Source organism: Brevundimonas sp. UBA7507, from assembly GCF_002478355.1.
Classification (GTDB): domain Bacteria; phylum Pseudomonadota; class Alphaproteobacteria; order Caulobacterales; family Caulobacteraceae; genus Brevundimonas; species Brevundimonas diminuta_D.
The window spans coordinates 1-51,247 of sequence record NZ_DLNP01000001.1 but is presented as its reverse complement, the minus strand read 5'-3'; the positions used below and the strand labels follow the sequence as shown (position 1 = coordinate 51,247).

The 51,247-nt window shown below is 63.9% G+C and carries 39 protein-coding genes and 2 pseudogenes; 23 read left to right on the top strand and 18 right to left on the bottom strand.

Going from position 1 to position 51,247, the window contains the following annotated elements; genetic code table 11:
• Positions 1-471 (bottom strand): annotated as a pseudogene (locus B3D50_RS00210) (IS5/IS1182 family transposase); the annotation flags it as partial.
• A gap of 404 nt (positions 472-875) precedes the next feature.
• Positions 876-3,875, bottom strand: a complete 3,000-nt coding sequence (locus B3D50_RS00200; RefSeq protein WP_286948690.1) for a glycosyltransferase — start codon at positions 3,873-3,875, stop codon at positions 876-878.
• A gap of 283 nt (positions 3,876-4,158) precedes the next feature.
• Between B3D50_RS00200 and B3D50_RS00195 the strand changes: the two genes are divergently transcribed.
• On the top strand, positions 4,159-5,256 hold the full coding sequence (locus tag B3D50_RS00195; protein ID WP_286948688.1) for an NAD-dependent epimerase/dehydratase family protein: 1,098 nt from the start codon (positions 4,159-4,161) through the stop codon (positions 5,254-5,256).
• A 53-nt stretch (positions 5,257-5,309) separates the two neighbouring features.
• Here the strand turns inward: B3D50_RS00195 and B3D50_RS00190 are convergent.
• Together B3D50_RS00190 and B3D50_RS00185 are read right to left on the bottom strand one after the other, a co-directional pair.
• A pseudogene (locus B3D50_RS00190) lies at positions 5,310-5,709 on the bottom strand (transposase).
• A gap of 196 nt (positions 5,710-5,905) precedes the next feature.
• Positions 5,906-8,224, bottom strand: a complete 2,319-nt coding sequence (locus tag B3D50_RS00185; RefSeq protein WP_286948686.1) for a hypothetical protein — start codon at positions 8,222-8,224, stop codon at positions 5,906-5,908.
• A 324-nt stretch (positions 8,225-8,548) separates the two neighbouring features.
• On the opposite strand from B3D50_RS00185, the gene argB reads away from it, so the two are divergent.
• The 4 genes from argB (at position 8,549) to B3D50_RS00165 (ending at position 13,409) form a co-directional block, all read left to right on the top strand.
• Complete coding sequence (gene argB, locus B3D50_RS00180; protein WP_286948684.1) at positions 8,549-9,478, top strand: acetylglutamate kinase; 930 nt, start codon at positions 8,549-8,551, stop codon at positions 9,476-9,478.
• Positions 9,475-10,185 (top strand): pyrimidine 5'-nucleotidase, encoded by a 711-nt coding sequence (locus tag B3D50_RS00175; RefSeq protein WP_286948682.1) that lies wholly within the window; start codon positions 9,475-9,477, stop codon positions 10,183-10,185. Before argB ends, B3D50_RS00175 begins: the two co-directional genes overlap by 4 nt.
• A complete protein-coding gene (gene dapD, locus B3D50_RS00170; protein ID WP_286948680.1) occupies positions 10,182-11,051 on the top strand; it encodes a 2,3,4,5-tetrahydropyridine-2,6-dicarboxylate N-succinyltransferase in 870 nt (289 codons plus the stop codon). Before B3D50_RS00175 ends, dapD begins: the two co-directional genes overlap by 4 nt.
• Positions 11,052-11,132: 81 nt before the next feature.
• Entirely contained in the window at positions 11,133-13,409 is a 2,277-nt protein-coding gene (locus tag B3D50_RS00165; protein ID WP_286948678.1) for a S8 family peptidase, read from the top strand.
• Between the two features lie 169 nt (positions 13,410-13,578).
• Here B3D50_RS00165 and B3D50_RS00160 read toward each other — a convergent pair whose 3' ends face one another.
• Positions 13,579-14,754, bottom strand: coding sequence for an acetyl-CoA C-acetyltransferase (locus B3D50_RS00160; RefSeq protein ID WP_286948676.1), 1,176 nt, complete (start codon positions 14,752-14,754; stop codon positions 13,579-13,581).
• A 182-nt stretch (positions 14,755-14,936) separates the two neighbouring features.
• Here B3D50_RS00160 and trhA point away from each other — a divergent pair, with 182 nt between their 5' ends.
• From trhA to B3D50_RS00145, 3 genes are all read left to right on the top strand, one after another.
• On the top strand, positions 14,937-15,632 hold the full coding sequence (trhA, locus tag B3D50_RS00155; protein WP_286948674.1) for a PAQR family membrane homeostasis protein TrhA: 696 nt from the start codon (positions 14,937-14,939) through the stop codon (positions 15,630-15,632).
• A gap of 121 nt (positions 15,633-15,753) precedes the next feature.
• Positions 15,754-16,335, top strand: a complete 582-nt coding sequence (gene phaR / locus B3D50_RS00150) for a polyhydroxyalkanoate synthesis repressor PhaR (protein ID WP_286949101.1) — start codon at positions 15,754-15,756, stop codon at positions 16,333-16,335.
• Positions 16,336-16,342: 7 nt separating this feature from the next.
• Entirely contained in the window at positions 16,343-16,708 is a 366-nt protein-coding gene (locus B3D50_RS00145) for a hypothetical protein (protein WP_286948672.1), read from the top strand.
• A gap of 144 nt (positions 16,709-16,852) precedes the next feature.
• Here the strand turns inward: B3D50_RS00145 and B3D50_RS00140 are convergent, their stop codons facing one another.
• Positions 16,853-17,590 (bottom strand): glycosyltransferase family 2 protein, encoded by a 738-nt coding sequence (locus B3D50_RS00140; RefSeq protein ID WP_191002052.1) that lies wholly within the window; start codon positions 17,588-17,590, stop codon positions 16,853-16,855.
• A 104-nt stretch (positions 17,591-17,694) separates the two neighbouring features.
• On the opposite strand from B3D50_RS00140, the gene B3D50_RS00135 reads away from it, so the two are divergent.
• The 3 genes from B3D50_RS00135 (at position 17,695) to B3D50_RS00125 (ending at position 21,438) form a co-directional block, all read left to right on the top strand.
• Entirely contained in the window at positions 17,695-19,386 is a 1,692-nt protein-coding gene (locus B3D50_RS00135; protein WP_286948669.1) for an ArnT family glycosyltransferase, read from the top strand.
• The gene (locus B3D50_RS00130; protein WP_286948667.1) at positions 19,383-20,306 is read left to right on the top strand and encodes a hydroxymethylglutaryl-CoA lyase; all 924 of its coding nucleotides are present in this window, start codon (positions 19,383-19,385) and stop codon (positions 20,304-20,306) included. The genes B3D50_RS00135 and B3D50_RS00130 overlap by 4 nt, the downstream gene beginning before the upstream one ends.
• Positions 20,307-20,418: 112 nt before the next feature.
• Positions 20,419-21,438: a class I SAM-dependent methyltransferase gene (locus B3D50_RS00125; RefSeq protein ID WP_286948666.1), complete on the top strand. Its 1,020-nt coding sequence runs from the start codon at positions 20,419-20,421 to the stop codon at positions 21,436-21,438.
• 31 nt (positions 21,439-21,469) lie between these two features.
• Here B3D50_RS00125 and B3D50_RS00120 read toward each other — a convergent pair whose 3' ends face one another.
• A complete protein-coding gene (locus B3D50_RS00120) occupies positions 21,470-22,684 on the bottom strand; it encodes a tetratricopeptide repeat protein (RefSeq protein ID WP_286948665.1) in 1,215 nt (404 codons plus the stop codon).
• Positions 22,685-22,763: 79 nt separating this feature from the next.
• Positions 22,764-25,874 carry a bifunctional proline dehydrogenase/L-glutamate gamma-semialdehyde dehydrogenase PutA gene (gene putA / locus B3D50_RS00115; RefSeq protein ID WP_286948663.1) on the bottom strand — a complete coding sequence of 1,037 codons (3,111 nt, stop codon included), beginning with the start codon at positions 25,872-25,874 and terminating at the stop codon, positions 22,764-22,766.
• Between the two features lie 305 nt (positions 25,875-26,179).
• On the opposite strand from putA, the gene B3D50_RS00110 reads away from it, so the two are divergent.
• Together B3D50_RS00110 and B3D50_RS00105 are read left to right on the top strand one after the other, a co-directional pair.
• Complete coding sequence (locus B3D50_RS00110) at positions 26,180-28,405, top strand: AGE family epimerase/isomerase (protein WP_286948661.1); 2,226 nt, start codon at positions 26,180-26,182, stop codon at positions 28,403-28,405.
• A gap of 159 nt (positions 28,406-28,564) precedes the next feature.
• Positions 28,565-29,650, top strand: a complete 1,086-nt coding sequence (locus tag B3D50_RS00105) for a glycosyltransferase family 4 protein (protein ID WP_286948659.1) — start codon at positions 28,565-28,567, stop codon at positions 29,648-29,650.
• On the opposite strand, the gene B3D50_RS00100 is transcribed toward B3D50_RS00105, so the two are convergent.
• Positions 29,651-30,046: a hypothetical protein gene (locus tag B3D50_RS00100; protein ID WP_088411036.1), complete on the bottom strand. Its 396-nt coding sequence runs from the start codon at positions 30,044-30,046 to the stop codon at positions 29,651-29,653.
• A gap of 158 nt (positions 30,047-30,204) precedes the next feature.
• Between B3D50_RS00100 and B3D50_RS00095 the strand changes: the two genes are divergently transcribed.
• The 3 genes from B3D50_RS00095 to B3D50_RS00085 are packed head-to-tail and all read left to right on the top strand — an operon-like array spanning position 30,205 to position 32,282.
• The gene (locus B3D50_RS00095; RefSeq protein ID WP_286948657.1) at positions 30,205-31,395 is read left to right on the top strand and encodes an NAD(P)/FAD-dependent oxidoreductase; all 1,191 of its coding nucleotides are present in this window, start codon (positions 30,205-30,207) and stop codon (positions 31,393-31,395) included.
• A 39-nt stretch (positions 31,396-31,434) separates the two neighbouring features.
• Complete coding sequence (locus B3D50_RS00090) at positions 31,435-31,836, top strand: DUF1641 domain-containing protein (RefSeq protein WP_076224693.1); 402 nt, start codon at positions 31,435-31,437, stop codon at positions 31,834-31,836.
• Positions 31,833-32,282 (top strand): iron-sulfur cluster assembly scaffold protein, encoded by a 450-nt coding sequence (locus B3D50_RS00085; RefSeq protein WP_286948651.1) that lies wholly within the window; start codon positions 31,833-31,835, stop codon positions 32,280-32,282. The genes B3D50_RS00090 and B3D50_RS00085 overlap by 4 nt, the downstream gene beginning before the upstream one ends.
• Positions 32,283-32,339: 57 nt before the next feature.
• Here the strand turns inward: B3D50_RS00085 and B3D50_RS00080 are convergent, their stop codons facing one another.
• The 4 genes from B3D50_RS00080 to phnC all read right to left on the bottom strand — a co-directional run bounded on the left by B3D50_RS00080 (position 32,340) and on the right by phnC (position 36,128).
• Complete coding sequence (locus tag B3D50_RS00080; protein ID WP_286948649.1) at positions 32,340-33,416, bottom strand: substrate-binding domain-containing protein; 1,077 nt, start codon at positions 33,414-33,416, stop codon at positions 32,340-32,342.
• A gap of 104 nt (positions 33,417-33,520) precedes the next feature.
• The gene (gene phnE / locus B3D50_RS00075) at positions 33,521-34,264 is read right to left on the bottom strand and encodes a phosphonate ABC transporter, permease protein PhnE (RefSeq protein ID WP_088411033.1); all 744 of its coding nucleotides are present in this window, start codon (positions 34,262-34,264) and stop codon (positions 33,521-33,523) included.
• Positions 34,265-34,329: 65 nt separating this feature from the next.
• A complete protein-coding gene (gene phnD / locus B3D50_RS00070) occupies positions 34,330-35,337 on the bottom strand; it encodes a phosphate/phosphite/phosphonate ABC transporter substrate-binding protein (RefSeq protein WP_003163978.1) in 1,008 nt (335 codons plus the stop codon).
• Positions 35,334-36,128 carry a phosphonate ABC transporter ATP-binding protein gene (phnC, locus tag B3D50_RS00065; RefSeq protein WP_088411031.1) on the bottom strand — a complete coding sequence of 265 codons (795 nt, stop codon included), beginning with the start codon at positions 36,126-36,128 and terminating at the stop codon, positions 35,334-35,336. Before phnC ends, phnD begins: the two co-directional genes overlap by 4 nt.
• 275 nt (positions 36,129-36,403) lie before the next feature.
• Between phnC and B3D50_RS00060 the strand changes: the two genes are divergently transcribed.
• The 7 genes from B3D50_RS00060 (at position 36,404) to B3D50_RS00030 (ending at position 44,894) form a co-directional block, all read left to right on the top strand.
• Positions 36,404-37,666 (top strand): type III PLP-dependent enzyme, encoded by a 1,263-nt coding sequence (locus B3D50_RS00060; RefSeq protein WP_286948643.1) that lies wholly within the window; start codon positions 36,404-36,406, stop codon positions 37,664-37,666.
• A gap of 126 nt (positions 37,667-37,792) precedes the next feature.
• A complete protein-coding gene (locus B3D50_RS00055; protein WP_003163981.1) occupies positions 37,793-38,845 on the top strand; it encodes a 1,9-bis(guanidino)-5-aza-nonane synthase in 1,053 nt (350 codons plus the stop codon).
• 168 nt (positions 38,846-39,013) lie between these two features.
• Positions 39,014-39,334, top strand: a complete 321-nt coding sequence (locus B3D50_RS00050) for a ribonuclease (protein WP_088411030.1) — start codon at positions 39,014-39,016, stop codon at positions 39,332-39,334.
• Positions 39,335-39,405: 71 nt separating this feature from the next.
• The gene (locus tag B3D50_RS00045) at positions 39,406-39,906 is read left to right on the top strand and encodes a hypothetical protein (protein WP_286948636.1); all 501 of its coding nucleotides are present in this window, start codon (positions 39,406-39,408) and stop codon (positions 39,904-39,906) included.
• A complete protein-coding gene (locus B3D50_RS00040) occupies positions 39,903-40,721 on the top strand; it encodes a phosphatase PAP2 family protein (RefSeq protein ID WP_286948634.1) in 819 nt (272 codons plus the stop codon). The genes B3D50_RS00045 and B3D50_RS00040 overlap by 4 nt, the downstream gene beginning before the upstream one ends.
• Complete coding sequence (locus B3D50_RS00035; RefSeq protein ID WP_286948632.1) at positions 40,721-41,689, top strand: right-handed parallel beta-helix repeat-containing protein; 969 nt, start codon at positions 40,721-40,723, stop codon at positions 41,687-41,689. Before B3D50_RS00040 ends, B3D50_RS00035 begins: the two co-directional genes overlap by 1 nt.
• 214 nt (positions 41,690-41,903) lie before the next feature.
• Positions 41,904-44,894 carry a TonB-dependent receptor domain-containing protein gene (locus tag B3D50_RS00030; RefSeq protein ID WP_286948630.1) on the top strand — a complete coding sequence of 997 codons (2,991 nt, stop codon included), beginning with the start codon at positions 41,904-41,906 and terminating at the stop codon, positions 44,892-44,894.
• 88 nt (positions 44,895-44,982) lie between these two features.
• On the opposite strand, the gene aguB is transcribed toward B3D50_RS00030, so the two are convergent.
• The 5 genes from aguB to B3D50_RS00005 form a co-directional block, all read right to left on the bottom strand.
• Positions 44,983-45,849, bottom strand: a complete 867-nt coding sequence (aguB, locus tag B3D50_RS00025) for an N-carbamoylputrescine amidase (RefSeq protein ID WP_286948628.1) — start codon at positions 45,847-45,849, stop codon at positions 44,983-44,985.
• Positions 45,849-46,850: an agmatine deiminase family protein gene (locus B3D50_RS00020; protein ID WP_286948627.1), complete on the bottom strand. Its 1,002-nt coding sequence runs from the start codon at positions 46,848-46,850 to the stop codon at positions 45,849-45,851. The genes aguB and B3D50_RS00020 overlap by 1 nt, the downstream gene beginning before the upstream one ends.
• Positions 46,851-47,013: 163 nt before the next feature.
• Complete coding sequence (locus tag B3D50_RS00015) at positions 47,014-49,425, bottom strand: TonB-dependent receptor (protein ID WP_286948625.1); 2,412 nt, start codon at positions 49,423-49,425, stop codon at positions 47,014-47,016.
• 178 nt (positions 49,426-49,603) lie between these two features.
• On the bottom strand, positions 49,604-50,767 hold the full coding sequence (locus tag B3D50_RS00010; protein WP_286948623.1) for a capsular biosynthesis protein: 1,164 nt from the start codon (positions 50,765-50,767) through the stop codon (positions 49,604-49,606).
• Between the two features lie 267 nt (positions 50,768-51,034).
• Positions 51,035-51,247, bottom strand: a 213-nt coding sequence (locus B3D50_RS00005; protein WP_286948621.1) for an OmpA family protein, incomplete at its 5' end; no start/stop codon positions are given.

The window sequence follows — 51,247 nt, the reverse complement described above, 5'->3', positions numbered from 1 at the left end:
GGGGGGGGGGGGGGGGGCGCGATGTCCTTCTGCGGGCCCGGGCCCAGCAGTATGCGGACCGGCAGGCCCAAGGCGTCTACGCAGACGTGGATATTGGTTCCGAAGCCGCGAGAACGGCCAAGCGCCTGACCGTCGGGTCGCCTCTTTTACGAAGCGCACCGGCGGCCTGGGGGTAGGCCCGGATCACGGCGGCGTGCAGCATGATCCACTCCCGGTCCGGTTCGGCGGCCACCGGCTCGAACAGCCGTTCCAGCACCTCCGTCTCGATCCAGCGGTAATACCGTCGCTTGGCCGTCTGAAAGGGATCCAACCGTTCCGGCACGTACCCCGTCAGGTGCCCGACCGCCCCATCTACAACAGCGCGTCCACAAGTCGCCCATTGCTGCGCGGACCCGCTTGCCCTTGCGGCTACCGTGCACGAACGGCTCGATCCGTGCCCACGGAGTCGCCCGGAAGAGCCTTGCCTTCCATCAACGCCTCCCAAAAAAGAATGCGTCGCATAAGAACAAGGTCTGGCGCGGAATCCTAAATCATCACAACGCTCTAGGGTCCGGCCCTTGAAAGACAGACGGAATGAAACGAGCGAGATCCACGGATTGAAGGTTGGCGTATAGACCCGACTGAAACCACACCCCGCCAAAGGTGGCCGTCTGGGCGCTGGACTACAACATGCGCCGGCCGCACTCGTCGATCGGTACTTACCCCCGGAAGCCTTCGCCAGTTTGGCCGCAACAGGTCGTCCCGCTGCGCAGTATGAAAGCTGCGTGGCCCAACCTTTTGCTCGTCACACGCTGTGTCGCACAACTAACATAAGAACCCTGGTCGCCGCTGGATGAAACCTCCGGGCACGTCACCTATGAGCATTAATCTGGCATTCAGTTTACGACCAACGGAGCGGGCGCACTGAATGCTGCTGCGATAAATTGCTCCTTATACAACTCGACCATATGCGAGTAAGGCGTCAACCCTTCAAGTACCTTCAGACTCGCAGCGCCCATCTCACGTCGCAAGTCCTCGTTCTCTACTAGCCTAGCCATATGTGTAGTAAGGTCTTTTACTTTGCCCGGCCTATAGAAAAGTGCGTTAACGCTTTCTTTGACCTGCTCCACAATGCCGTAAGTTGGTGTCGTCACGATCGGCAGCCCGTGACCCATAGCCTCCAGGATGACGCGGGGATAAGACTCCATCCTTGATGCAAATACAAACATGTCGGCCGAGGCCCAGTATGGGCCAGTGGCGCGAGTTTCAGGTACGATTTGGATTGCATCCGGTTTGAGGTGGTGCTTGGAAGCCACCAGTGCGTTAACGTATTCAAGATATTCCGAAGGTCTCGCACCAACAATTACCAGTTTGGCCTTGGCAGCCAGATGCGACGGCAGTTTTGCGAAACCCTCAATCAACTCGTGCTGACACTTGCGCGCGCTCACTGTACCCATGCAGATCATCACGACGTCATCCACAGCTACGCCAAGTTTATCACGACTTTCCTTTCGAAAGTCCGGATCACTCCGCTTCTTGAAGCGGGCAGGATCAACGCCGTTCGTGATGACGTGGAAGTTGCCTTCTGTATCGACAGGTGCCCATCTCTTCCTCGTGCTGTTCGCAACGAAGATGGTTCGGTACGGAAGGCCGAATGCCTGAAGAGCGCGTCGCCCTACATCAGGTCCGTACCTGTCGTAGTACGTTTTCCACGATTCACTTTCCCGAATGTTCCATATGCTAGGAACACCAGCGAGCGCAGCAGCCTCTATAATCCAGAATAAGTCTGCAGTGTTGGCGTATACCACGTCAAATTGTTGCATCCGCAGCCGCGCAGACAGGCGCTCGAGGAAACCGTGATAGTCTTTTAGGTTTCGGTTGATGGAGTAACCCGGTTCCAAGATATCCACTGGAATGCCCTTGCTTCTGTACAGCCCCCCCAAGGGCCCGTCAGTCGGGCTTGCTACGGAAACATCAAATCGGCCATCTTCATTCAAGCCTGCAATTATCTCAAACGCGCTGTTGGGTGCCCCTTCTGTGCGGAGATTGTGCGTGATTGCCAAGACCTTCAAGCCGCCCCGAACCTTAACCGGCGGAACGACAATCCCCTTAAACTCGTGACGGTTTGTGTCTGTGCTGAGGTTAGGATTGAAATAGGGATCAGCCTGCCGACCCCATTTGGCCTCGTAATCGATAATCTCCTTGTAAGCGTCAGTTTTTCCTCGGCTCGTCCCTTCATGATGAAGCAACTCAGCTTCGCCGCAATACACAACTCGCTTCCCAATATCCCTCAACCGCATGCAATAGTCGATGTCGTTGTATGCGACACCAAAAGCCTCTTCATCGAAGCCACCGAGTTCGAGAAAATCAGAGCGTCTCGTCAACATACATGCTGCGGTTACAGCAGAGCAGTTGCGCGTGACCCGCGGAAGTAAAAGATAACCTAAGTCTCGCTCAGGAAGCCCGCGAAAAGCCGTACGCCCAACCCGCCAAGGCAAGGACGGGACAATCCCACCGTGCTGCAAGCGACGGTTCTCGTACAATAGCCGAGCGCCTACCGCGCCGACCCCCTCCAATTGCGCCCATCCCATCATCTGGCTAAGCCAGTCAGCCTCGAGAATCTCGGTATCATCATTAAGAAAGAGGACAAATTCGGTCGAAACACTACGCACTGCGGTATTATTGATGTGAGAAAAATTGAACTTTTCACCTCGGTTCTGGACGCGCTCCACCCGAAATTTACAATTTTTAAGATAAGTTACCGTTTCCGGGTCGTCACTAAAATTGTCGACGATCAGTACGCGGTAATTTTTGTATTCCGTCTTTGAAATTGACTTAAGTAAGCGATCTAAAACTCTCCAGTTGTTTCGCGTTGGAATAATTAGCGAAACCTCAGGACCTTGATCTGGCATCTTCGGTACGAAGACGCCGAGCCCCCTTTCAAATGCCCACGCAGGCTGTCTTACGGAGCAGTTCACGCCCCTTCGAGCAAAGGCCTCTTCACACGCCCGTCGACCAGCCTCAAACGTATAGGGTTTTGCATGTCCGGAGGCAGCCGTAGAGCCTGGGAGTACTCGGCGGCGATAAAGCACATGCGGCAGATGAACGATCTTGTCTGTCTTCTCTACTGCGCGAAGCACGAGGTCATGATCTTGAGACCCATCAACTACCGAACGGCATCCACCGACTGAGCGATATAACTCGGTTTTAAAGACCTTGATGTGTGAGACATAGCAATAGGAGAGTAGAAGCTCTGGCGACCAGCCCGGCTTGAACTTTGGTCCAAAAAGTTCTTCCTGATCGTCCTTGAACTTCGCATCATCGCTGTAAAGGAAATCCACGTCCGGCTCACGAGCGATGCGCTCCGCAATAATCGCCAAGGCATCTGTGTCCAGGACGTCGTCATTGTCCAATAATACTATGTAATCGCCAGTAGCTGCCGCAACGCCATCATTAGTTGCCGCAGAGATGTGGCCATTCTCAACTCTCTCGACAACGGTAACATTCCGATTCAAGCGAGCGTAATTTTTTAGGAAGGGAACGACGGTTGCGTCAGGGCTTTTGTCATCGACAAGAATAAGCTCGAAATTCCGGTACGTCTGATGCATTACGCTCTCGATGCATTCGCGCATGACATCGAGAGGAGGATTATAAACTGGAACAACAATCGAGAACTTGGTTTTTTCGCCTATCTCGATCAGAGCCTGCCTGATTTGTGAAGTTCTGTATCGGCTTTGTTTATTCAAGCGTTTCCAGGAATCAAACGGATTTTTCGGTTGAGCAGGGGTGTAATACGCACACACGTCCGGCTCCGTGTCCCTGAACATCTTCACAGGCGGGAGAGTCGAACGATCATGACTATTGCCATGTTTGATAAAGTGTAGCAGCGGGTTCATTCCCGCTGCCGCTACATCAGGGCGAGCCGCTAGATAATCATTAGTACGGAAATGACGGCTAGGATCTCTGCCTAGGCGCCAGCCAAGCCACAAATAATGCTCTATGGCCCCAATACCGAGCCTTGCGACGTCTGGATGCCGCTCCAAGTACCACAACTCATCGAAGAGCCCGGAAGCCTTGATTGCCTCAAGGTCCTTAGCGTCTGTTACCCTGTTCACGAACCCTCGCGAGTTAGAAGCTGTTCCACCTTTGTCGGAGCCCCGTACCAGATAAGATGCAGCCGTGCTACACCAGCTCCCGCGCTGCGCGCCTGTCGACCATAGCGCCCATGCTGGACACACCACCCTCCACTCATCAGGTTTGATGCTCATGCGGTATTTTATCACCGGCACTGCCGGGTTCATCGGTTTTCACCTAGCGAAAAGCCTCTTGAAAGATGGTCACACGGTCGCCGGGTTTGACGGCATGACGCGCTACTATAATCTTCGTCTAAAGGAGAAGCGCTTGCATATCCTACAAGGGATGGAGGGGTTTCATTTCACCAATGCCATGCTAGAAGATCAAGAAGCTCTTCAGAATGCGATCGAATTCGCAAGGCCCGACGTCATCATTCATTTGGCAGCTCAAGCTGGTGTTCGATATAGCCTAGAAAATCCGAAGGCATACGTTGTGTCAAACTTGATCGGATCGTGGCACGTCCTGGAATCTGCAAAGAGAATCAACATCCCTCACCTAATGCTCGCTTCGACATCTTCAATTTATGGCGCTAATACGAGCATACCATTTAAAGAAACTGATCGGGCCGACGAGCCCCTGACCCTGTATGCAGCTTCCAAAAAAAGCATGGAGGCGATGGCGCATTCGTACTCACACCTCTACGGGATTCCAACAACCGCTTTTCGATTTTTCACTGTTTATGGCCCCTGGGGACGCCCCGACATGGCGCCTCTTAAGTTCACGAAAGCAATATCGGCGGGCACGCCAATCGAGATCTATGGACACGGGAAAATGAGCCGTGACTTTACATATATTGGCGATCTCATTGAGTCCATTCGATCTCTTTCCGGTGTTGTACCGTGTGAAACGAACAGAGTTGCCGATATCGATACACTATCTCATCAAGCGCCGTTTCGCGTCGTAAACATCGGTGGAGGCCAACCGGTCGGACTGCTTGATTTCATCGAGACAGTTGAGCGATGCGTGGGGAAACCTTCGCAACGCAAGTTGTTACCTATGCAGCAGGGAGACGTCCCTCGTACGTTCTGCAGCCCAGATTTGCTCGAGGCTTTGACAGGATCAAAGCCTCAAACAGACATATATACTGGGATGGAGGAACTAGTAAAATGGTTCAACACTTATAAGAATGAACTGGATCTCTAGCTTTTTATCTGCTGGCAGACGTTTTTCGTATATAACGTTACTAGGCTCAGGACTCATAGCCAGAAGAGCACGGTTGCGGCGAGGGCTATGGCGGACAGGAAGGCGGTGGGGCATCGATCGTAGCGAGTGGCGACACGCCGCCAGTCCTTGATCCTGCCAAACATGATTTCGATGCGCTTACGCCGTGTGTAGCGGCGCCTGCCTCGCTCCATCGCTTCCAGCGACTGTAGAGTGTCTTGTGCGACCCATAGGCTGCCGGGGCGTCTTGCCAGCGCAGGCCTTCCGATTGACGAAGATGATCCAGCTCAGCGTCCGGCGGCCATCAACACGGGGCTTGACCATCCTTCAAGAAAACAGTCCCGCAGACTGTTTTCTTGTCCTCGGATACTCTTGGGGAAATAGGAGCTCCAGCCGAGCCATCTGTTCGTCCGTGAGCCAATACAGGTCGCTCATATCCAGACTCCTCAGGATCTTGAATTAGATTCAGCGCCTAACATCAATGGGGCCTAAGCCTAAGCGATCGCGGGTTCGCAGGAAAAGCCCACCTGGTCTACCCTAATGCTTTACACTCCCTGATTGCGCTTGCGATACTACTCGGGACCAAAGAATGACAACTGAACTTGGAGATACCACCCAGGCGCAACAACAGCTACGGTCGTGCAGAGTCCACGCTATCTCGCTTAAACAAATTAATAAACTGAAGTCTAAGCTTCCTTGAAGACCTAGCCATTAGCTTTTTAATCCCAACATTCCTTAATTGTTCATTCCTTCTAATTAAAGAAGCGATTTGCTCCCGAGACTGACGCAAATTTTCCCATTCTTTTTGACGGTCCACCTGAATATCAAGTAACATTTGGCTGAGAACGGCCAATTCCTTAAATCTATCTTCGACATTATTTTCTAAATTGGATATTTGCTTGTCACGAGACCGCAATTTTTCCGTTAGACTTTCGACCTCTCCTGCTTGCTTTTCCTCAAGCTTCTTTAGTTCGTCCTGTAAAGCTGCCTGCGCCAGCATCAAACTGCGATTCCCGTCAAACCACTCCTCGGCCTCCAGTGTTCGCTGCCTTAGCGTACCCTCAAGGTCAGCAATCCTCGCTGCCTGCTCCGCCTCCATAGCCGCGCTCGCCTTACGATGTCGCTCGAACTCGGTCGTCAGGCCGACTTTTTCTTCGTGGATCAGCCCCACGCGTCGTACGATCTCAGAGATTTTCTCCGCCTGCTCCGCCTCAATATCTGCAGACGCCTTCCGATGCCGCTCCAGCTCGTTCGTAAGGCCGACATTTGCTTCTTGGGACAGCCAAGCGCGCTGCTCGAGTTCTGCGATTTTGGTTGCCCACTCTTTCTCTCTCTCCGCACCCTTCCGACGTTCGCTTTCTAATTCGGCGGTAAGGCGGATAGCCTCTCCCTGAGAGGTCTCGACCCTCTGTTCAAGCTCGGCAATTTGCGTCACTTTTTCGGCGCCCGCCTTGCGGTTGCGTTCCAATTCCGTTGCAAGTTCGACTTTCTCATTCTGGAGCAGTTGCGCCCGCTGGTCGAGTTCCGCGATTTTCGTTGCCCACTCTTTCTCTCTCTCCGCACCCTTCCGACGTTCGCTTTCTAATTCGGCGGTAAGGCGGGTAGCCTCTCCCCGATAGGTCTCACCCCTCTGTTCAAGCTCGGCAATTTGCGTCACTTTTTCGGCGCCCGCCTTGCGGTTGCGTTCCAATTCCGTTGCAAGTTCGACTTTCTCATTCTGGAGCAGTTGCGCCCGCTGCTCGAGTTCAGCGATTTTGGTTGCCCACTCTTTATCTCTCTCCGCACCCGCCCGGCGTTCGCTTTCTAATTCGGCGGTAAGGCGGGTAGCCTCTCCCCGATAGGTCTCACCCCTCTGTTCAAGCGCGGCAATTTGCGTCACTTTTTCGGCGCCCGCCTTGCGGTTGCGTTCCAATTCCGTTGCAAGTTCGACTTTCTCATTCTGGAGCAGCTGCGCCCGCTGCTCGACAAGCGTCAGCTCGCTCGACAAATGCTTCCCAGCGTCAAGCGCCTGCAAAAAGGTCGTCACCACATCAAGAGCGCCATCCATCCGCCCCCTTAGTACGTCCAAAGCGCCATGGTCTGACGAATCGCCGGCCCCGCCCGTCCAGCTCTCGAGGATCTGGAAAGTCTCGCGCACAGCATCTGCGACCTGCGCTGACTTTTGCACATCTTCCAGAGTTCGCTGCTCATGGCGAAGGCTGCCGGTCAGGAAGCTGTCGATCTCACTACGCATCTTGCCCGTGTTGCGATGAAAGGTCAGACCAAGCGTGTGCTCGATTTGCGCGATCTGCCCGCGCCAGTCCTCAAGCAGACCCTTGTAACTTGTGAAAACACGGACCTTGCCGCGCGTCGCCGCCTCGGCATCGAGCACATGGCGAAGCCAGATCAGCAGTCCGAGTTCAATAGGAATTCCGTCTCGTTTTTGCAGAGATTGAGCGGTTTCGAGCGGATTCCGGTGGGTGTGGATAAACAAGGTCTCATAACCTGCGCGGCTGAAGGCTTCTGTCCAGAAGCCAACAAAGCGGCAAATGCGCGGATCTTTTAGAAGAGGAAGTTTCGCAGCAGAAAATTCGTCCTGCAGCACCTCAACAGCTTCCGACACGAGACTTTCGAAAACCTGGACGGTGATCGACCCCGGATCTAAAGGCGAAAGGTCATTCCAATCAGATCCGAGCACATTCAGAATTCTGTCGTTAAAGGTCATCACGCGCCGGGATTCAAAATACCCTCTGGCATTCCCTTCTCCTGCAGGCATCAATGTCTTAGGGAGATCCCCCCCCAGGTAGCTGAGCACGCCCGATAGCGCCGATGTTCCGGATCGATGTGGCCCCAAAACCATCAGACAGACAGGCTTATGAACCAATTTTTTTCGAGAACTATTCATTTTGTGATGTCCCGATAATTGACTGAGCTTTGTTTCATTGTTGATAAAGTGCCAATACTCGGTCATTCCTATTTCGTCCTAGATAGAACGCTCGGTGAATTCTGAACCAGCACGTCGGCCATACATCTTGGGGGGCCTGCTATTGATCGCCCGCACAATGATACGACCTCCCGCAGGCAAGCGATCAGCACTGGTCAGCGAAATCAGAGCCCTTCTTCACCGATATCCCGCGAGGCCGTTCTGCCCCCCTTTTTAGCCGGAGACAACAGTTCGCTGTCGTGTAAACAACACGGTTGCTGTCGAGCCATAGGCCACTCAGAACGCCCCGTGACAGGACCTTACGCCTTCTGACGTGACTCCCGCGCCCTTGCCCGCTATCGAGCGCGCACCATGATAGAGACTGATCGGCAATCCGAGGAACGCGGCTGGGAGACGGCGAAGACGCTCGCTGAGGCCCTGCCCTATATCCAGGTGTATGACCGCGAGACCGTGGTCATCAAATACGGCGGCCACGCCATGGGCGAGAGCGCCGTGGCCAGGCAGTTCGCCGCCGATGTGGTGCTGCTGAAACTGATGGGGGTGAACCCCGTGGTCGTGCACGGCGGCGGGCCGCAGATCAGCGCCATGCTGGACAAGGCGGGGGTGAAGTCGGCCTTCGTCGACGGCCTGCGCGTGACGGACAAGGATACGATGGCGGTGGCCGAGATGGTCCTGTCCGGCGCCGTGAATAAAGAGATCGCTCACTGGATCACCGTCGCCGGCAAGGAAGCCGACGTGCGCGGCGTCGGCCTGTCGGGCAAGGACGCGGGCCTGCTGACGGTCGAGAAGACGCGCCGCACCAAGCGCGACCCCGACAGCATGATCGAGCACGAAGTCGATCTGGGCTTCGTCGGCGAGCCGACCAAAGTGGACCCCAAGCTGATCAAGGGGTTGATCGCCTCGGAGACCGAGGACTGGGTGCCGGTCATCGCCCCTATCGGCGTGGCCGAGGACGGCCAGACCTATAACGTCAACGCCGACACCGTCGCCGGGGCCGTCGCAGGCGCCCTGCACGCCAAGCGGATGCTGCTGCTGACCGACGTGCCGGGGGTGAAGGGCGCTGACGGCGAGATCATCCGCCAGATGACGCTGGACGAGGCGCAAGGCCTGATCGACACGGGCGTCGCCACCGGCGGCATGATCCCCAAGCTGGAGACGGCGATGGCCGCCGTGCGCGCGGGCGTCGAGGCCGTGGTCATTCTGGACGGGCGTCGTCCGCACGCCATGCTGGTCGAACTGTTCACCGAGCACGGCGCCGGCACCCTGGTCAGGCGGAAGTGACGGGTTCGGCGTCGAGCACGGCGCCTGAAACCGCGCCTACCGAGATCGGCGCGGACCTGCGCCATGTGCGGTCCTGGGTCTTCGACCTGGACAACACCCTTTACCCGCCGGAGACGCAGTTCCTGCGTCAGGTGGAGCAGCGCATCAACCAGTACGTCGTGCGGACGTCCGGCCTGGAATCGGCCGAGGCCCTGTCAGTGCAGCGCGGCTATCTGCACGACTACGGCACCTCCCTGGCCGGGCTGATGATGCATGATATCGACCCGCATCACTTCCTGGCCGAGGTGCATGACGTGCCTCTGGACGTGCTGGCGCCCGATCCCGGCCTGCATGCGGCGCTGGAGCGGCTGCAGGGGCCGCGCCTGATCTTCACCAACGGCTCGGCCGGCCACGCCCAGCGGGTGATGGAGAAGCTGGAGCTGACGCCCTTCTTCGACGGGGTGTTCGCGTTAGAGGACGCCGACCTGATCCCGAAGCCGGACCCGCGCACCTTTCACAAGATGCTGGCGCGCTTCGGCGTCGATCCGGCGACCGCCTGCTTCTTTGAGGACACGCCCAAGAATCTGGAGCCGGCGCGTAACCTGGGCATGACCACCGTGCTGGTCGGAACCAAGGCCTTCACCGCCGAGGGCGACCACATCCAACACCGGGCCGCCTCCCTCGGCCCCTTCCTGACCACCGCCATGCTGGACGGAGATCCGCAATGACCGACCTGACCCACCTGGAATCCGTCATCGAGGCCGCCTGGGAAGCCCGCGCCGAGGTTTCGGCCGCCACGCGCGGCGAAGTGCGCGACGCCGTCGACACCGCCCTGGCCCTGCTGGATTCCGGCCAGGCGCGCGTGGCCTCGCGCGGCGCCGACGGCGTGTGGAGCACGCACCAGTGGTTGAAGAAGGCGGTGCTGCTGTCCTTCCGTCTGAACGACAACGTCATCATGCGCGCGGGCCACGCCCCGACCCTGCCGCTGTCGGCGGATCATCCGGTCGCCGTCGGCCCCTTCTGGGACAAGGTGCCCAACAAGTTCGGCGATTGGAGCGCCGCCGACTATCAGGCTGCGGGCTTCCGCTCGGTGCCGGGCGCCATCGTCCGCCGCGGCGCCTATGTCGGCAAGAACGTGGTGCTGATGCCGTCTTTCGTGAACATCGGCGCCTATGTCGATGAAGGCTCGATGGTCGACGCCTGGGCCACGGTCGGCTCGTGCGCCCAGATCGGCAAGAACGTCCACCTGTCGGGCGGCGCAGGCATCGGCGGCGTGCTGGAGCCGCTGCAGGCCAACCCGACCATCATCGAGGACGGCTGCTTCATCGGCGCCCGCGCCGAGGTGGCCGAGGGCGTCATCGTGCGCGAGGGCGCCGTCCTGGCCATGGGCGTCTATCTGTCGGCCTCGACCAAGATCGTCGACCGGGCCACGGGCGAGATCTTCCGCGGCGAGGTGCCGGCCTATTCCGTCGTGGTGCCGGGCGCCCTGCCTGACCCGAACGGCGGCCCGAGCCTCTATTGCGCCGTCATCGTCAAGCGCGTCGACGCCCAGACCCGCGCCAAGACCGGCGTGAACGAACTGCTGCGCGACTGATCGTCCGTCACCGGATCGGACGGACTCGTCAATCTCTCTGAAACCAGCCTAATGGCTGGATAGGTTTCGGGAGAGGGAACCATGTCCGTTCAGCGTCTGCGGCGATACGCCGTCTCTATCAGCGTTCTGGGCCTGCTGGCCCTGCCCTTGGCGGCCTGCGGCGGCGGGGGCGGCGGAACGGGAGGCGGCATCGTCACGCCTCCACCTCCTCCTCCTCCTCCGCCTCCTCCGCCCGCTCCTCCGGCCATCCCCAGCGCGACATCCGCCGAATATCTGCGCAACTGGGGCGTCGGAGACGTCGGTGCCATGAGCGCCTGGCAGAGAGGCGCCACCGGGCGCGGTGTGACCGTCGCCGTGGTGGACAGCGGCATCAAGCTGAACCATCAGGATCTGGGGGTGAACGTCTCTCCCCTGTCGACCGATGTGGTGCCCGGCCGCAACCAGCCGCAAGGTGCGGACGACCACGGGACCAATGTCTCCAGCATCATCGCCGCGCCTTTCAACGGCTTCGGCACCGTCGGCGTCGCCTTCAACTCGACCATCTTGTCGATTCGCGCCGATGTCAGCGACTGCACGGACCCCGACGACAAGGTCTGTTTCCGATCATCCGACCTGGTGCGCTCTTTGGACTATGCGGTTCAGAACGGGGCCAAGATCATCAATCTGTCCCTGGGCGGCGAGACGCCTCTAGGCTCCCAATTCGAAGCGGCCCTGCAGCGCGCGGTAAACGCCGGGGTCATCTTCGCCATCGCCGCCGGCAACGAGGCAGGCGCCAATCCCGAATGGCCTGGCCGATACGCCAGCGACCCGCGCTTCGCCGGCTCCATCATCGTCGTCGGCGCCCATGATCGCGCGCGCCAGCTGGGCAGCTTCTCGAACAAGGCGGGCGTGTCCCAAGGCGTCTATCTGACCGCGCCTGGCGTTCAGGTCGTCTTCAACTGCGAAGAAACCCAATGCTGGCAAGGCGGCGGCACCTCCTTCGCCTCGCCCGCCGTGGCGGGCGCCCTGGCCCTGCTGCTGGAGGCCTTCCCCAATCTGACTGGACGGGAGGCGGTGGACATTCTGCTGCGCACCGGGGCGGATCTCGGCGACGCAGGGACCGACGTCACCTTCGGGCGCGGAGCCCTGGACATCGCCCGCGCGTTCCAGCCCGTCGGCGCAACCGCCTCGCCCATGGCGGCCGGCGCATCAGTGAACATCGCCGTGGCGCCCGGCGCCCATGTCGGCGGTCCGTTCGGGGACGCGATGGGTCGGACCGGGGCGCTGAGCACCATCGCCTACGACGAGTATGAGCGGCTGTTCCGGGTCGACCTGGGCGACGCATATCGCCCCGCGCCGCGCCGCAGCTGGCAGCCCGAGACGCCGACGCCCATGCGCCAGTCGCAGCTATCGATGGATGCGCCGGGCGGGACGCGACTGTCCCTGGCCGCCGCCGCGCCGGTCGAACTGCCCGAGCCGGTCGTCGCGCGCTACGGCCCCTATGACGCGCCGTGGCTGGGCGACGAGCCGCGCAGCGAGGCCCTGTTCGACGTTCAGGCCGGGCGGCTGTCCTTCTCGGCGTGGCAGGGACAAGGCGGAGCGCGCTCGCCCTTCCGCAGCGGGTCCGGCGACGGCTTCGTGGCCCTGAGCCAGGCGGATCACGCCCTGCGCGGCGCGATGCATTTCGGCGCCCTGACCTTCAGCGCCGAGAGGGGATCGGGCGACCGCCGTGCGCCTTTGCGTCCAGTCGAGCGCGACGCCTCGACCTACGCCCGCGCGGGCGTAGATTGGCGTGCGGAAGGCGGCGGCCTATCGTTCAGTCTCGGAGCCCTGGACGAGCGGATGGGGCCGCTGGGCGCCTATCTGCCGACGCAGTCGGACTTCGCCCTGCCGTCGCGCACCCGCTTTGCGGCGGTCGGGGCGGATGTGGATCTGGGGCGCGGCTTCACCCTGTCGGGCGAGGCGGGTTTCGGCCGCACCGAACTGGAGGGGCGGTTCCTGCACCTGTCGGCCCCGGCGATCAGCTCGACGTGGCGGGCGTCGTTGCAGTCGGCCTGTCCGACGTGGTCCTTCGCCAAGGCCCTGGGCTGCCGCAGCCTGACGTGGGAGATCGCCCAGCCGCTGCGGATCGAGGACGGGACGTTCAGCGCCTATCTGGCCGACGCGCCGCTGGACTATTTCGATCCGGTGACCTTCTCGGAGCGGCGCTTCTCGGCCGCGCCGTCGGGGCGGCAGATCGACTTCAGCGTGCGCAGCCTGCACGCCCTGCCGGGCGGCTCCTGGCTGCAGCTCGAGGCCGTCGCCAGCCGCGAGGAGCAGCACCGCGCGGGCGCCCCGACCGGCTACGCCCTGCTGGGCAGTTGGCGGCGGGGGTTTTGACCTGATCTCCCTTCCCCCTCGATGGGGGAAGGGCGGGGATGGGGGTGCGCGCGCAGCGGCGCTGATTGGACGCAGGAGACACAGCGTCTCCCAGCCTCACGGCAAACCGCTCGCCGACACCCCCACCCAACCCTCCCCCATCGAGGGGGAGGGCTAAGCAAGATTCAACTCAGCCGCGTTCGACGCACATCGCCACGCCCATACCGCCGCCGATGCACAGGGTGGCCAGACCCTTCTTCGCGCCAGAGCGCTTCATCTCGTGCAGCAGGGTGGTCAGGACGCGCGCGCCCGAGGCGCCGACCGGGTGGCCGATGGCGATGGCGCCGCCGTTGACGTTGACCTTGGCAGGGTCGAGGCCCAGCTCCTTGACCACGCACAGCGACTGGGCGGCGAAGGCTTCGTTGGATTCGATCAGGTCCAGATCGGCGACCGTCCAGCCCGCCTTCTCCAGCGCCTTCTTCGAGGCCGGGATCGGGCCGGTGCCCATGATGGCGGGATCGACGCCCGCCGTGGCCCACGACGCGATGCGGGCCAGCGGCTCTAGGCCGCGCGCCTTGGCTTCATCGGCGCTCATCAGCACCAGGGCGGCGGCTCCGTCGTTGATGCCCGAGGCGTTGGCCGCCGTCACCGTGCCGTCTTTGACGAAGGCGGGCTTCAGCTTCTCCATCGCCTCGAGGGTGGCGCCGTGGCGGATGTATTCGTCCTGATCCACGACCACGTCGCCCTTGCGGGTCGAGATGACGACCGGGACGATCTCGTCGGCGAACTTGCCCGCCTTCTGTGCGGCTTCGGCCTTGTTCTGGGAGGCGACGGCGAAGGCGTCCTGAGACGCGCGGTCGATCGACCATTTGGCGGCGATGTTCTCGGCCGTCTGGCCCATGTGATAGCCGTGGAAGGCGTCGATCAGGCCGTCCTGAAGCATGCTGTCCTTGAGGCCCAGCTCGCCCATCTTCTGACCGTTGCGCAGCTGGGCCGTGTGCGGCGACTGGCTCATGCTCTCCTGACCGCCGGCGACGACGATCTTCGCGTCGCCCTGCACGATCTGCTGATAGGCCAGGGCCACGGCGCGCAGGCCCGAGCCGCACAGCTGATTGAGGCTCCAGGCCGGGGTTTCGTTGGCCAGGCCCGCGCCGATGGCCGCCTGACGCGCCGGGCCTTGCCCTGCGCCCGCCTGCAGCACCTGACCCAGGATCACCTCGTCCACATCGGAAGCGGCCACGCCTGCGCGCTCCAGCGCCGCCTTGATGGCGACCTCGCCCAGCTTGGAGGCCGGAAGGGTCGACAGGGCGCCGAGGAAGGAGCCGACCGGCGTGCGGGCGGCGGAGACGATGACGACGTCAGTCATTTTATTCACTCCCTGGAGAAATTCTTTGCGCGAGGTTGTGCCGCATTCGCAGGCGCACGTCACCTGTTGCGATGCAGCAATCAGCAAAACGTCATCGCCGCGCCGCACCATCCGCCGGGAACGATGCCCGATGCCGCGCTTTCAGAAAGGGAAGGAGACGTGATCTTGCCGAAAGCCTCACCATGCTGAAAGCCCTCGCCCGCCGCATCTGCACCCCTGACGATCTGGACATGATCGAACACTATCAGACGCGGGCCGAGCGCCTGGCCGATCTGTGGGTGCACGCCGTGGGCCTGGCGCTGGCGGCGACGGGCGGGGTGATCCTGGCCGTTCTGGCCAGCGTCTATGCGGGCATGGGCGCGGCGGTTTCGACGGCGATTTACGCCCTGTGTCTGGTGGCCATGCTGACGGCCTCCACCGTCTACAACCTGACCCATCCGTGCGCGGCGCGGCCGGTGCTGCGGCGGCTGGACGAGGCGGCCATCTTCCTGATGATCGCGGGCAGCTACACCCCCTTCACCGCCGTCAGGTTCGAGGGCGCCTGGTCCGTGGGCTTCACCCTAGCGGTGTGGACCATGGCCATCGTCGGCGCGGGCGTGAAGATGCTGGCCCCGCGCCTGTCCGACGCCTTCTGGAGCGTGATCTACGTCCTGTTCGGCTGGGTGGCGGTGTTCGCGCTGAAACCAATGATCGAGACCGTCCACCCGCTGGCGCTGGGCCTGCTGGTCGCGGGCGGACTAATCTATACGGCCGGGGTCTTCGTCTTCATCAGCCAGAAGGTGAAGTTCCGCCGCGCCATCTGGCACGGCTTCGTCGTCACCGGCGCGGGCGTGCACTGGGCCGCCGTGCTGATCGGCGTGGTGCTGGTCCAGGCCTGACCCCCCGCGTCAAAGACGGGACTCGCCTTCGCGCGCGCAATGCGGGATGCTTGGGCGTTGCAACATCGCGAGAACAAGCGTGACCGACAAGAAATCCGAGGGCGGAAAAACCCGTGACGGCATGGTCGTCATCAAGAAGTATGCGAACCGGCGGCTCTACAACACCGCCACCAGCGCCTATGTGACGCTGGACGATCTGGCCCGCATGGTGCGCGAGGGCGTGGAATTCGTCGTCTATGACGCCAAGACCAATGACGATCTGACGCGCCAGATCCTGACCCAGATCATCTTCGAGGAAGAAAGCCGGGGCGAGGCCCTGCTGCCGGTGCAGTTCCTGCGTCAGCTGATCGGCTTCTACGGCAACTCCATGCAGGGGGTGCTGCCGTCCTATCTGGAGATGTCGCTAGATACGTTCACGCGCCAGCAGGAGCAGCTGCGCGGCCAGTTCACGCGCGCCTTCGCCGCCGCGCCCGGCGGCAATCTGATGGAAGAGGCCGTGCGCCAGAACATGGCCATGTTCGAGCGCGCCATGCGGATGTTCCCCGGCTTCGCCTATGGCCGCCCGGAAGGCGAGGCGGCCGAAACGCCCGCCGCCGAACCCAAGGCTGAACCGGCCAAGGAAGACGCGGCGCTGGACGAGATGCGCCGCCAGATGGACGAGATGCGGGCCCAGATCGACCGCCTCGCCCAGTCCAAGGGCTGAGGCCGAGGTGACGGATGAAATCCGTCCCATCGGCGCGTCGGGACCGCTGAACGACCCTGTCGTGGACGATCGCCGCGAAGGCGACCGCCGCCGTCGCGAGCGGCGGCGCGCCCGCGCCCTGGTCCCGACCGAGGCCGAGGCGTCGGACGAGGCGGCCGATCCTGCCGCCTCCCCGGCAAAGCCTGCCGTCACCCCGCCTCCGCCGCCCGCGGCCTTCGCCGCCCAGGTGTTGGGTCAGTCGGGGCAGAAGCGCGGGTTGAAGGGCGGCGCGCCGGTGCTGGACGCCGCGCGCACCACCTATCTGGGCCGGGAATATTCAGGGCGGCACGACCGGCGCCCCTCGCCGGGGCGATCACGCAAGACCGAGATCTGACAGCGTCTGGCGCCTGACTTGCGTAGACGAAGGCTCAACCGCTTTCGGATCGCGCCATGCCCGCCGCTTTTAGCCTTGCCGCCCGCCTGTTCGACGTGACCGTGGTGGCCGTGATCTTTCTGGCGTTCAGCTAGGACTTCGGCCTCAGAACTCGCTGATGTCGCCCGGACGGCGCGAGCGGGACTTCAGCCACATTACGCCCAGCAGGTCCGAGAAGGACGCCCGCAGCCGTCCCCAGTTGGTGTATTTCGACCGGCCCGTCTCGCGGTGGCGGTGATCAACGTCGAGGTAGCGGTTCTCATACCCCTCGCGGATCATCAGGGCGGGCAGGTAGCGGTGGATGTGATCGAAGTAGGGCAGCCGCAGGAAGACGTCGCGGCGGAACGCCTTCAGGCCGCAGCCGGTGTCGTCCGCGTCGTCGCCCAGCAGCTTCTTGCGGATGCGGTTGGCCCACAAGGAGGCCTGACGCTTGGCGTTGGTGTCCTGGCGCTTGGCGCGCACGCCGCCGACCAGGGCGACGCTGGGCGGGGCCGCCAGCAGGGCGTCGGCCAGGCGCGGCGCATCAGCGGGCGGGTTCTGGCCGTCGCCGTCCAGCGTCACCACGATCGGCGCCCGCGCGGCCAGCACGCCGGTACGCACCGCCCGGCTCTGCCCGGCATTGGTTCCGTGCGACAGAACCCGCAGGGCGGGCAGCTCGGCCATCGCCGCCTGCAGCTCGGCCAGGGTCGTGTCCCGGCTGGCGTCGTTGACGAAGATCATCTCATAGGACCGCCCGGCGAAGGCCTCGGCGATTTCGCGCGCCAGAGGCACGGCGGCGCCGGATTCATCATGCACGGGCACGACGACGGAAATGTCAGGCGAGGAAGCGGAGCGGTCGATCATCGACGCTCTTTAGCGCAGGCCGCGCCCCGGCGAAACGGCGTGTCCACAGTCGATGAAGAAGGTGAAGCTTCCGGGCGACGCATCGGGCGTGATACGACACCCGCATGAACCGCCCGAACCTGGATCGCTATATCGCCGGCTGGCGCGGCCCCGTCCTTGCGGCCCTGCTGGCCCTGATCGCGGGCCTGCCCGGCCTGCTGCTGCTGCCGCCGCTGGACCGGGACGAGAGCCGCTTCGCCCAGGCGACGGCCCAGATGCTGGAGGGCGGCGACTATGTCGACATCCGCTTCCAGGACGATCCACGCTGGAAGAAGCCCATCGGCATCTACTGGATGCAGGCCGCCGCCGTGGCCGCGACCTCGGACGTCGAGGACCGCAACATCCAGCCCTATCGCCTGCCGTCGCTGCTGGGGGCCATGCTGGCGGCCTGGGCCGTGGCCTGGGCGGGCGCGGCCCTGTTCGGCAACCGGGCAGGCTTTCTGGCGGGCGCCATGCTGGGTGCCACCTTCCTGCTGTCGACCGAGGCGGGCATCGCCAAGACCGACGCCATGCTGGCGGGCCTGACCACCCTGTCGATGGCGGCGCTGGCGCGCATCTACATGTCCACGCGGGCGGGCGAGAAGGCCGACCGGCTGCACAAGCTGCTGTTCTGGACCGGCATCGGCCTGTCCATCCTGATCAAGGGGCCGATCGGCCTGCTGGTCGTGGCCCTGACCATCATCGCCCTGTCGCTGTGGGATCGAAACATCAAGTGGCTGGGCCAGCTGGGCTGGGGCTGGGGGCTGCCGCTTGTGGCCCTGCTGGTCGGCCCCTGGGCCATCGCCATCACCATCGCCACCGACGGCGGCTTCTGGCGTGAGGCCATCGGCGGCGATCTGGCGCCCAAGATCGCGGGCGCCCATGAAAGTCACGGCGGCTTCCCCGGCATGTATGTGCTGCTGTCGCCCCTGCTGTTGTTCCCCGTCACCCTGATGCTGCCGGCCGCCCTGTCGACTGGCTGGCATCGCCGCGCCGAGCCCGCGATCCGCTTCGCCGTCTGCTGGCTGGTCCCGGCCTGGCTGATGTTCGAGCTGGCCCCAACCAAGCTGTGGCACTACACCCTGCCGACCTTCGGGGCGATCGCCCTGCTGGCCGCCGCCGCCCTGACCCAGCCGATCGGCAAGGTCTCGCGCGTGACCGGCGCCTTGCTGGGCCTGTTCGCCGCCGTGGTCATCTGCCTGATCACCGTCTACGGCCTGACCGAGTTCGGCCGCTCGACCGCTCAGACCTGGGCCACGGTCACCATCGTCTTCGCCGTCATGGCGGCCGCCGTGGGCGGCTTCCTGCTGGTCAACCGCGCGGCCATCACCGGGGTGCTGATCGCCATCGCCTTCGGCATACTGGCCCATGCGGGGCTGGCCGGGACCATCCGCCAGCTGCGCCCGCTGTCGATCGCGCCGCGCCTGGTGCAGACGCTGGACTCCGCCGAGCTGAACCCGGCCCAGGGCCGTTATCCGGGGCCGGTGGCCATCACCACCTTCCATGAGCCCAGCTTCGTCTTCCTGACCGGCAAGGACACCCAGTTGACCGACGGCGCCGGCGCCGCCCGCGCCCTGGCCGAAGGCCGCCCGGCCATCGTCGAGGCCCGAGACGACGAAGCCTTCCGCCGCGCCCTGGCCGATCTGGGCGCCGCCGGGCGCGCCGTCGGCGTGGTCAGCGGCCACAACTATTCCTCGGGCGACGACGTGCGCCTGACCGTCTACGCCCCCGCCGGATCGGGCCAGCGGAGCACAAACCAGGGGAGCCCCCGCCGATGAGCCGCTTCATCCAGATCGTCGAAGTCGGCCCGCGCGACGGCCTGCAGAACGAGAAGACGGTGCTGGAGCCCGCCGTGCGCGCCGAGTTCGTCCAGCGGCTGGAGGCGGCCGGGGCCCGGCGTATCGAGGCTGTCAGCTTCGTCCACCCCAAATACGTGCCCCAGATGGCGGGCGCCGAAGAGGTCATGGCCGCCCTGCCCCGCCTTGAGGGCCGCAGCCGCATCGGCCTGGTCTTGAACGGCAAGGGCTATGACCGCGCCCTGGGCACGGCGGTGGACGAGGTCAACGTCGCCATGTCGGCCACCGACGGCTTCGGCCTGAAGAACCAGGGCCTCGGCGTCGACCAGCAGGTGCAGATGCTGTCCGACATCGTCGCGGGCCGCGCCAATGCAGACGGCGCGCCGGGTGCGACGCCCAAGCTGTCGGCCACCCTGTCCTGCGTCTGGGGCTGTCCGTTCGACGGCGAGGTCTCGGTGCAGCAGGTCGGCGAGCTGGTCGCCCGCATCGCCGCCCTGGGCGTCGAGGAGATCGCCCTGGCCGACACCATCGGCGTCGGCGATCCGTGGAGCGTCACGAAAAAGGTCGAGGCCGCTCGCAAGGCCGCCCCCGACGCCACCCTGCGCCTGCATTTCCACGACACCCGCAACACCGGCCTAGCCAACGCCTATGCGGGCGTGGAGGCGGGCGTCGACGTGCTGGACGCCTCGGTCGGCGGCATCGGCGGCTGCCCCTTCGCGCCCGGCGCCACCGGCAACATCGCCACCGAGGATCTGGTCTACATGCTGGAGCGCGCGGGCTACGCGACCGGCTACGACCTGGACGCCCTGATCGCAGCGGCCCGCTGGATCGGCGGCCAGATCGGCAAACCCAACCCCAGCGCGCTCAGCCGCGCGGGCGGGTGGCCGCAAATCAAGGCCTGATCACCCGGCACAAAAATGCCCATGATGGCTTTCCCGTGAAGGCTAAAGTGCGATACGAGCAGGGTTTAAGACGCCCTTGAGGCGACCGCGAACTCTTCCTGACGAGAATGCTTTGATAAACCCGTTAAAGTTCTGGCGTAAAAAAGCCCGTCAAGCGGAAGCGGTCGCGAATAAATTTCAGCTGGCGACCAACCAAATCAACGCTCTTTCCTTGGCCCTAGAAGAACATCGGCGCGAAACCCGTCTGTTTTACAACAGTCTGGCTCTGCCCGCTCGAGCGGAGTGGGACGGGCAGCCCCCGATGATCCAGGGAGAGCCCGCTAAACTGGCTTTTCCGCGCAGCACCCTGTGCCGGCAAGACAGCTTTCACGAGGCCTATTTTTCTTATTGGACTCATCGCCTGCGTGAAGGCTTGCGTTATCATCGCAAGCTGTGGGAATTCGTCTTTATCTGTCAGGTTTTATGGGAACGCGGCGCGGTCGTTGCAGGCGCGCGCGGACTGGGCTTTGGGGTCGGCGCCGAACCCCTAAGCGCCTTCTTCGCCTCTCAAAATTGTCGCATCTTGGCCACCGACATGGACGTAGGGATGGCCGAGGCCATGGGCTGGACCCTGACCAACCAGCATGCTGTCGGCAAAGAAGCACTACGAAAGCCGGCCGTCTGCCCTGATGACCTGTTCAACCAGAACGTCTCCTTCCAGGCATGCGATATGAACGATGTGCCGGCGGAGTTTGTCGATTTCGACTTCTGCTGGTCGGCCTGCGCGCTGGAACACCTCGGCTCCATCGAAAAAGGCCTCGCGTTTATTGAACGGTCCATTCAATGCCTGAAGCCGGGCGGTTGGGCCGTCCACACGACCGAGTTTAATACTAGTTCTAACGAGGCAACGGTCGACAATCTGGGTACAGTCTTGTTCCGACGCCGCGATTTCGAGGCTCTCGCTCAAAAGCTAAGGCAGCAGGGCCACACCGTCGTGCCATTTGATTTCAACCTCGGCGACGGTCCCGTGGATCGCTATATCGACATGCCGCCTTACCGGGAACAGCCTCACCTGCAGATGGCGCTGTCCGGCTTCTCCACAACCTCGTTTGGGATCATCGTACAGCGCGGCGCGGTCGCCGCAACTGCTTGATCGGCAAGCAGTAACGGCTCCTCGTTACCCTTCAAGCTTTGCGAACGCCTCGGATCGCAGTGCTAAGTCGTGCAAGCATGCGGGGCACCCTGACTGCGCCATTTCGCTGGCTAAGGGCATTCGCCTCGGCGTCGTCTCGATAGGTTTCCAACAATTGAAAATATTGCGGCCTTGGGTCCAAAGCGATCGCCCGCTCGACGGCTTCGACAGCTTCCCTTGCCTCACCTAGCCTCTGCAGCAACGCTCCTTCCCACGCATGCAGGTGAGCCTGATGGGAAAGGGCTTCGACCGCCTCTCGGGCATAAGGTCGAGCCTCATCAAACCGCCCCGCCGCCACCAAGGCATCCACATAGGATATGAGATAGACTGGCGCTCGTTTTGTCGAAGTTACAATGCCTTCGAGTCTCTTGATGGCGTCGTCATGCCGCCCTTCCGCCGATAACAACCTTGCAAGAGCCAAGCTTGCGAGCGGACTTGAAGGACCAATTTTTACAGCTCGCTGAGCCAAATCCAGAGCGAGACCTCGCCGATGCGCGGGTTGCCTCATCGCCAGATTCGAGAGGTAGAAGCTGCTCGCCCCCCGGCGTCTTCGAGCTTCGCGTCCAAAGGCAATATGCTCGAAGTCACCCGAGAGCGCTTGAAGCACCAGCGGCTTCAGAAGCCCTGTCTCAGCCAAGTACGTGGTAGCGGGATGAGAAACATAAGGCAAAGCAACTTGCCTTATGTCGATATCTCTCTGGATCCGGGTCACCTGATGCCCGTCTTCCAGCGGGTCGAAAACCACGACTGGTCGAGCGCGGCAAATGATCCTACCGTCCACTTCAGGTAGCCAGGTAATACGATGGCTGTCCTGAAGCCAGCGTGTCTCCGAAGGCATCTTCTGCGGATCGATCGAATATTGCGGCGAAAGCGCCAACACGGCATGTGCCCGGACGGCGTCAGCAAAACGAATGGCCGCGTAACCGCCCATGCTGGATCCATAGGTCATCACGCGATCAGCCCCGACCGTCGCGGCTCGAGCCGCTGCCATTGCCTCAGCCATTTCGGGGTATTGGTACCAGTCCTCCTGGCATCCCATCACATGGAGGGCGGACACTCCAGATTGGCGCAGGAATTCTTGACCAAAGCCAGGTCGATCAAAGCCATGTCCGATACCATAGTTGTCGAAGGTCACGATCCAGCGGCTGACATCCTTCGTCGGCATGCTGCGAACCACGACACTCTCACTGCGGAACAAATCGATCATCTAGGCTCCTTAAGCGAAGGCCTTAGACCGATTTAGGGCGAAGCGCGACGGCCGCCGTCGCGCTTCGCTTACCGCAAACTTACAGGTTCAGCAGCGCCGGATCCCCGCCCTGGGCGGCGATGTTGATGCTGATAGCCTTTTCGGCGGCGTAGCGGATCAGGCTGTTGGGGCCGCCGGCCTTCGGACCAGTGCCGCTAAGGCCTTCGCCGCCGAACGGTTGCACGCCGACCACCGCACCGATGATCGAGCGGTTGACATAGACGTTGCCCGCCGGGACCAGTTCCATCACCTCACGGGCGAAGGCGTCGATGCGGCTGTGGACGCCCAGCGTCAGGCCGAAGCCGCGCGCCGCCAGCTTACCGGCGACCTTTTCCAGATCCTTCGGCTCGTAGCGATAGACGTGCAGGATCGGACCGAAGACTTCGCGCTCGAGGAAGTCCGGGGTTGGAATCTCGGCGATGGTCGGGGCGAACAGGTCGCCCTTGTCGGCGCCGGCCGGCAGTTCGGCGCGGGCGATGATCTTGGCTTCCTTGGACAGGCGCTCGACGTGGGCTTCCAGGTTGGCGCGGCTTTCGGCGTCGATCACCGGGCCGATGTCAGTCTTGGCGTCGGTCGGGTCGCCCAGCACCTGGGCGGCCAGCGCGCCCTTCAGGCCCTCGATCAGGGCGTCGGCCGAATCCTTGGGCGCATAGAGGACGCGCAGGGCCGAGCAACGCTGACCGGCCGAGCCAAAGGCCGACAGGATGACGTCGTCGATGATCTGTTCTTTCAGCGCCGTGGTGTCGACGAACATGCCGTTCAGGCCGCCCGTTTCAGCGATGAAGGGGATGATGGCGCCCGGACGCGCGGCCAGGCCGCGGTTGATCGCCGAAGCGGTGTCGGTGCCGCCGGTGAAGGCCACGCCGTCGACGCCCGGATGGTTGGTCAGGGCCGCGCCGACGGTCTCGCCGCGGCCGGGAACCAGGGCCAGCAGGTCGGGGTTCAGACCGGCCTTGTAGTAGAGGCGCACGGCTTCGGCGGCGATCAGCGGCGTCTGCTCGGCGGGCTTGGCCACCACGCCGTTGCCGGCGGCGAGCGCGGCCGCGATCTGGCCGGTGAAGATGGCCAGCGGGAAGTTCCACGGGCTGATGCAGGCGAAGACGCCGCGGCCGTGCAGCACCAGTTCGTTCGTCTCGCCGGTCGGGCCCTTCAAGGTCTGACGGCCGCCGAAGTCGCGCTCGGCCAGCAGGGCGTAGTAGCGGCAGAAGTCGGCGGCTTCGCGCACCTCGGCCACGCCGTCGTTCAGCGTCTTGCCCGCTTCACGCGACAGCAGGGCGACCAGACGGTCCAGATCGGCTTCCAGGGCGTCGGCCATGGCGCGCAGGACGGGTGCGCGGCCCGCGCCGCCCAGACGATCCCAGGCGAGCTGAGCGTTGGCGGCGGTGTTGACAGCCAGATCGACGTCTTCAACCGAGGCTTCCGACACATGGCCCAGCACGCGGGTGCGGTCATAGGGGTTGGTGACGTCCTGTGCGTTCACCCCGGCGCGCAGCTTGCCGCCGATGATCGGGCCGGCGGTCAGCTTCTCGCTGTCAACACGCTCCAGAGCGGCCGCATGGCGCTCGCGGTCGGCAGCCTGCGAATAGTCGCGGCCGAGGGAGTTCTGGCGGTCACCGTAGATGTTCATGGGTACAGGGATCTTCGGATGGCGGTCAGGCTGGGCCTCAACCGAGGTGATGGGATCGGCGGCCACGTCGGCCGCAGGCACGCGCTCGTCCAGCAGGGCGTGGACGAAGGAGGAGTTGGCGCCGTTCTCCAGCAGGCGGCGCACCAGGTAGGGCAGCAGTTCTTCGTGGCCGCCGACGGGGGCGTAGGCGCGCACGACGACATCGCCCCACTCGGCCTTGGCGCCGTCATAGAGGGCCTCGCCCATGCCGTGCAGGCGCTGGAACTCGATGGTCACGCGGCGATCGGCGGCCATGCGGTGCACGGCGGCCAGGGTGTGGGCGTTGTGGGTGGCGAACTGCGAAAAGATGTAGGGCGAGGCCTCGATCAGCGCCTTGGCGCAGACCAGATAGTTCAGGTCGGTCGCGGGCTTGGTCGTGAAGACCGGATAGTCGGTGCGGCCGTTGACCTGGGCCAGCTTGATCTCGGTGTCCCAATAGGCGCCCTTGACCAGGCGCACCATCAGGCGGCGGCCCGACGACTTGGCCAGTTCGGCCAGCTTGGCCACCGTCTCGGTCGTGCGCTTCTGATAGGCCTGAACGGCGAGGCCGAGCCCCTGCCAGTCGCCCAGCGCCGGTTCGCGGGCCAGCCGCTCCAGCAACTTCAGCGACAGGGCCAGACGGTCGGCTTCCTCGGCGTCGATGGTGTAGTTGATGTCGTATTTGGCGGCGATCAGCGCCAGGCGCAGGATGCGGGGATACAGCTCTTCCCACACCCGGTCTTCCTGCACCGCCTGATAGCGCGGCGACAGGGCCGACAGCTTGACCGAGACGCCGTGGCCGCGCTCAGGGCCTTCGCCCTTGGCGGTCTTGCCCACGGCCTCGATGGCGTCGGCGTATATCTTTTCATAACGTTCAGCGTCGGCGGCGGTGCGGGCGCCCTCGCCCAGCATGTCGAAGCTGCACAGCCAGTTCTCGCGGTCCGACCGCTTCAGGGCCGCCTCGATGGTGCGGCCGACGACGAACTGCTCGCCCATGATCTTGACGGCGGTGGCGACGGCCTGACGAATGACCGGCTCGCCCAGACGCCCGACCAGACGCTTGAGGAAGTTCGGCAGGTCGCTGCGGGCTTCATCGTCGACATCGACCAGCTTGCCGGTCAGCATCAGGCCCCAGGTCGAGGCGTTGACGAACAGGCTGTCGGACTGACCCATGTGGCTGGCCCAGTCGGCCGAGCCGATCTTCTCGGCGATCAGACGGTCGCGGGTGTCGGCGTCGGGCGTGCGCAGCAGGGCCTCGGCCAGACACATCAGGGCCAGACCTTCGCGGGTGCCCAGGCTGAACTCCTGCAGGAAGCTTTCGACCACGCCCTGGCGCTTCTGGCTCTTACGGGCGCTTTCGACCAGGCCGACGGCATCGTTCAGGACCGCCGCGCGACCGTCAGGCGTCAGGGGTTCGGCAGCCAGCAGTTTGGCCACCACCTCACGTTCGTCCCGGTACTTGTTCCGGTCTAGCTCATCCCAATGGCGAAGATCGGTCGGCGTCATCAATCTATAAAATCCCAGGACAGAAGGCCTTCAATTTTAGTCATATATGGCCAGATTATCCGAATGTGCATTGAATGATTGAAGCGACCCGCATCAATCCTTCGGAAAAAATGCCCCGGCGGTGTATGAATTTTACCGCGAGTCCGGTGACGCCCTACGCTTGATTTCGTCACCCCAAGACGCGCTGGAAGAATCACCTCGTCCAAGGCGCACCCTGGAGATGAACACCGCTCCTGGCGCCCCAGAAGGGCGCCCCGCCCCACCGGCTCTCGACCAACCGGAAACGCCCAGCTAAACCGGAACCCATGAAGTCGAGGCCACCTGTTTATCCCGTTATTCTTTGCGGCGGAGCCGGGACGAGGCTGTGGCCCGCGTCACGGCCATCCCGTCCCAAACACTTCATTCCTCTCGCAGGCAATCGGTCTCTCTTCCAAGAAACGGCGCAACGCGTCGCGCCCTTGGCGAGCGGCGACGGCCGCCTCGTCGTCGTGGGCGGCGCCAAGCACCAGAAAACAATTCTGCATCAGCTATCTGAAATCGGCGTTTCAGCCGTTATCTTACTGGAGCCGGAAGGACGAGACTCTGCCGCGGCGATGGCCGCAGCAGCGATCTGGACACGGCGGCAATCGCCGGACGCCGTCAATCTGTTCGTGCCTTCCGACCACCACATACCAGATCATAACGCCTTCCAGAACGCCGTAGAGCTTGCCGTTGAAGCGTCACTGGCTGGACGAATCGTAACCTTGGGCATCGTGCCGACTTCGCCTTCTTCCGCCTATGGCTACATCGCCCCCGCGAACACAGGCTTGAGCGAAGTCGCCGCCTTCGTGGAAAAGCCGACCGAAAGCGCAGCAAAACGATATATCGATAACGGATACCTTTGGAATAGCGGCAACTTCATCGTGCAGGCTGAAGTGCTTGAACAGGAGTTTGCACAGTCAACAGCCTCACTGCACGCCAGTGTCAGAGATGCGGTCGACACCGCAGTCCCCGACAGCAGTTGCCTCATTCTGGGCGAATCCTTCCGGTCCGCCGCCAAGATCTCCGTTGATTATGCGATAATGGAGAAGACACGCTGCGCTTCAGTGCTTCCAGTATCGTTCGAATGGTCGGATCTCGGCGCATGGGACTCCGTACACGCCTCAGGAGAAGGCGATGTGGGTCTGCACGTTTTAGAAGATTCTGAAGGCTGCCTCATTCGCGCCCGCGATGGTGTTCTGGTTGCAGCTATCGGCTTGAGAAATGTCGCGATCGTCGTCGAGCAAGACGCCGTTCTCGTGACCGACCTCAAGCGCAGCCAAGACGTTAAAAAAGTCGTCAGGCGCCTGGGCGATCTATCCCCCAGGCATCTCGATTTTGAGGTGTCGGCCCCTCCTTCCTTCTATGAGAGCGCCGCGCGCCTGAGCGCTTGGCTCAGAAGCAAGGCATTGCCGATTTGGTGCACGCTTGGCCAGAATGACAGCGGAGCGTTCGAGGAAACTCTCGCGCTGGACGGCCGCCGCGTAAGATCCTCAAAACGCGCTCGCGTCCAAGCCAGGCAGATCTATGCCTATGGCCAAGCAGGTCTGATGGGCTGGCAAGGCCCCTGGCGGCGAGCGGTTGAAAGCGGCATGGACTATCTGGACCAGCGCTTCACGCGACCGGACGGGCTTCTTCGCTCCGTTCTTGATATGGACGGCCAGCCGATCGATGAACATGCAAGTCTATACGATCAGGCCTTCCTGCTTTTGGCTCTCGCCATCACGCGCCGTTCACTTGATCGAGCAGACCTGGAAGCACGGGCTGCAAAGGTCCGTGAACTGCTGCTGATAGAACGAAGCCACAAAGGGGGGCTCACGGAGGTCGGCACCAAGCCGTACCAAGCCAATCCCCTCATGCACATGCTCGAAGCCTCCATGGGATGGGAGGCGATAAGCGCCGACAGAGGCTGGCGCGACCTGTCCGACTCCATCGTCGCGATCGCCCGCACTCGGCTTATCGATCAGAAGAGCGGTCTTATCGGCGAGTTCTTCGACGAGAACTGGACACCTCCCGGCGACCGACGCAGTGAGCTCATTGAGCCCGGTCATCAGTTGGAATGGTCAGGTCTGCTCGCACAGCACGCAAGGGCGCGCGGAGATAGTGAACTCAAGGATCTTGCCTGGAGCCTCTACTTGAGCGGGCTTGACGGTTTCGACCCTCACAAGGAAGTCATTATCGACAGCCGCAACATCAACGGCACAGTCCGAAGCGAGCGCGCGCGCCTTTGGCCGCAGACAGAATGGCTCAAGGCTTCTTTGATTTTCGCAACTCTATTGGATGACGGTCGACGCGAGTTCTGCCTCAACCAAGCAGCCCGGGCAGAAGCCAGCCTATGGCGTTACCTGACCTCCGACGGGCTGTGGAAGGACAAATTGCTCGAGATAGGACGCTTTATCGATGAACCGGCGCCAGCCAGTTCCTTCTATCACATCATAGCCGCCTATGCCGAGGTGGAGCGCGCTGTTTCCAGCCTGTCGCCAGACAGGAAGGCGGGCGTTTCATTGTTCTAGACCCGCCGTACGGCAGATTTGGCGCGCAGCACGGACCTATGCTGTTCTCGAGAAGGTGAAGGCAGCGACGGCATTGCCGCATCAGCCCGTCTCGCCTTCGTCATGCGGAGCGTCTAGAAGTTTCGCCTCCGCGAAACGGCTCAAGGCCCTATCGACTTCATGCGCATTGTTCTGGTCACCGACGCCTGGGAGCCTCAGGTCAACGGCGTCGTCCGCACCCTGACCCGCACCGTGGCCGAATGCCGCGCCATGGGCCATGAGGTGGAGGTCATCGAACCGAGCCAGTTCAAGACCATCCCCTGCCCGACCTATCCCGAGATCCGCCTGGCCCTGGGCGCCGAGGAAGAGATTCGCGAACGTCTGCGCGCCTTCGAGCCGGAAGCCGTCCACATCGCCACCGAGGGTCCGCTGGGCATCGCCACGCGGCGCATCTGCGTGGAGTGGAAGCTGCCGTTCACGACCAGCTATCACACCAAATTCCCGGAATATGTCTCGGCCCGCTTCCCAATCCCGGTGCAGGTCGGCTACGCCTATATGAAGTGGTTCCACAAGCCGTCGGGCCGACTGATGGTCGCCACCCCGACCCTGCGCGATGAGTTGGTCGAGCACGGCTTCAAGAACGTCTCGCCCTGGACGCGCGGCGTGGACACCGAGCTGTTCCGCCCCGACCTGGAGCCGATCTACCAGGAGATGGGCGGCGAGAACTGGCCCCGCCCCTTCTTCCTCAATGTCGGCCGGGTGGCGGTCGAGAAGAACATCGAGACCTTCCTGGGCCTGGACCTGCCCGGCACCAAGATCATCGTCGGCGACGGTCCGGCCCGCGCCGAGCTCGAAGAGAAGTATCCTGACGCGAAATTCCTCGGCGCCAAGTTCGGCGAGAATCTGGCGCGCTGCTTCGCCGACGCCGACGTCTTCGTCTTTCCCAGCTGGACCGACACCTTCGGCCTGGTGATCCTGGAGGCCATGGGCACGGGCACGCCTGTCGCCGCCTATCCGGCGCACGGTCCGATCGACATCATCCCCGGCTCGGGCGCGGGCTTCATCGACGACGACCTGAAGACCGCCTGCCTGAAGTGCCTGGAGCTCGATCGCAAGGACGTCCGCGCCTATGCGGAGAAGTTCAGCTGGCGCGCCTCGGCCGAGCAGTTCGTCGAAAACCTGCAGCCCTATCCCGAGCCCGCGCGCGGTCGCTTCTGGCGCCGCCTGCGCCGGGTGGCGCGGCTGCGGCGGCGCGTTGCGGCCTGATCAGTCGGGCACGCCGCAGCGCGGCCCGACGTCGCCTCGGTAAAGGCGGGTCAACGTGGCCAGCATGTCGTCGAATGTCATGTCCAGCGCCTGGCGCGTCTGAACCGTGGGCTTCAGATAGACTGACCGACCAGCGGCGCTCCGCTCCAGCAGGTTGCGCTCGACCAGATCATTGACCCGGCGGTGGATCGTCGACACCGGAATATCGAGGACGCCGGCCAGCGCCGACAGGTCATAGGGCCGTCCCTGAATGTCGCCGACGATGATGGTCCGCACGATCAAGGCGTCCAGGGGGCCGCCCCACAGCCCTGTTTCCATCGCATAGAACCGGTTCAGGCACTCGATCACCTGAGCCTGAGCGGCCGCCTTGATGCGTTCCTCCGCATCCGGTTCCATCACACCCCATCCTCACCGCCTGCACCGTCGCAACCTAGGCTCGGCGGCGACCTTTGCAAAATGGAAAGCTCCGATCTCCGGCGCACAAATCCTTCGGCTATCGTCCTCAGTCAGGCGGAAGGGCGAGCCGTCCGCGACGTCTTGAGGAGGGCGAGAATTTGACCAAGCACATCTTGGTGGTCGGCGGGGGCATCGGCGGGACCATGACCGCCAACAGTCTGGTCGCGAAGCTGTATCCTGAAATCGCCAGCGGCAAGGTGAAGGTCACCATGCTGAGCGATTCTCCGTGGCACTATTACAAGCCCGCGTTCATGTATGTGGCCTTCGACATGTTCTTCAATGAAGAGCTGCGCCGCAAGCAACGCAGCCTGCTGCGCCCCGAGATCGACTTCATGGTCGACAAGGTGGTGCAGTTCGACTTCGCCGGTTCACGCGTGAAGACCCAGAGCGGTCAGGTCATCGGCTATGACTACATCGTCGTCTCGACCGGCTGCCTGCCGGCGCCGGAACGTATTCCCGGACTGAAGGAAGCGGGCGATTACTTCTATCAGCACGACCCGGCCCGCCAGTTGGCCGACAAGCTGCGCCGCTTCGAGAAGGGCCGCATCTTCATCACGGTGAACTTCCCCGAGACCCCGAACGTGCCGCACCAGTGCGGCATCGCCCCGATCGAAACCACCCTGATGCTGGACGAGTACCTGCGTCGCCGGGGCATCCGCGATCAGGTCGAGATCGTCTACACCTATCCCAGCGTGGCCCAGCTGCTGCGCAACTGTCTGTTCCTGCAGCAGGAGACCTGCGAAATCCTGCCCTCCATCTTCGAGAGCAAGGGCATCAAATACCAGCGCGGCTTCACCCTGAACTCGGTCGATCCCGACAAGAAGATCGCCACCTCGGCCGAAGGCAAGGAAGAAGGCTTCGACCTGCTGATGTGCACCCCGCCGATCCGGGCGGTGGACGCCGTGCTGGAAAGCGGCGTGTCCCAGGCGGCGAACAACGAAGGCTGGCTGCCCACCGACCGCCAGACGCTGCAGATGGAAGGCTATCGGAACGCCTATGTCATGGGCGACACCGTCGACCTGCCGGTCAGCAAGGCGGGCGGCTCCTGCCACAACCAGTGCCCGGTGATCGTCAACAACATCGCCGGCGACATCCGCATCGGCCGCACCGTCGACGCCTATGACGGCAAGGTTCAGGCCGTCGCCCAGATGGGCCTCGAGGTCGGAATGCCGCTCTGGTACGACTATGACGAGGACGTCCACCCCACCCCGCCGACCAAGGTCGGGGGCCTTCTGCGCAAGGCCTTCAACCGCGGCATCTACTGGTCCGTCGCCCGCGGGATCGTCTGATCCATGGCCGCAGACACTGAAACCAAGGGGAAAGACACCATGAGCACCGCCAAAACCACCGCCCCCGCACCGGCCATCGTCATCGACGAAGCCACCGAGCGCGGCGTCCAGCATCTGATCGACAAGGCCGCTCCCCTGCTTCAGGGACAGCGTTTCGACAACGTCATCGACCTTCTCTCATTGCTGTCGGACGCGGTCGACATGTCGGACGACGCCATGATCCAGAAGCTGATGAAAGTCTATGAGGAGGGCGTCGGCGCCGCCTGGACCCTGGGCAACGCTGCGCGCTACGCCGGAGCCCAGGCCGCCAACACGCCCCCACCGTCGCTGCTGGGGCTGGTGCGGGCGGCGGGTGACGAAGACGTCCGCCGCGGCCTGCATTTCGCCATCCGCTTCCTGGGCGTTCTGGGCCGTCAGATGAAGGACGACGGCGCCGCATGACGCCCGACGATCCGCTCCCGAGCCTCTATCACGATCGGATCAGGACGCTGGCGGCGGTAGTCCGCAACGATCGCCGCCTGGAGGGGGCCGACCTGTCTCTGACCCAGGTCGGCCCCCTGTGCGGCAGCCGGGTGACGTTGGACATCGCCCTCGACGCGGCGCTGCGGATCAAGGCCTTCGGCTGGCGCGTCCGCGCCTGCACCCTGGGCGCGGCGGCGACGGCTCTGGTCGTGCGCAGCGCCCAGGGCCTCAGGCTGCACGCCGCCGCCGGCTGGCATGACGCCATGCAGCGCCGCCTTGAGGGCGAGGATGCGGCGGTCGAGGGTCTGGAGACGCCCGAGATATTCGACGCCGCCCGATCCTTCCGGGCGCGGCACGGGGCGGTGCTGCTGCCCTTCGCCATACTGGCCGAGGCCTGCGCGATGCGGCCGGACGCCGGCGCATAAGAAAACAGGCCGCCCCGGCGAAAGGGCGGCCTGTCTTTCTTAAAGTCTGCTCGCCGCCTAGTTCGGGCGGGCCATCGAGGTCATGGCCGAGGCCTTGGCGCGTTCGGCGGCCAGTTCGTCGGCGACCAGCGGCACCAGGCCGCGGTCCTGCAGATAGCCGCCGCGGCCGGCGGCGCCTTCGGACATGAACTCCTGAACGAACTGTTCGAGGCCCGGCGTCACGCCGATGTGGGCCTTCTTGACGTAGATGTAGAGGCTGCGGGCCAGCGGATAGGAGCCATCCGCGATGGTGGCGACCGAAGGGGCCACGCCGTCAATGGTCTCGGCCTTCACCGTGTCCATGTTCTGCTCCAGGAAGGAGAAGCCGAACACGCCCAGCGAACCCGGCGTGCGGTTCAGGGTCTGGACGATGGCGTTGTCGTTCTCGCCCGAGTCGATCCAGGCGCCGTCTTCACGCAGGGTGTGGGCCACGGTTTCGAAGCGGGTCTTGTCCTGCTTCTCGATGGCGGCGACGGCCGGGATCAGCTTGGCGCCCGGCGCCATGCCCAGCTCCAGGAAGGCGTCGCGCGTGCCCGAGGTCGGCGGCGGACCGTAGACCTGGATGCGGGTGGCCGGCAGGGCCTTGTTGACCTCGTTCCAGGTCTTGGCGGCGTTCGGGCCCAGCTGGCCGTCCGCGCCCGGCGTTTCCTTGGCCAGGGCCTCGTAGAGGTCGTTCAGCTCGAGGTTGAAGCTCTGGCCCGTGCGGGCGGTGGCGACGACGATGCCGTCGTAGCCGATTTTGATCTCGACGATGTCGGTGACGCCGTTCTCGACGCAGCGGTCGAACTCGCTCTGCTTCATCGGACGCGAGGCGTTGGCGATGTCCGGGGTCGAAGGGCCGACGCCCGAGCAGAAGGCCTGAATGCCGCCGCCGGTGCCCAGGGATTCGACGCGGGGGGCCGAGCCGCCCCCGCCGTTGCGGGCGAAGGTCTCAGCCACGCGGGTGGCGAAGGGGAAGACGGTCGAGGAACCGGCGGCCCATATGCCCGTCCGGGCCTTCTGCGAACCGGCGGCGCCGCCGCCCTCATTGTTTCCGCAGGCCGTCAGGGCCAGCAGGGCGGCCGCGCAGGCCGTGAACTTCAGTGTGCGGATCATGGCCGGACCTTCTCCAGTCGTCAGTGCACGACGCTTAAAGCAGGAAAATGTGACGGTCCGGCCAGACCTTTGTGACAGTCAGGGCAAACCTGCCCGATACGTCGTCAGAGCAGGCGTTTACGCATGATCTGGGACAGGGTGTCGATCAGGGTCACGGCGATGACCACGATGATGACGATGGCGGACACGGCCTTGAAGTTGAAGGCGTTCATGCTGTCGAACAGCACCTGGCCGATGCCTCCCGCCCCGATCAGGCCCAGCACGGTGGCCGAGCGGCTGTTCGATTCGAAACGGTAGAGGGCGAAGGAGGTCCACAGCGGCGCCACCTGGGGAATCACGCCCCAGACGATCTCGTGCAGCTTGGAGGCGCCGGTGGCGCGCACGCCTTCGACCGGACCCTTGTCGATCGACTCGACCGCTTCGGAGAACAGCTTGGCCAGGACGCCCGCCGTGTTCAGGGTAATGGCCAGGACGCCGGCCAGCGGGCCCAGGCCCACGGCGGTGACGAACAGCAGGCCGATCACCAGGTCCGGCACCGAGCGCAGCAGGTTCATCAGCCAGCGCACCGGCGTCACGACCCAGGCCGGGGCCATGTTGCGGGCGGCGGCCAGACCCAGCGGAATGCCGAACAGCACGGCCAGGAAGGTGCCCCACAGGGCGATCTGGATCGTCTCCCACATCTTGGCGACGAACATCCTCCAGTCGGAGAAGTCCGGCCGCAGCAGGTCGTGGACGAACATCTTCATGCTGTCGTTGCCCGAGAACAGGCGCGAGATGTTGCCCAGGTCGACGGCGTCGACGCTGTACAGCAGGACGGCGATCACGCCGCCCCAGACCAAGACGTCCATCGCCCAGGAGACGGCGGACTTTTGCGGCGCGGCCGGAACCGGCGACGTCGGAAGCGGAGCTGCGGTCAAGGTTGGACCTCACGCAGGCTGCGCAGGCGCTGAAGCTCGGCTTCGGCGGCGGCGACGCCGGCCTTGTCGCCCTTGGCTTCGGCTTCGCCGCGCTTCTGGTCGGCGATCATCTCGCGGATCGGGTTGAGATAGGAATCATCGGCCGGGGCGAAGCGCGAATACTCCAGACCCGCCAGCACCTTGCGCTGGCGCTCGGCCTCAGGGCCTTCGCCCTGGCCGTAGGTCAGGAAGAAGCCGCGGATCTTTTCCTTCAGGGCCGGATCCAGGTCTTCACGCACGACGATGCCGCTCTCGGGCACCGGCGGCGAGGTCCAGATCTCCTCGATCTGATCGGCCAGTTGGGCGTTCTCGCGGCGCATGAAGACCAGGTTGACGCTGTTGGAGGTCGCCACGTCGATCACGCCCGTGGCCACGCCGAAGGCGTTGGCCTGGTGGTTGGCCGAGCGCACGGTCTTGAAGCACTGCGACGGCACGACGCCGCGCGCGTTGAACAGGAAGGTCATGGGCGCCAGCGTGCCCGAGGTCGACTGGGCGTCGCCGATGCCGAAATTGTACTGCTTGCCGCAGGCCAGCACCTTGTCCAGCGTGATGCCCGAGCCCTTCTTGACGATCAGGGTCGACTGATAGGAGTCCAGCCCTTCGCGGTTGACGGTGCGGGCGATGACCTCGGCGTTGGCGCGGTCGATGGCCTCGACCTCGGGCTTGGCCGAGAACCAGCCGACCTGGGTGTGGTTGCCGCGCATGGCCTCGACCAGAACCGTGTAGTTCGAACCGAAATAGGGCTTCACCGGCACGCCGATGGCCTTGGACATATCGTCCAGCAGCGGCTGCCACAGCGGCCCGGCCGAGGCCTGGCCTTCCGCCGACAGGATGGAGAAGGTGATTTCGCTGGGCGCGGCGCCCGACTTGGTCTCTTCGCCCTTGCCGCAGGCGGCGAGGCCCAGGGTCATGGCGGCGATGGCGGCGGCGCCCAGCAGGCGGCGATTGATGGCGATGCGGGTCATGCCTTGGCTTCCCAGAACGCGTCCTCGTACTCGGGACCGTAGATTTCGATCAGGCGCTGGGTGTCCAGGCCCGTGGACGGGCCGTCATAGACCACCTTGCCCTTCTGCAGCGCGATGACGCGGTTGCAGTAGCGAATGGCGTAGTCGACCTGGTGCAGGGTGACGATCACGCCCATGCCGTCGCGCTTGTTCAGCTCGACCAGCAGCTCCATGACCTTGCGGGCCGACACGGGATCGAGCGAGGCGACCGGCTCGTCGGCCAGGATGGCTTGGGCGCCCTGGACGATGGCGCGAGCGATGGCGCCGCGCTGCTGCTGGCCCCCCGACAGGGTGTTGGCGCGCTGGGCGGCGTAGTCGGACACGCCGACGCGGTGCAGGGCCGCCATGGCCTTGTCCTTGTCCGCGCCCGGCCAGACGCCGAACAGGCCGCGCCACGACGGCAGGCGCCCCAGGGCGCCCAGCATGACGTTGGAGAAGAGGCTCAGCCGCCCCACCAGATTGAACTGCTGGAAGATCATGCCCAGGCGGCTGCGCGCGCGGCGCACGGCGCCCGTGACGCGGCCGTTCTGCTGAACGACCTCGCCGAAGACCGTGATGGTTCCGCCGGGATCGATGGGGTGCAGACCCGTGATCGAACGCAGCAGGGTGGACTTGCCCGAACCAGAGGGACCGATCAGGGCGACCATTTCACCGGCGCCGACCTCGACGGACACGCCGTCGAGCGCCTTTCTGGCCCCGTAGGTCTTCGAGACGTCGCGAACGGACGCGACGGCGGCTGTTGAAGAACTCATGAACCCATGGATGAGGTTGCGACAAAGGGGGCGCCGCATGACGCGAGACGGGCGCAAGGGCAAGTCTTAATGGCATGTCTGCGTCGATTTCGTCCAGTGCGGCGCCGATTCAGCCGAGCGCTGCGGCGCGCGCGCCATGCAACCCCGCCATGAAATTTCCACTTTACATGACAGGCCAATGCCCCCATATCGCGCGTTCCGGCGGACCCCGTAGGTCCTATCTTGCGCCGCTAACGCCGGGTCTGGGTTTAACAATCATCAGGGGGTTACGTGAATTGCACACGTACCAGCTTCCCCTGGACCTGGTCCGTCAGCGGTCCCCGGAGCGTCCGGTCGCACTCGTGCGTCCCCGCTCCGTTGCCGTAGCGGCGCAGTGGTTCCAGGACAATCTAAAAGCCGACGTCTTCTATGCCGTGAAGGCGAACCCTTCGCGCTGGATCATCGAGGTTCTGGTCGAGAACGGCGTCAACGCCTTCGACGTCGCCTCCCTGGCCGAGATCGAACTGGTTCGTTCGGTCAGCCCGAACGCGCGCCTGGCCTTCATGCACCCGGTCAAGAGCCGCGGCGCGATCAAGGCCGCCTACGCCGACCACGGCGTGCGCACCTTCGTGCTCGACAGCCATGACGAGCTGCAGAAGATCCTCGACGTCACCGACAACGCCGACGACCTGAACCTGATCGTCCGCATGGGCGTGTCGGCGGACGGCGCAGCCTATTCCCTGTCGGGCAAGTTCGGCGTCTCGCCGGACCAGGCCCCCGCCCTGCTGCTGGCCACGCGCCATGCGGTCAAGGACGGCCTGATGGGCGTCAGCTTCCACGTCGGTTCGCAATGCATGCGCCCCTCGGCCTATGAGGCGGCGATGACCCAGGTCGGCCGCGCCATCAAGAAGGCGGGCGTCTTCGTCGATATCGTCGATGTCGGCGGCGGCTTCCCGTCGGTCTATCCGGGCATGGTCCCGCCGGACCTGAGCGAATACGCCGACGCCATCCATCGCGGCTTCAACGAGATGCCGGTGTCGGAAACGACCGAGCTGTGGTGCGAACCCGGCCGCGCGCTGGTGGCCGAGGCCTCGTCGGTGCTGTGCCGCGTGGACCTGCGCAAGGGCGACGCCCTGTATCTGAACGACGGGTCGTACGGCTCGCTGTTCGACGCCACCCACTCGCGCTGGCCCTTCCCGACCAAGCTGGTCCGGGACGGCGAATCTTCGTCGGAACTGAAGCCCTATCGCTTCTATGGTCCGACCTGCGACAGCATCGACCACATGCCGGGCCCGTTCTGGCTGCCGGCCGATGTCCAGGAAGGCGACTTCATCGAGATCGGCATGATGGGCGCCTATGGCGTCGCCATGTCGACCGGCTTCAACGGTTACGGCGAACACGAGATCGCCGCCGTCGAGGACGCCCCCATGGGCTCGATGTACGGCCTGGCGCCGCGCTCCATCCCGACCGTGCGCACCACGGCCGAGGAGAACGCCCGCAAGGTCGTCCGCCTGTCGCGTCCCAAGGGCAAGGCGGGCCAGCGCAAGCGCAAGCGCTGATCCATCGCATCACGCCTTGAACTGAAAAATGTCTCAAGGCTTTGGTACAAGCAGCGGCCCGTCGCTCCGTCCGGGCCGCTGTTCCTTATTGACGACGGGCGCTCAAACCAAAGGGAAACCCGAGAGATGAACGCACCGGTTCGTTCCAACGCCAAGGCGGAGCTCCTGGCCACGACCGTCGAGCACATCGACATCACCAGCTTCGACGCCCGCCCGATCATCGACTCCATGCGCAAGATGTCGTTCTCCTCGCGCGACACCGCCCGCGCGGCCGACATCTTCAACATGGCCCTGGAAGACCAGGCCTGCTCGCCGTGGCTGATCCTGGCCGGTTCGACCTCGGCCGGCGGCTGCATGGACGTCTACCGCGACATGGTGAAGTTCGGCATGGTCGACGCCGTGGTCGCCACCGGCGCCTCGATCGTCGACATGGACTTCTTCGAAGCCCTGGGCTTCAAGCACTATCAGGCCGCCGGCCAGGTGGACGACAATGTCCTGCGCTCGCACTACATCGACCGCATCTACGACACCTACATCGACGAAGAAGAACTGCAGGCCTGCGACCACGCCATCTATGAGATCGCCAGCCGCCTGGAGCCGCGCGGCTATTCCTCGCGCGAGTTCATCTGGGAAATGGGCAAGTGGCTGTCGGAAGGCAACGCCAAGAAGCCTGGCTCGCTGATCCAGACCGCCTATGAAGAAGGCGCGCCGATCTTCTGCCCCGCCTTCGTCGACTCCTCGGCCGGTTTCGGCCTGGTCAAGCACCAGAAGGAGCGCATGGCCGAGGGCAAGCCCTACATGATGCTGGACGCCATCGCCGACTTCCGCGAACTGACCGACATCAAGATCGCGGCGGGCGTCACCGGCCTGTTCATGGTCGGCGGCGGCGTGCCGAAGAACTTCGCCCAGGACACCGTCGTCTGCGCCGAGATCCTCGGCGTCGAGGCCGACATGCACAAGTATGCGGTCCAGATCACGGTCGCCGACGTGCGCGACGGCGCCTGCTCGTCCTCGACGCTGCAGGAAGCCGCCTCGTGGGGCAAGGTCCAGACCACCTACGAACAGATGGTCTTCGCCGAAGCCACGACCGTCGTGCCGCTGATCGGTTCGGACGCCTATCACCGCGAAACGTGGAAGAAGCGTCAGCCGCGCCGCTGGAACAAGCTGTTCGGCAAGTAAGATCGACGCGGATCAGAGGGCGACGCCGTCTCGATCCCGCGACAAAGACGAGGGCCGGCGGAGCGATCCGCCGGCCCTTTTTCTTTTCGCGCGCAACATCGCCTCGCGTGAATATGGGAACCTCCGCGCGACCGGTCCGCTTGTCTTGCACGAGCAAGGAGACCTTCCATGACCGATCCCGCCGCCGAGAACGAAGACGCCCGCGAGGCCGCCGCCATGGGCGAGAAGCCCGATCTGGGCCACGTCGAGGACGCCCTGAAGAAGGCCCTGCAAGGCAGCGATTCCGGTTCCGACACCCGCGCCGGTTCGCTGCGGGGCGGCTCGGCTTCCGGCTCGGAGATCGATCCGGACCAGGACGCCATCAACGCCGATATCGCTCGCCAGGGCCGCGAAATGGCCGAAACCCGCTCGCGTCCGGCGGGAGGCCCGGAACAGGCTCGCAAGTCGACGGGCCAGCCCGGCGACGACGTGGACGCTCCTACGGGTTGAACCGCCTTGCTGCCGCCGCACGGATAGGCCACGGTGCAGATAGTCGCATAGGGATTAAGGACGTAGGCTGAATGAAGCGTAGCGTGGCAACCGTCGTCTTGGCGCTGAGCGTCGGCTTGGCGGCGTGCGATGACCGCAGTCAGGCCGCGCCCGAAGTCGAATCGCCCTCAGTTCGCGCCGCCGAACCGGCGAGGGAGGCCGCGCCTGCGGCGGCTCCGCCCGTCGCGGCGACGCCCGCCGCGCCCGCCACAGGCATCGAGGGCGCTCCGGCTTTCGCCGCCCTCTATCCCGGCGCCCAGACCGACGCCGCGCCGATCACCGCATCCGGCCCCGACGGTCCCGGCGGCATCGTCACCTTCACGACCGACGCCACGCCCGACGCCGTGATCGACTTCTATCGCCAGCGCGCCGAAAAGGCGGGCCTGTCCCCCATCATGGCGATGAACCAGGGCGAAGCGCGCGCCTACGGCGCCTCCGCCCGCACGGAAAAAGGCGCCAGCCTTCAGGTCGTGGCCGCGCCCGATGAAGACGGCCTGACCTCGGTTCAGCTGAGCTGGAGCGACGGGGCGTGATCAGCCGCCCGGCGCTCGTCGCGACCGCCGCCGCGACTCTGCTGCTGGGCGCCTGCGCCGGAACCCCGGCAGCCCTGCGGCCGGAAGCGGCCCGCGCCGCGACAGTCCCATCCGGCTATCTGGACGCCCACGCGCTGGACGCTCTGGCCGCCGCCCTGCCTGCGCCGCCCGCGCTCGGCTCGACCGTCGATCAAGCGGACAAGGCGCGCTCGACGCGCATGGCGGCGCTGGAAGACAGCGACCGCTGGCTGCTGGCCACCGCCCATGCCGAACTGCGCCCGCCGCTGGCGCTGCAACATTTCAACTGCGCGCTGGACGTGCGGCTCACGCCGGAAGACGCGCCGGAGCTGACGCGGTTGATGCAGCGCCTGTTCCACGACGCGGATACGGCCGCCGAATCCGTCAAGGCGCGCGCCTTTCGCGCCCGTCCCGTCGGCGACGACCCGACCCGCCAGGCCTGTCAGCGCCTGACCGAAGCGGGCCGACGCAGCGCCTCCTATCCTTCCGGCAGTTCGACCGTGGCCGTCGTCTATGGCGAAGCGTTCGCCGCCCTGGACCCCAGCCACGCGACTGAAGCGCGCCGCATGGCCCATGAGATCGGCCAGAGCCGCCTCGTCTGCGGCATGCATTATCCCAGCGACGTCGCCGCCGGCGAGGATCTGGGCCGCGCCGTCTTCGCCGCCGCCGCCGTTCAGCCTGCGTTCGCCGCCGACCTGACCGCCGCCCGCGCCGAGTTGGCGGTCCTGCGTGCACGCGCCGCAACGGCGCCCGGCTGCGCCTCCGAAGCGCTGGCGCTGGCCACGCCCTTGCCCTGATGGCGGCGCTGCTGGCGGGACTGATCCTGGCCGGCGCCCAGACCTGGTCCCTGCCCGCCGCCCGCCCGTGCGACGCTTCAGAACTGGCCGAACTGACCGCCGAAACGACAACGCCCTACCGCCTGACCTGCCGCGCGGTCCTGACGCCTGGAGAGGCGATCGTCCGCCCCCTCCTGATCGAAGGCGCCGAAGCCTCCGGCGCGGCCCTAGACTGCGCAGGCGGCGCCGTGGGCCGCCCCGGCGCCGCCGTCAACACCCGCTCGCCCTCCATCGCCGTCTGGTCGCGCCGCATCGCCGTCGACCGCTGGAGCCGTCCGACGGACGTGCGCATCTCGCGCTGCCTGATCCACGGCTCGGTGCGGGTGTGGGGCATGGGGGCGGACGGGAGCTATGACGACCTGCGCGCCTCCTCCCGCACCGCCGACCACACCGCCGCCGCCCAGGCGGCTGCGCCCAGCCATATTGCGCTCGATGAGGTGATCATCCGGGGGACGGGATCGATCCCGCTCTACGTCGGCCCCGGCGTCACCCGTTTCACCCTGACCCGATCCACGCTCGAGGGCCGCAGCGTCTCCACCGCCCTCTACCTGGACGCCGAAAGCGCGGACAATCGGATCGAAGGCAATCTGTTCCGCACCCGCACCGAGCGCGAGATGATCGCGGTCGACGGATCGGCGCGAAACCGCATCACCGGCAATCGCTTCGAATTGGGCGGGCGGGCCGGCGTCTTCCTCTATCGCAACTGCGGCGAGCGCGGCGTCATTCGTCACCAGACGCCGTCATACAATGTCATCACCGAAAACGCCTTCACCGGCGTCGCCCGCTGGCGTCCGCGCCTGGTGGTCGAGAACGCCCGGCAAGGCGGCCGCGCTTACTGCGGCGCCGACAAGGGCTACCCCTGGGGCAGCAGCGCCGATGATCGCGACGGCGCATCGCAGAACACGGTTCGTGACAATTTTCGGAAATAAGCGTAATTTTTGCCTCAAATTCCGAATATACTTCAATATAGGGCAATTTATTCCAGCCTGTGCCATTATTGACGCAATTCTGACTTGCTTGAGGCAAGCCTCGCCGTAATGTCGTCGGCGCAGGCCGTTCGGTCTTGCACGTACCGCGAGCCGTCGGTTCAGCCCCATCGTAGGGGGCGGGCCACGGCTTGTTTTGTTCAGGAGAGGGTCTCTTTTGAGAAAGAGAATTGTCCGCGAGTCCTTGCTCGCCTCGACCATCATCGGGGGCGCCGCCCTCAGCTTCATGGCCGCCACGCCGGCTTTCGCCCAAACGGCCGAAGAAGAAGTTTCCGAAGTCAGCGCCATCGTCGTCACCGGCTCGCGCATCCGCCAGCCGGGCTATGAGGCGTCCAGCCCCATCACCTCGATGAGCTCCGAATCCATCGCCATGTCGCAGCCCGTCGCGGTTGAAGAACTGGTCAAGGATCTGCCGGCCGCCGTGCCGGCCGTCGGTTCGGCCACCAACAACGGCTCGGGCGGCGGCGCGACGATCAACCTACGCGGTCTGGGCACCAACCGTACGCTGGTGCTGATCAACGGCCGCCGCGTGGTGCCGTTCAACCTAGAAGGCGTGGTCGACACCAACACCATCCCGCTGGCTCTGGTCGAGCGCGTCGACACCGTCACCGGCGGCGCCTCCGCCGTGTACGGCGCTGACGCCGTCGCCGGCGTGGTCAACTTCATCTTGAAGAACAATTTCGAAGGCGTTGAGCTCAACACCTCCTACGGCTTCTCGGGCGAAGACGACGCTGTCCGTCGCAAATTCGACCTGACCGTCGGCGGCAACTTCGCCGAGGATCGCGGCAACGCCGTCGTCAGCTTCGGCTACACCAAGACCGATCCGCTGTACCAGGACCGTCGCCCGTGGGGCACCGTCGCGCGCTCGTCGACGACCGGCGACCCGCTGGGTTCAGGCACCTCGGTGCCGGGTCGTTTCGGCCTGGCCCGCTTGATCGTCAAGAATGCAGACGACACGATTAATGAAGCCCTGAGCGGCATCGCTCTGCCCGACGGCGCCGAACTGGACCCCACCACGGGCGCCCTGATCGGTAAGAACGACGCCGGCTACAACAAAGCAGGCTACAACTACAACCCGTACAACTTGTACCAGACGCCGCTGAGCCGCTACCAGATCAATGGTCTCGGCACCTTTAAGATCAACTCAGCGGCTGAAGTCTACACCCACCTGACCTATGTTCAGAGCGACGTGTCGCTGGACAATGCTTCGAGCGGCACCTTTGGCAACAGCTATAAGGTGCCGATCGGCAACCCGTTCATCCCTGACGCGATGCGCCAGCAATTCTGCGACGCCCTGAAGCTGGGCGCTGCTGAATGCGTTTCAGGCGCAGCCGGCACCACGGTTATGGACCTGACCATCAACCGTCGCTTCACCGAAATGGGCACCCGCCCGGTGGACATCGAAAACAAGACGGTCCAACTCCTGGCTGGCGTCCGCGGCGACATCAACGCCGACTGGAACTACGACGCCTATGTCTCGCACGGCGAAACCCAGCAGTTGCTGACGCGCATCAACTGGGGATCGCTGTCGAAGCTCCAGAACGCGCTGAATACGACGTCCACGACTCAGTGCCTCCCGGTCGGCGCAGATCCGAAGACAGGCGCTGTCGCCGGCTGCGTGCCGATCAACGTCTTCGGTCCTGAAGGCACGATCACCCAGGAAATGATCGACTACATCAACCTGTCGTCGATGAGCAAAACCACGATCAAGCAGGACGTGGCCTCGGGCTCGATCTCGGGCGTCCTGCCGGAGAACCTGAGCAGCCCGTGGAGCGAACGCCCGATCGCTGTCGCATTCGGCGCCGAATGGCGTCGATCCAGCGCGAGCACTCGTGGCGATGAAGCTTCGCAATCGCACGGTGAGATCCTGGGCACCGGCGCCCCGGTTCCGGATCGCGACGGTCAGTTCGAAATGCGTGAGGGCTTCGCCGAACTGGCGATCCCGCTGATCGAGAACATGCCCTTCATCCACAGCATGAACCTGGAAGCGGGCTACCGCCAGACCGAGTTCAAGGCTGCTGGACGGAAGTCGCAATACGGCAGCTACAAGCTGGGCGGCGACTGGTCGCCTACGGAAGACATCCGCGTTCGCGCCATGTACCAGCGCGCCACACGTGCGCCGAACATCGGCGAGCTGTTCAACCCGCAGGTCACCGGCTTGGGCAACCGCGCCATTGATCCGTGCCAGAAGGACCGGATCAACAGCGTTGACGCGTACAAGGCCGGCACCCTAAGCAATCTCTGCCGCCTCACAGGCGTTCCAGATGCCCTGATCGGCGCCGTTGACGAGCCCAACTCGGGTCAAGTCAATCAACAGACCGGCGGCAACCCGGATCTGGGTCCGGAAGAGGCTGACACCTGGACCATTGGCGCCGTCTGGCAGCCGGCCTTCGCGCCAAGCCTGCGCCTGAGCCTCGACTACTATGACATCAAGATCGACAAGACGATCAACAGCCCCAGCTTGGATGATGTCATGAACGGCTGCTACAGCACGACGATGAACCCGAACCTCGAGTTCAACGACAGCTGCAAGGCCATCCAGCGCAGCGCCGTTAACGGCTCGCTGAACGGCAACGGGGCCAAGGGCGTGATCCGTCCGACCACCAACGCCGGCAACGAGCGCGTTTCGGGCTTCGATCTGGCCGCCAACTACCGCGTTGAACTGGTCGATTTCGGCTGGGACATCGGTCGTGTCGACCTGAGCGTCAACGGCAACATCGTCACCAAGCACGAGACCCAGGCCACGCCGATCTCCACGTTGCGTGACTGCGTCGGCTACTACTCGGTGTCGTGCGGGGAACCCAAGGTCAAGCAACGCTGGAACAGCCGCGCCACCTGGACGCTGGGCGACTATTCGGCCTCGCTGAGCTGGCGTCACCTGTCCGGCGTCGAAGTCGAGCCGAGCAACACCAAGTGGTTCCCGGACTACGCCCAGATCGACAGCTACGACTACTTCGACCTGAGCGGCCGCTGGGACATCACCCAGACGGTGCGTCTGACGGCGACGATCAACAACCTGTTCGACAAGGCGCCGCCGATCGTCGGTTCGCAGATCGGCACCACGTCGGCCAACAACGGGAACACCTTCCCGCAGACCTACGATGCGATCGGCCGCTACTTCACCTTCGGCGCCACGCTGAAGTTCTGATAGCGTTCAACGCGTAAAATGAGAGAGGCGGAAGACCCCGGTCTTCCGCCTCTTTTTTGTTTGGATCAGGTATTCCGCCAGAGCCGGATCAGGCCGGGCGGCCCGTCGCCAGGGCGCCGTACAGGTCGGTGCGACGGTCGCGGAAGAAGCCCCAGGCCGCGCGATGGCGATCCAGGAAGTCCAGATCGAAGGTGTGAATCAGAACGCCCTCCTCCCGATCCAGGCTCTCGACCAGATCGCCGCGATGATCCGCGATGAAGGAGTGGCCGTAATAGATCTGGCCCGCCTCGGTCACCTGCTCATGACCGATGCGGTTGGCGCCGACGACCGGCACGACGTTGGACACGGCGTGCCCCTGCATGGCGCGGCGCCACGGGGCGGCCGTGTCCAGGGTGTCGTCATGCGGTTCGGTGCCGATAGCCGTCGGATACAGCAGCACTTCGGCGCCCTGCAGCATCATGGCGCGCGCCGTTTCCGGGTACCACTGGTCCCAGCAGATGCCGACGCCTATGCGGCCGAAGCGCGTGTCCCAAACCTTGAAGCCGGTGTCGCCGGGGCGGAAGTAATACTTCTCCTGATAGCCGGGGCCGTCGGGGATGTGGCTCTTGCGATAGACGCCCATCAGCTCGCCGTCGGCGTCGATCATCACCAGGCTGTTGAAGTAGTGCGGCCCTTCGCGCTCGAAAATCGAGACAGGCAGGACCACGCCCAGTTCCCTGGCCACCCGCTGGAGCTGGGTCACGGCCGGATGCTCGCGCCAGGGATAGGCGGCGCCGAACCACTTCTCTTCCTGCGAGACGCAGAAGTACGGTCCCTGGAACAGCTCCGGGGCCAGGATGACCTGGGCGCCCTTGGCCGCCGCCTCACGGATGAAGCCGATGGTCTTGTCGATGTTCGCCTGCATGTCCTCGCCGTAGGCGGTCTGGATGGCGGCGACGGTGATCTGACGGGTCATCAGGCGGGCTCCTGCTGGCTGATGCAGTGGAACGAACCGCCGCCCGACAGGATGGCGGTCGACGGTAGGGGGATGATCTCGCGATCGGGGAAGACGGTCGCCAGGGCCTCGCAGGCCAGGCGCGCGGCCATGTCATTGCCATAGGTCGGCACAACGACAGCGCCGTCGGCGATCAGGAAGTTCATGTGGCTGGCCGGAACCGGACGCTCGTCCTCGTCCAGGATCAGACCGGGCGAAGGGATGCGCAGCACCCTGATCGGGCGTCCGGCGGCGTCGGTCATGGCGGCCAAGGCCAGGGCCGTCTCGTCATAGACGTCGGCGTTGGGATCCTTGGGGCCGAAGCCGATCGGACAGGCCGCCACGCCCGGCGCGACGAAGCGGGCCAGGTTGTCGACGTGGCCGTCGGTGTGGTCGTTCAGCAGGCCGTCGCCCAGCCACAGCACCTTCTTGGCGCCCAGGGCCTGCGCGAAGGCGGCCTCGGCCGTCTCCTGCGTCCAGCCGGTGTTGCGGTTGCGGTTCAGCACGCACTGGCGCGTGGTCAGCACCGTGCCCTCGCCGTCATGATCCACCGCGCCGCCTTCCAGAATGAAGTCGTGGCGGGTCAGGGCGACGCCGGTCTGTTCACCGATCTGGTCGGCGACCTCGTCATCGTGCGGCAGGTCGTACTTGCCGCCCCAGCCGTTGAAGACGAAGGCCTGAGCCGAGGCCGAGCCGGCGCCGAAGATCGGCCCGGTGTCGCGCAGCCAGATGTCGCCGAAACGCCCGGCCACAACCGTCACGCCCGCCACATCGGCGAAGCGCGCCTGGGCGTCGGCCAGGGCCTCGTCATTGCCGACCATCAGCTTGACCTGCTCCCGGCCGGGGCCAGCGAGGGCGCGGACCAGGGCCTCGACCTCGGCCTGAGCCGGCTCGAGGTTCTCCTCCCACAGATCGGCGTGGCTGGGCCAGCCGATCCACATCGCACGATGAGGAGTCCATTCAGCAGGAATAGGCAGGGTCATGGGGCGAGAACGTCCACACAAAAGGATGAAGCACGAAGGGGGCGAGATAGGCCCTGACGGCGCCCGGTTCAATGGCGCCACGGCGGAGCCCGCCCGAAGCCAAAAGAAGAAAGGGCGGTCCGTCTCCGGACCGCCCTTCTCCTATTCAGACCCTGGCTGGCGTTTAGAACGAAGCGCGCAGAGTGATCATCGCGGTACGCGGCGCGCCCAGCTGATACTGAGCCGTGCCCGTGGTCGAGCTCGAAATATCGCCCAGGTACTCTTCATCCAGCAGATTGATGACGTTCAACTGCAGGTAGGAGCCGCCAGCGCCCAACGAAGCAAGGTTGTAGCGAACGTCCAGGTCAAAAGTGGTGTAATCCGGAGCCACTTCGGTATTGATGTCGTTGGACATGCGCTCGCCGACGTACTTGCCCTGCAGACCGAAGTCGAACGCACCGACCGAATAGGCCACGCGGGCGCCGAACTGCCATTCCGGCGTTTCGACCAGACGGTTGCCTGCGATTTTAATGAACTTCGGTTTGCCATTACTATCGAGACCATCCGGCAGGTCGTTCTTCACCTCGCTGTCCGTGTAGGTGACCGAGCCCGTCAGCGACAGCTTCTCGATCGGCGACCAGCCGATCTGGCCGTCGAAGCCTTGCAGGGTCACATCGCCGACGTTGCGGGTCAGGTAGATGCCGGCCGCTTCATCGAAGGTACGCAGAATGCGGTTGGAGAAATCCGTCTTCCACGCCGCGAACGAGGCGATCAGGGTGCCCGACTGATAACGATAGCCGATGTCGTACGAGTTGGTGGTTTCCGGTTCCGGATTGACGTCGACCACATCGTACAAGTCGTCAGTGCGCGGAGCCGAGAAGCCCTCAGCATACGACACGTACAGCTGTTGGCTGGGAGCGAAACGCCAGGTCACGCCAGCGTTCGGCAGGAAGGCATCGTACTTCTTATCAAACGAGCGCGGCTTGCCGTACGCATACGATTCTGGATTCGGATCCTGAGCCGATGGCCTCGGAAGCGGGTTCATCGACGAAGTCGGGAAAGTCACCAAGTCCGTGCCAGCAACCGGCGTTCCCGTTTGCGTGGTGCAATAGGCATTGAAGGTATCGCGCTGGTAGCAGAAGTTGTTCAGCTCGCGATCAAAGAACGGAGCGCGAGCGCCCAGGGTCACGTCAACCGTATTGTTGAAGAACGAACCACGGTACTCAGCCGCGATCTGGTTCAACATGGCGTACGACAGGCGGTTACGACGCTGCAGGATTGTGCCGTCCGGCAGTTCGACCGCACGGCCGTTACGACCGGCAAACGGATCTTCCGGGAAGCCGTTGGCGTCGATGTAGCCGAACTGGCCGGTCTGACGGTGACGACCCCAGTCGAAAGTGTAGGCCAGACGGAACTGATGATCCTCGGCTGCGTCCCAGATCAAGGAACTGGTGACGCCGTAGCGGTGCGTATTGGTGATGTTCGGACGGAACAGGGTGACCATCGTGTCGCCGTCGATCACGCCGTCGCCGTTAAGATCCACTCCAGCCGCGGTCGAGTTGCCGATCAGCTGAGGGTCGGTTTCGCTCATGTTCTGGGTGCCGCCGCCGTGGGCCAGCGTGTACTGGAACGACGGGTCGATGGTGAGCTTCAGCGTGTCGCTGAGCGTGAAACGCGATTGGCCGCGGATATTACCGGTGTTCGACGGGTTGATCGACGTGGCTTGCGAACGGACGGTGTTGTAGTCGTCCTTGTCGTATGCGCCGCCCTTGTTGAAATCAGCCAAGCGAACGCGCGGCATGAATTCATTGCGGTTTTCGTTGTAGTGTGCGGTCAGGGCGACGAAGTCGCCGTTGTCGCCCAGCGTCTGATAGATGCGGCCGTTCAGCTGCATCTTGTCGACGCCGCCGGCCCCCACGAAATGATCGTAGACGGTTTTCGAGGCCGAGAACCAAGCCGTCGTACCCCACGGGCCGAACTCGCCGGTGTCGACCAAGCCGAAGACGCGACGGTAGCCGAAGTCGCCGATCGAGGGCTGGAAGATGACGCCGAACTCGTTTTCAGGACGACGCGTGATGTAGTTGACGGTGCCGCCGGTGGCCGACGCCGTCGGGCTGTCGACATCGGTCGAACCCAGGTTCACAGACGCGCGCTGAATCAGCTCCGGATCAAGTTGCTGGTTGGAGTAGATGGCGTAGTTCCCGGTGTCGTTCATCGGGATGCCGTCTTGAGTCAGCGAGATGCGGTTGGCGTCGAAACCACGGATGGTCAGATCGCCGCCAGCCGAACCGTAGGCGTCGTTGTTGGTGAAGTTGACGCCCGGCAGCAGGTTGATCGAGTTCAGGATCGTCTGACCCGCAGCTTGGGTGCCGATATAGGCTTCCGTGATGGAGGCGCGCGACTTGGGGTTGTTCTCAGCGGTCACGCCTTCGATCGAACGCGGGCCACGAGCGCCGGTGACGACCACGTCGCCGACCTGAGTGGCGCGTTCGTCAGCCGCCTGCGACGCAGTCGACTGAGCCGCAGCCGACTCAGCGATGAAAAGGCTGCTCACCAGGGCGGTCGTCGCCCAGAACAGCTGTTTGCGGATGGTCATCTGTCTGTATCCCCAGAGATGGAGGCGGAATGCCGTGCAAGCAGACCGAAATGCGGCCGCCCGATGCCACCGGGCCTTAAGGGCGCTCTGGGAAGCTCGGGCGACAACTGGATGACAGAATGATGACAGCGCCCAAGGGTGGCCTGACGGCCACACCAGGAAATGATTGTTCGGCGAGCTAGATTAGCCGCGTCGCCAGAGCGTCCGCCACGCGTGCAGCGGTCGCCGCCATGACTCGCGGCTCATGATAATTACCATTGATCTGGGTGCGATTGATCACATAGGCGCGGAAGGCGGCGAACAGTTGGCGTTCGGCAGGACGCGGCGCCTGCCAGAAGGCGTCCAAAGGCTGCTGATCCGTCAGCCCCTCGAAATCGAAGAAGGCCTGGCCCAGCACCTTGACCGGCGTGCCGAACCCCAGGGCCGACAAGGCGGCGCTGGAGTTGTTGACCACCATGCCTTCCGACGCTCGGCACAGCTGGGCCAGGTTGCCGCCGTCGATGAAGTCGACGCGGCCTTTCAGCCCGCGCGCCTCGGCCATCCGGCGCGTCTCGCGGGCGAGGTTGACGATGCCGGGATCTAGGGGATGGTTCTTAACGACCAGACGGCTGTGCGCCGGCGCGCCGGCGGCGAAGCTGTCCATGACCCGCGCCAGGAAGGACAGATTGTCGTGAATGTCGGAATAGCGCAGCAACTGGGCGTCGCCGTCGCGCTGCAGGCAGGCGATGAAGAACGGCCCCTTGGTCCGAAGACGCTCAGCGTTGCTGGCCCCTTGCGGCCGCATGCCTAGCCCCAGATAGCGACGAACATGACCCAGGCATTGCCGCCACGGCGACGCCGAATAGTGATGACGGAAGCGCGGAAACAGCAGCCAACCCAGCGGCTGCACCACATGGTAGAGGCTAATGTTGATGACATGGTGCGGCAGAATCTTGCCGACAGGACGCGAGACCGGAAGTTCGGGCGGCGGCGGCGGATAGCCTGACGCCGAGCGAGGCAAGGCACTGGAGCCGTTCACCCCATTGCGCTCCAGGGTGATCCAGTCTGGGCGGAAGTAACCGTTCTCAAGAACCCAGACGCGCGCTTGCAGCTGACTGACCTGACTCAGCACGCCCTGATTATAGGGACCGCCCTCGCCGAAAACGATAATGTCGGTGAATTCAGTCGCCAGAACAGCCAATCGCTCCGGCCACAACTCGGCCTTCTCGCGGAACGACACCCCGCCAGAACGGCCCCAATTCAATACATCGCCCGCATTGAACAGCATGCGGCACGCTTCGCCGCCGCGCGACTCGATGGCGCACGCCAGCACGCGCCCAAAGCGGCCAAAAGGCGCTGACACGAAGAGAAATCGACGACCAGTCAGATCAACTTTGGTGTGATGACCTAAATCTGATTGGTCAGGGTCAAAGGGCGCGAGCAAACGCTGATATCTCTTTTAAAGCGAGCCCTATTAATAGCCGGGTTGGATTCTTGGCAAGGCGAAACAAGAACCATTCCTGAGCACAAGCTCTTGAATCAAAGCCGCCGAACTCAGGTCGAGTTCGGCGGCCTGATCAATCAATCGACCAAGGTTTAGGGGGCCGATCATGACCGGCCCCCTTGAGCCTTAGAAGTTGATGTCGACGGTGGCGCGGCGGTTCAGCGGCTCACGCACGCCGTCGCCGGTGGCCTTGGCCGGCTGGGTCTCGCCCTTGCCGTCCAGGGAGATCACGCCGCCGTTGACGCCTTGAGCGACCAGGGCGTCAGCCACGGTGCGCGCACGGCGGTTCGACAGGCCTTGGTTGTAGGCCGCAGCGCCCTGGGTGTCGGTGTGGCCGAC

Bases quoted from the DNA above. Each gene is read 5' to 3' on its own strand.
- B3D50_RS00160 (WP_286948676.1), bottom strand. From the start codon at position 14,754: ATGACTGACGTCGTCATCGTCTCCGCCGCCCGCACGCCGGTCGGCTCC.
- B3D50_RS00200 (WP_286948690.1), bottom strand. From the start codon at position 3,875: ATGAACCCGCTGCTACACTTTATCAAACATGGCAATAGTCATGATCGT.
- B3D50_RS00085 (WP_286948651.1), top strand. From the start codon at position 31,833: ATGACGCCCGACGATCCGCTCCCGAGCCTCTATCACGATCGGATCAGG.
- phaR (WP_286949101.1), top strand. From the start codon at position 15,754: ATGGTCGTCATCAAGAAGTATGCGAACCGGCGGCTCTACAACACCGCC.
- phnD (WP_003163978.1), bottom strand. From the start codon at position 35,337: ATGACCCGCATCGCCATCAATCGCCGCCTGCTGGGCGCCGCCGCCATC.
- B3D50_RS00140 (WP_191002052.1), bottom strand. From the start codon at position 17,590: ATGATCGACCGCTCCGCTTCCTCGCCTGACATTTCCGTCGTCGTGCCC.
- B3D50_RS00100 (WP_088411036.1), bottom strand. From the start codon at position 30,046: ATGGAACCGGATGCGGAGGAACGCATCAAGGCGGCCGCTCAGGCTCAG.
- dapD (WP_286948680.1), top strand. From the start codon at position 10,182: ATGACCGACCTGACCCACCTGGAATCCGTCATCGAGGCCGCCTGGGAA.
- phnC (WP_088411031.1), bottom strand. From the start codon at position 36,128: ATGAGTTCTTCAACAGCCGCCGTCGCGTCCGTTCGCGACGTCTCGAAG.
- B3D50_RS00105 (WP_286948659.1), top strand. From the start codon at position 28,565: ATGCGCATTGTTCTGGTCACCGACGCCTGGGAGCCTCAGGTCAACGGC.
- B3D50_RS00020 (WP_286948627.1), bottom strand. From the start codon at position 46,850: ATGACCCTGCCTATTCCTGCTGAATGGACTCCTCATCGTGCGATGTGG.
- B3D50_RS00120 (WP_286948665.1), bottom strand. From the start codon at position 22,684: ATGATCGATTTGTTCCGCAGTGAGAGTGTCGTGGTTCGCAGCATGCCG.
- B3D50_RS00050 (WP_088411030.1), top strand. From the start codon at position 39,014: ATGACCGATCCCGCCGCCGAGAACGAAGACGCCCGCGAGGCCGCCGCC.
- B3D50_RS00165 (WP_286948678.1), top strand. From the start codon at position 11,133: ATGTCCGTTCAGCGTCTGCGGCGATACGCCGTCTCTATCAGCGTTCTG.
- aguB (WP_286948628.1), bottom strand. From the start codon at position 45,849: ATGACCCGTCAGATCACCGTCGCCGCCATCCAGACCGCCTACGGCGAG.
- B3D50_RS00055 (WP_003163981.1), top strand. From the start codon at position 37,793: ATGAACGCACCGGTTCGTTCCAACGCCAAGGCGGAGCTCCTGGCCACG.
- B3D50_RS00090 (WP_076224693.1), top strand. From the start codon at position 31,435: ATGAGCACCGCCAAAACCACCGCCCCCGCACCGGCCATCGTCATCGAC.
- B3D50_RS00080 (WP_286948649.1), bottom strand. From the start codon at position 33,416: ATGATCCGCACACTGAAGTTCACGGCCTGCGCGGCCGCCCTGCTGGCC.
- B3D50_RS00110 (WP_286948661.1), top strand. From the start codon at position 26,180: ATGAAGTCGAGGCCACCTGTTTATCCCGTTATTCTTTGCGGCGGAGCC.
- B3D50_RS00135 (WP_286948669.1), top strand. From the start codon at position 17,695: ATGAACCGCCCGAACCTGGATCGCTATATCGCCGGCTGGCGCGGCCCC.
- B3D50_RS00015 (WP_286948625.1), bottom strand. From the start codon at position 49,425: ATGACCATCCGCAAACAGCTGTTCTGGGCGACGACCGCCCTGGTGAGC.
- trhA (WP_286948674.1), top strand. From the start codon at position 14,937: ATGCTGAAAGCCCTCGCCCGCCGCATCTGCACCCCTGACGATCTGGAC.
- B3D50_RS00185 (WP_286948686.1), bottom strand. From the start codon at position 8,224: ATGACCGAGTATTGGCACTTTATCAACAATGAAACAAAGCTCAGTCAA.
- B3D50_RS00130 (WP_286948667.1), top strand. From the start codon at position 19,383: ATGAGCCGCTTCATCCAGATCGTCGAAGTCGGCCCGCGCGACGGCCTG.
- argB (WP_286948684.1), top strand. From the start codon at position 8,549: ATGATAGAGACTGATCGGCAATCCGAGGAACGCGGCTGGGAGACGGCG.
- B3D50_RS00045 (WP_286948636.1), top strand. From the start codon at position 39,406: ATGAAGCGTAGCGTGGCAACCGTCGTCTTGGCGCTGAGCGTCGGCTTG.
- putA (WP_286948663.1), bottom strand. From the start codon at position 25,874: ATGACGCCGACCGATCTTCGCCATTGGGATGAGCTAGACCGGAACAAG.
- phnE (WP_088411033.1), bottom strand. From the start codon at position 34,264: ATGGACGTCTTGGTCTGGGGCGGCGTGATCGCCGTCCTGCTGTACAGC.
- B3D50_RS00035 (WP_286948632.1), top strand. From the start codon at position 40,721: ATGGCGGCGCTGCTGGCGGGACTGATCCTGGCCGGCGCCCAGACCTGG.